We start from the raw sequence: 57,671 nt of genomic DNA, 5'->3' as shown, positions 1-57,671 counted from the left end.
TTTCGAAGATGCCAAAATTGCCGCAGAAACGCTTGATATTGCGCTGACTTCGCGGGGGAGTCATGGGGGGGATCCGATACCGATGTGCGGGGTTCCGGTGCATAGTTCGGAGGCCTATCTGGCCAAATTGATTAAGGCCGGGCACCGCGTCGCGATTGCCGAGCAGACCGAAACGCCAGAGGAAGCCAAGGCGCGCGGCGGGTATAAAGCATTGGTTTCGCGTGATATTATCCGCTTTGTCACAGCAGGCACATTGACCGAGGATAGCTTGCTCGACAGCTGGGCGCAAAATATGCTCGCCTGCATCTGCGAGATTGGCGGCGAGGTTGGTATCGCCGCCGCCGACATTTCCACCGGCCATTTCGAAGTGGCCACTTTGGCCCCGAAGTTGATCGCCGCCGAACTTGCCCGCATCGGCCCCAGCGAGCTGATCGTGGCAGAGGGTTTTGCGCATCCGCCCGTAGGCGCCATTATCCGGCCCAAAGCGGATTTTGACAGCGCCAGCGGAGAGCAAGCACTCCGCGTCCACTTCGCGCTCGAGAGCCCGTCCGCAACCGCGCATCTCACGCGGGCCGAATGCGGCGCAGCGGGCGGCTTGCTCGCGTATCTTGCCCATGCCGGACAAGGCAAAATGCCTTTCCTAAAAATGCCGGTGCAGCGCAGCCACGCCGAACATATGCTGATCGACCGGGCGACCCGCGAAAGCCTGGAGATTACAGCGGGGCAGCGCGGCGGACGGGCTGGATCGTTGTTGCATGAGGCCGACCGGACGGTCACTGGTGCAGGCGCACGGATGCTGGCCGCCGATCTCGCCGCGCCGCTGATGGACCGGCAAGCGATTGAGGCGCGGCTTGAGTTGGTCCGCTGGTTTCATGATGCGCCCCTGCTGCGCGATGCGGTGCGCGCTGCATTGCGCCAAATGCCCGACATCGCCCGCGCACTGGGACGGATTGTGGCTGGACGGGGCAGCCCGCGCGATCTGGGCCAACTGCGCGACGGGCTGGATGCGGGCCGCGCTCTGCGCGAACGGCTCGGCGCGATGGAGGCCCGCCCCGCTTTGCTGGACCGGATATTGCCGGCGCTCGACGGCCATGGCGCGATGGTCGACAAGCTGATGCGCGCGCTGATTCCGCAGCCGCCAACCGAAGCATCGCAAGGCGGCTATATTGCCGAGGGATATGACGCCGCGCTCGACAGTTTGCGATTGGCGGGGCGCGACGCGCGCCAAGCGATAGCGGCAATGGAAGCCCGCTACCGCGAACAAACCGGCGTCGCCGCGCTCAAGATAAAACATAATGCGGTGCTGGGCTATTTTGTCGAGGTGCCGGCACGGCACGGCGATGCACTGCTGCGCGCCGATTCCGGTTTTACGCACCGGCAGACTATGGCAGGCGCGGTGCGGTTCAATTCGCCGGAATTGCATGAAGAAGCCATGCGGATCACGCAGGCGGGCGGCCATGCTATCGCCGCTGAAGCCGCGCATTTGGAAGAGATGTTGGAGGCGGCGATTGCACGCCGCGCAGCGATTGCGGCCAGCGCCGATACACTGGCGCGGATTGATGTGGCATCGGCGCTGGCCGAGCGGGCGGTACAAAGCGGCTGGTGCGCGCCCATATTTGACAGCGAACCCGTGATCGAAATTGAGGGCGGACGGCATCCCGTCGTGGAAAGCGCATTGTCAAAGGGTAGTGAGCGTTTCGTCGCCAATGATTGCGCTCTTGCCCCTGCCGACCGGTTGTGGCTGGTCAGCGGCCCCAATATGGGCGGCAAATCCACCTTTCTGCGGCAAAATGCACTCATCATCCTGTTGGCGCAAGCGGGCAGTTTTGTTCCGGCATCTTCGGCGCGGCTCGGCCTTGTCGACCGGCTATTCAGCCGGGTCGGCGCGTCGGATAATCTGGCGCAGGGGCAATCGACTTTCATGGTTGAAATGGTCGAAACCGCCGCAATTTTGGCGCAGGCCACCGAACGCAGCTTTGTGATATTGGACGAGGTGGGGCGCGGCACATCCACCTATGATGGACTGGCGCTCGCATGGGCGATTGTTGAGGCGATCCACGAAAATAACCGCTGCCGCTGTTTATTCGCGACCCATTATCATGAATTGACCCGGCTCACCGATAGCTTGGATGCGCTGTCGCTGCATCATGTCCGGGCCAAAGAATATAAGGGCGATTTGGTGCTGCTGCATGAGGTTGGTCCCGGACCCGCCGATCGCAGTTACGGTATCGCGGTGGCGAAACTGGCGGGCATATCGCCGCACGTGCTGGCCCGGGCGAAGGATGTGTTGGACCGGCTGGAAAAAGGCCGCGCGCAAACCGGCGGGATCGCCGCGGGGCTGGGCGATTTGCCGTTATTCAGCGCCGCACTCGACGCCGCCGAGGCAAAGGTTGATAGCCTGCGTGAAAAATTGACCGACCTCGACATCGACGCGCTCAGCCCGCGCGATGCGCTCGACCTGCTCTACGACCTGAAAAAACTCGCAGGTGAGGGGTGAGGTATTTTTTGGATGATAATAACGTCATCCTGAATTTATTTCAGGATGCATAGGGGCTGCCGAGATTCGATAAGCAGCGACTGTCCAAAACACAAACGCGTCACCCTCGCGCAGGCGGGGGTCCATCTCCCGAGGCCGAATTTTGAGCCAGGATCGCATCTTAAACCAATGGCTTAGGTGGTGGCCCCCCGCCTGCGCGGGGGTGACAGAAGGTTTGTATTTGCGTTATTTATATAGCGTGCTTCAACAACGCATAGAGCACAGAACATTATGTATCCTGAAACAAGTTCAGGATGACGGTTTGCGTGAATGGTTTGCGCAGCGAGGCAACTTTGCGTTGGTGGTTTTTAGTGTGTGCTGACAGCCTCTGCGGTCTCTGCGAAACTCTGCGAGCTCTGCGCGAACCCATTTAATCACACGAAGCCACAAAGAGGAACCATGGAGCTCGCACAACCCACTCGTCACCCCCGCGAAGGCGGGGGTCCAGCTCCCGAGGGCGAATTTTGAGCCAGGATCGCATCTTAAACCAATGGCTTAGGTGGTGGCCCCCCGCCTGCGCGGGGGTGACGGAGGGTTTGTAGTTGCGTTATTTATAAGGTGCGCTTCAACAAGGCATAGAGCACAGAACAATATGTATCCTGAAACAAGTTCAGGATGACGGCGGTTGGTTGAGGCAGCTGTTTTATTGCACTGCTTTTGCCAATTGCGCCGCCTGTGCCATTATGTCTTTATTCACCAGCGGCGTATTTTTCACAAATACGCGCACGCCATGCGCAGGAACCTCAGCCGAAAAGCTGGTTTGATCGGCGGCAACAGTCAATTTTTCGCCCGTAAAAGCATCGCGCCATTGGCCCGGTTCAACCATATCATCGAGCGTCACATATTTCGCCGCATCACCTTTATTGAGCATAACCAGGGCAATTTCATTCACCCCATCCTTTTGGTAAATGCGATAAAAATTGGCAAATTGACCGCTAAAGTCGACATTCAGCTGCACGCCCTTTTGCAACGAGACGAGCGCTTTGCGCAGATTGGCAATTTTCATCATATTTTGCCGGATCGGATGATTGCGCCCGGCGTCAATGCGTTCCTGCCCATAATAGTTGCGATTGCCAAAATGCTCGGCGGTACCGCGCATAAAGCCGGTTTCCGATCCGTAATAAATCGCCGGAATCCCGCGCGAGGTAAATAGCCAGTTATTGACGTCGATAAAGCCCTCATCGCTGGCATTCAGCCGCGACATATCGTGATTGTCGTAGAATGTGACCAATTCATAAGGATTGCGATACACTTTGTCGGTCAGATGCAGGTAGGATTGCAACTCGGAATAATTGCTATTCGGATTTTCAAACACCTCTTTCATCGCCGCGCGGCCGGGGAAATCGAGCACGCTAAAGCCGCCATTTTCGGGCTGCGTATGTTCGCCCAGAAAATTGGCATCGAAGGAAAAGCTTTCCCCAAACATGAAAATATCGGGCCGTTTGGCACGGATACGGTCGCCTAGTTTTTTCCAGAAATAATGCGGCTGTTCCTTGAATGTGTCGATGCGCAGCGCATAGACCCCCTGATCGAGCCATTGTTCATAGCTGCCCATCAAATAATCCATGACATCGGGATTATCGGGATCCAGATCGGACAGCGTAGCAAGGCCGGGCGTCCGGTTGAAAAAGCGGTGCAGCGGGTTATTGGGATCAAGCTTTTCAGGATGCAGATTTTGGTGGTCGGCAACCAGCCGTCCCTCGCCATCATATAATTTGCCAAATTCCGGCTGGCTGACCGGCATGGTGTAGGAGGGCGAGCCGTGATTGGCGACAATGTCGAGTATATATTTCAAGCCATGTTTGTCGCGCAATTCTTTCGTGAAATCCTGAAACTGCAATCCCGGTGAGGGCAGATGTTCGTCCACCTTGTAGAAATTCACCGCCCAATATCCATGATAGCCGGTTTTGCCGCCATCCTGGTACCCGGAACCGAATTTCACCTCTTCACTGCCTGAATAGGCGGCATCGGGATTGTCCACAATCGGCGTGGTCCACAGCGCGGTGAAGCCCATTTCGGCGATATAATCAGCATTGTCGACGATGCCCTTAAAATCGCCGCCTAAATAACCGATATTGTCATATTGGCCGTCCGGCCCGGGCAAATTGCGGTCGAAGGTTTTGAAATTCGGTTTGCCTTGATCCACCTGATTATTGCTGGGGTCGCCATCGACAAAACGGTCGGTAAGCAGGAAATATATGGCTTCGGAGGCAAAGGCATTGTCGGTGCCATAGATCGCCGGGGCCGCGGTTGCAGCGGCGGGTGCCGACGCGCTGGCCGGAGCGGCGTTATTGGGCGCGGCGCAGCCCGCAAGGCCCGCCGCTGCAAGGCCAAGAGCGATAATGCATGATACAGATAGCCGGTTTTTGGTCATAATGCGTTTTTACGAGCCCAAAAAGGCTCTCCTCCAATTGAGCCATAGCCTATCGCGGCGCGGCGGCCGCCCGCAAGGCAAAAGACGGGCACATAAAATGAATTCGTATGCGAAGCATTGCGTAACGCCGGTCATTGCGAAATAGCACAAGGCATAAGAGAGCGAGCGACACAATACAGCGACCGGGAAAGAGGGACAGCGCATGAATTTCAGCATATTTTGGCGGGCGGCATTTGCCCTGCTTTTCTGTCTCTATATTCCGGCACTATCGGCGCAGGACAGCGCGCCTGCCGTTCCGGCGCAAGCCGCAGCCGAGGCGCATTGGCTGTCGCGCGATATGATCGCTTGGAATGCGCCCAAAGGCTCTGACCTCATACTGCTGAGCGATGGTGAGGCGGCAGCGCCGCTGGTCGCCGCAGGGCAAGTGGATGGCGATCTGGCCGCTGCGTACCCGCATCTGCGCGGGATTTCCCTGTGGCGGATCCATGATGGCAGCAGGGACAGGGTGCGCCGCTGGTTGAAGGGGCGGGTGGATATTCGCGCGCAGGATGACGCCGCGCAGGAGTTACAGCGGACATCCTTGCAAATAGGCGGGGTGCTCGACGACCTCTATGCCAATGACGCCGCTTTGGGCGCGCGTTTTGATGGCGCGAAGCTGCATATCGCGCTTTGGGCGCCCACGGCGCAGGCGGTGAAGCTGCATCTGTTTGATGGTCCTGGCGACGCGGCCCGTGCGGTGTTGCCGATGACTGAGGACGCAGCGACCGGCGTATGGCATCTGGACGGCGCGGCGGATTGGAAGGGCAAATATTATCTCTATGAAGTGCGGGTTTTCGTCCCTGAAACCGGCCGCGTTGAGACCAATATGGTCACCGATCCCTATGCGCTGAGCCTGTCGGCGGATAGTAAACGGACGCATATTGCCGACCTGAATGATCCCGCGTTGATGCCTGCCGGATGGGATAAGATGCGCCGCGCATTGCCCGAAGCGCCCGAAGACCGCGTGCTTTATGAACTCCACGTCCGCGATTTTTCCATCAGCGATGCGAGCGTGGCGGAGGAACATCGGGGCGGTTATTTGGCCTTCACCGATGCCGCCGGTAACGGGATGCGCCATTTGCGCAGCTTGGCCGAGGCGGGGCTGAGCGATGTGCATCTGCTGCCCACGTATGACTGCGCAACCATCCCTGAAACCCCGGCGGAAAGGCTGTCCCCGCCCGACCTGTCCGGCTTTGCCCCCAATAGCGAGCAGCAGCAGGCGGAGATTGCCAAGGTCAAGGAACGCGACGGCTTTAACTGGTGCTACGATCCGCTGCATTATATGACGCCCGAAGGTTCCTATAGCAGCGATGCGGACGCCGCCGCCCGGATATTGGAGTTTCGGCGCATGGTGATGGCCTTGTCCGATGCAGGGCTTGGCACGATCGTCGACGTGGTCTTCAATCATATGATGGCATCGGGCCAAGCGCCGCTGTCGGTGGTCGACCGGATTGTGCCGGGCTATTATCACCGGCTTGATGATAAAGGCGCGGTCGCCCGCAGCACCTGCTGCGCCAACACCGCGACTGAACGGCGGATGATGGAAAAGCTGATGATTGATGCGCTCACCGTTTGGGCGCGGGATTATAAAGTCTCGGGCTTTCGCTTTGACCTGATGGGTCATCACAGCCGGGAGAATATCTTGAAGGCCCGCGATACGCTGCGCCGTTTGACCTTGCAACAGGACGGCGTCGATGGCCGCAACCTGTATCTATATGGCGAAGGATGGAATTTTGGGGAGGTCGCCAATAATGCCCGTTTTGTGCAAGCCAGCCAGATGAATATGGGGCAGGGCACAGGCATCGGCACATTTAACGACCGCATCCGCGACGCGATACGCGGCGGCGGTGTCGGTGATAAGGGTAGCGACAGCGTGCGCAAACAAGGTTTTGCCAACGGCCTGTTCACTGCGCCCAACGCTATGAATAAAGCCGATGACGCCGCGCGCAAAGAAGCCTTGCGGATCGCGGATCACATCCGGGTGGGATTGGCGGGCAGCATTGGTGATTTCACCTTCACCACCGCCGACGGTATGGTGCGAAAGGCCAAAGATGTCAGTTATAATGGCAGCGCCGCAGGCTATGCCAGCGACCCGCAGGAGATTATCAACTATGCCGAGGCGCATGATAATCAAACCTTCTTTGATATCAGCGCGCTGAAACTGCCGCGCGATACGAGCCCGGCGGACCGGGTGCGTTGGCAAAATATCGCTTCGTCCATCGTCCTCTTGTCGCAAGGCGTGCCGTTCCTCCATGCGGGGCAGGAATTGCTGCGTTCCAAATCGCTCGACCATAATAGTTATAATAGCGGCGACTGGTTCAACCTGCTGGATTATAGCAAAGCGCAAAATGGATGGGGCCGGGGATTGCCGCACCGCGCCGATAATGAAGCCGAATGGCCGGTTGCCCGCGACCTGCTATCTGACCAGCGCCTGCATATGGGACCGGCGGATATTGCCCGTGCCAGCGACCATGTCCGCGAAATGCTGCATATCCGAAAGTCATCACCGCTGTTTCGGCTGCGCAGCGGCGCAGAGGTGATCGAAAATATCCGCTTTGACAATGTCGGGCCGGACCAGATTCCCGGGCTGATCGTCATGCGGCTGGGCACCGCCAGAGCCGAGGAGATGATTGTCGTCATCAACACGGCCCCGCAAACGCAAAGCGTTCCGGTGACGGGCCGCTATAAATTGCATGATATTTTGCGCCGGTCGAGCGATCCGGTGGTGCGCAAGGCGCGGATGAAACGGGGCCAGCTAGTCACGCCCCCGCTGACCACGGCGGTTTTTGTAAAGGCGAGATGACGGCTTAACCACGTTCCTGACCGTTATTCTGAATAGGTTTGGCATAGCTGCGGGCTGGCGAGATTCAAAAACTAGCCAATGTCCAAAACACAAACGCGTCACCCCCGCGAAGGCGGGGGTCCATCACCTACGCTATCGGTTTGAGCTGCGACTCCGGCTCAAAATTCGGCATCAGGAGATGGGCCCCCGCCTACGCGGGGGTGACGGAGACAATGTATTTGCAGCATTTATAAGGTGAGTTTCAATAAACTAGTGCGCAGAGCATTATGTATCCTGAAACAAGTTCAGGATGACGACCCGTTTGAATAGTTTCAGTGGTGAACCAAGTTCAGGATGACGGATTGCGTAAACATCTCGCGCAGCAACGCGACATTGGGCTGACGTTTTTTGGCGTGCGGTGACAGCCTCTGCGGTCTCTGCGCGAACCTATTTAATCACACGAAGCCACGAAGAGCACAAAGAGGAAGCGTGTAGCTCGCACAACCCACTCGTCACCCCCGCGAAGGCGGGGGTCTATCACCTAAGCTATCGGTTTGAACTGCCACCCCGGCTCAAAATTCGGCCTCGGGAGATGGGCCCCCGCCTACGCGGGGGTGACGAAGCATTTGTATTTTGGTTTTGCTGACACAGCAGCAGTGCAAGCCCCTTGGCGGCGGGCAAATGGCTCGCGGTCCATGCGCTGGATCACATACCTGCCTCAATCATTCAAATTGGGCCGCAAATATTGGCGTGCCCGGTCCAGATCCAGCCCGCGCCGCGCGGCATAGTCGGTGACTTGATCCTCATCAATGCGGGCAACGCCGAAATATTCGGCTTGCGGATGGCCGAAATAGAAACCGGATACCGCTGCCGTTGGTGTCATCGCAAAGCTGCTGGTCAATTCGATGCCGGTATGGGCGGTGGCGCTTAGCATATCGAATAATATTGGTTTCAAACTATGGTCGGGACAAGCGGGATAGCCGGGCGCCGGACGGATGCCGCGATATTCTTCTTTAATCAGCGCTTCGTTGGTCAGCTGCTCGCCTTCGGCATAGCCCCACAGCTTTGTGCGGACATGATGGTGCATCCGTTCGGCAAATGCTTCGGCGAGCCGGTCGGCCAGCGCTTTCAGCAATATGTCATTATAATCATCATGCGCGGCCTTAAATTCGGCCAGCTTGACATCAATCCCATGCCCGGTGGTAACGGCAAATCCGCCAATCCAATCGTCGGTTTCGGTGACAAAATCGGCAAGGCACATATTGGCCTTCCCTTCGCGTTTGACCACTTGCTGCCGTAAAAAGGGGAGCGCAACCGTATTCCTCTCCCCTTCAGGGGAGAGGTTAGGAGAGGGGGCGGCATGATGAATAGCCGCTTCTGTCCTCGGAACGGAAGAGATATCAACCACGATATTGTCGCCGTCGCGCCGTGCCGGCCATAATGCGGCGACGCCTTTTGCGGTCAGCCATTTTTCGGCGATAATCGTATCGAGCATCGCCTGTGCATCGGCAAATAAGCTGCTTGCGCTTTCGCCGACTATATCGTCGGTCAGGATGGCGGGATAGCTGCCATGCAATTCCCAGGCGCGGAAAAACGGCGTCCAGTCGATATAGGGGCGCAGGTCCGCCAAATCCCAATCTTCATAAATATGCAGCCCGGGCTGCTGCGGTGCGGGCGGTTTCAACGCAGGATCGATGGTAAAACCATTGGCCCGCGCGTCGGCCAGCGGGGTGAGCCGCTTTGCCGTTTTGCCTGCACGGGCGCTGCGGATGGCTTCATATTCGCTGCGGGTTTCGGCGACAAATTTGTCGGCCATCGTCTCGCTGACCAATGTTCCTGCAACGCCCACCGCGCGGCTGGCGTCTAGGACATGGACGGTAGGGCCGCTATAGGCGGTTTCGATGCGCAGCGCAGTATGCGTTTTCGATGTCGTCGCCCCGCCGATTAGCAGCGGCATCGTCATCTTCGCCTTTTCCATCTCCTCTGCCACCGTCACCATTTCGTCGAGCGACGGGGTGATCAGGCCCGACAGGCCAATCATATCGGCATCATGGTCATTCGCGGCTTTGATAATGTCCGCCCAAGGGACCATGACACCCAAATCGACAATTTCAAAGCCATTGCATTGCAGGACGACGCCGACGATATTTTTGCCAATATCATGCACATCGCCCTTTACTGTGGCCATGATGATCTTGCCCTTGCCCTTTGCGCCTGCTTCTTTTTCCGCCTCAATATAGGGGAAAAGATGCGCAACGGCTTTCTTCATCACGCGCGCCGATTTCACCACTTGCGGCAGGAACATTTTGCCGCTGCCAAACAGGTCGCCCACGACATTCATGCCGTCCATCAATGGCCCTTCGATCACTTCAATCGGCCGCCCGCCCGCCGCCTTTATGGCCAGCCGCGCTTCTTCGGTATCGTCGATAATATGCGCGTCAATGCCCTTGACCAGCGCATGTTCGAGCCGCCGCTTCACCTCCCAGCCGCGCCATTCGGCCGCCGCCTTTTCCTGCACCGCATCTGTGCCGCGATATTTTTCGGCCAGCGCGATCAGATTCTCGGTCGGGCTTTCCCCTGATTTCGGCGTGCGGTTGAGGATCACATCCTCACAAGCTTCGCGCAATTCAGGGTCGATATCATCATAGATATCCAGCTGCCCCGCATTGACGATGGCCATGTCGAGGCCGGCGGGAATGGCGTGATAGAGGAAGATCGAATGCATCGCGCGGCGCACCGGTTCATTGCCGCGGAAAGAAAAGGACAAGTTGGACAGACCGCCGGAATAATGCGCATGGGGGCATAGCTGTCTTAGCTCCGCCACTGCCTCGATAAAATCGACGCCATAATTATTATGTTCTTCAATCCCCGTCGCAACCGCGAAAATATTCGGGTCAAAAATGATATCCTCGGGCGGAAATCCGATGGTCATGAGCAGATCATAAGCGCGTTTGCAAATCTCCACCTTGCGCGCTTTGGTGTCGGCTTGCCCGGTTTCGTCAAAGGCCATGACCACCACCGCCGCGCCGTAAGCCATGCAGAGCCGCGCGTGATGCAAAAAGGCCTCTTCGCCCTCTTTCATTGAAATGGAATTGACGATCGGTTTGCCCGATACGCATTTCAGCCCCGCCTCAATCACGCTCCATTTGCTGCTGTCGACCATCACCGGGACGCGGGCAATATCGGGCTCAGCGGCGATGCGCTTGATGAATTTGGTCATTGCCTCTTCGGCGTCGAGCAAGCCTTCATCCATGTTGATGTCGATAATTTGCGCGCCATTTTCCACCTGATCGCGGGCGACTTCAACTGCGGCTTCATAATCGCCGCTCAGGATCAGTTTTTTGAACCGGGCGCTGCCGGTGACATTGGTGCGCTCGCCAATATTGACGAAGGAAGAGCCGGTTGATTGGGAGGTGGTCATTTTTTTATGTCAATCTCTTTAACTTCGTCATTCCCGCGCAGGCTGGAATCCATCATCTGATTTTTCGGCATTGAAAAGCCTGCTCAATAAATTGATCTGGGGTGATGGATCCCCGCCTGCGCGGGAATGACGGATTACTATATACTCTAGCTTATATTCACGCCGCCATAATGAACGGCTCTAGCCCGGCAAGCCGTGTGGCAACGCCCGCTTTGGGAATAGTGCGCGGCGGGCGGCCTTTTACCGCGCCTGCAATCGCGGCAATATGGGCAGGCGTCGTGCCGCAGCATCCGCCCACGACATTGACCAGCCCGTCATCCAGCCACGCCTCAATCAATTGCGCCGTCTGCTGCGGCAGCTCATCATATTCGCCCAGATCATTGGGCAGGCCGGCATTGGGATAGGCCATGATCAGCGTATCGGCCTGTTTGGCCAATGCGGCGAGATGCGGGCGGAGCAGGTCCGCGCCAAAGCTGCAATTCAGCCCCATGGTTAGCGGCTTTGTATGCCGGATCGCGGCCCAAAATGCCTCAACCGTGTGGCCTGATAGATTGCGTCCCGCCATGTCGGTGATCGTCATGCTGATCATCAAGGGCACATCGCGGCCCGATGCAGCGGCGGATTCCGCGGCGGCCATCGCGGCGCATTTGGCGTTCAGCGTGTCGAAAATCGTTTCGATCAACAGGAAATCAACGCCGCCGTCGATCAACGCATCGCATTGTTCGCGGTAGACATCTTTCAAATAGTCAAAATCAATTTCGCGGTAACCCGGATCGTTGACGTCGGGGGACAAAGACAGCGTTTTATTGGTCGGGCCGATGGAGCCCGCGACGAAACGCCGCTTGCCATCCTTCGCTTCGGCGGCATCGGCGCATTTGCGGGCGAGCTTTGCGCTTTCAACATTCAATTCGCGCACCAAATGTTCGCAGCCATAATCGGCCATGCTGATTTTCGTGCCGCTGAAGGTGTTGGTTTCGATCAAATCGGCCCCGGCCTCCAAATAGGCGCTATGGATCGCGCCGATCACATCGGGGCGGGTCAGCGAAAGCAGGTCATTATTGCCCTTTTGATCCATCGGCAGGTCAAGCGTGCCGCGATAATCGGCTTCGGACAGTTTATAGGCCTGAATGGCGGTGCCATAGCCGCCGTCAAATACCATGATCTGCTTTAGCGCGCGCTCGGTAAACTCTTGACGTGCGTTCATACCAATGAACCTTTCCATTCTAAAACTTCGTCATTCCCGCGGCGGCGGGAATCCAACTCCTGCCCGGTAAATTTAAGTAACCGGAGTTGGCCCCCCGCTTTCGCGGGGGTGACGACGGTTGTGAGGAAGCTTAAGCATGTCATGCTGCGATATCCTTGGCATTGTTGGCGACGGGCCGCTTGCCAAGCAGATGGCAGATGGCATAGCTAAGCTCCGCTCGGTTCAAGGTATAGAAATGGAAATGGCGCACGCCGCCTGCATAGAGCTTGCGGCACATTTCGCTGGTTAATGTCGCCGCGACCAAGGCCCGCGCGTCGGGATGATCGTCGAGCCCTTCATACAGCTCATCCATCCAGGCCGGGATCGTAACGCCGCACATGCCGGAAAATTTGCGCGCCTGCGCCACGTTGGACACGGGCAATATGCCGGGAACCAGCTCTTGGTCGATCCCTGCTGCTGCGGCTTTGTCACGGAACCGGAAGAAGACTTCGGGATCAAAGAACATTTGCGTGATTGCGCGGCTGGCGCCTGCGTCCAATTTGCGTTTCAGATTGTCGATGTCGCTTTGCGGGCAATCGGCTTGCGGATGGGTTTCGGGATAGGCTGCGACGCTAATTTCGAAATCGGCAATCTCTTTCAATCCTTTGACCAGCGCAGCGGCGCTGTCATAACCTTGCGGATGGGGTTTGAAAAACTCTCCTTCAGAAGGCGGATCACCGCGCAGCGCGACGATATGCCGCACGCCTGCCTCCCAATAAGCTTCGGCGACTTCGCGGATATCCTGCTTGCTCGCTTCGACGCAGGTCAGATGCGCGGCGGCGGGAATGCCGGTTTCCTTTACGATCCGCGCCACTGTCGCATGGGTGCGTTCGCGCGTGGACCCGCCCGCACCATAGGTAACCGACACAAAACGGGGGGCGAGCGGCGCAAGGGTCACGATGCTATCCCATAGCTGCGCATCCATTTTCTCCGACTTGGGCGGGAAAAATTCAAAGCTAATCTCCGCATCACCGGGCAAGCCGGCAAATAAGGGCGCATCAACCGCGCGGCGGGTTTCCTGCATTTGATCGAGCGTTAAGTTCATTTCACTATCCTAACTTGTGGCCTAACTTGTGGCCTAATCTGCGGCCTAATTTGGGGGTTTGCCCTGATGTGAGGGCTGGACTCTTGGGATAAATCTGAATCCGGATCGCGGCGCTGTGACCCATCCGCCTGTTTTTGACCCAGCCAGATTTTCACCGTTAATTCGCCGCCGTCCAATGTCGCATGATCGGCCAGATGCAGCCCGCCATTGGCAAAGGAACGCAGGATCAGGTCGTTACTGAAACCCAGCCGCGCGTGGGCGTGAATGCTGCGCAGCTCCTCTTTGTCATGCGGTGCGAAATCGACGATCATCATTCGGCCCGATGGTGCCAAAACGCGCGCCGCCTCGGCAATCACCCGTTCGGGGGCCTGCGCATAATGGAGTACCTGGTGGAAGAGTATCGTATCCTGACTGGCGTCGGGTAACGGGAGGGCGTTGAAGTCGCCCAGCATGATATCAATTTTGGCGGCATCCCCGCCGCCAGCGGGCAGCGCCGCCAATTTCGCGCGGGCCAGCCGGAGCATTTCGGCGCTATTGTCGATGGCCGTAAAATGGTCTGCATTATGGGCGAATAGCTCGATCATGCGGCCCGTGCCGGTCCCAATATCCAGCACGCGGCCCAGCGGCGCGATGTTCAAATATAGCTGCATCGCTGCCTCAACCTCTGATTCGGCGACATGAAGGCTACGCAGGCTGTCCCATTCGCTGGCATGATGTTCAAAATAGCTGGCCGCCATTTCCGCTCGTCCGGCGCGCACCAGCTCCAGCTTTTTCAAATCCTGATCAATAATGTCGGCATCATCATGTCCAGATTTCGCAAAAAGGCTGTTCATTGATTCTTCCAGCAATTGCGGACCAGGGCGCAGAAAAACCCAACTGCCTTCTTTACGCCTTTCCGCAAGGCCTGCTTCATCCAATATGCGAATATGACGGGACACCCGGGGCTGACTTTGCCCCAAAATTTGGACCAATTCACCTACCGACAATTCCAATTGCCGGATCAAAATAGCGATTCGAAGCCGTGTTGGATCGGCCAAAGCCCGCATTAAGGTTAACAATCTGTCCATTGGCAAAATCATATAAAGAATTCTTTATATGCTGTCAATCGGCTCAAATGCTTAGGTTATGGTTTTTCTATCACGCAAGTGACCTGATTTTTCTCGGCGCTTAGCCTGCTTATCTTAAAACCACATTGCCAAGGCAAAATGAAGTGAGTAAAGACGCATTCCGCAGACCAACCCGTGCATCAGGTACGGGCGTTTGTCAGGTTTTATTTTTAGTATTTTGCTAGGGGGTTTCCCAAATGAAGAAAATTGCTGTCTCTTTCGTTCTCGCCGCTTCACTCGGCCTCGCTGCTTGTTCAGGTGCAGAAGAAGCTGCTACCGATGCAGCCGACACCGCAACCGAAGCTGCTGACACTGCAACCGACGCTGCTGCTACAGCAACCGACGCTGCAGCCGAAGCTACTGAAGCTGGCGCTGCTGCTGCTGGTGAAGCAGGTGCCGACGCAACTGCTGCTGCAACCGACGCTGCTGCAACTGCAAAAGAAAAAGTTGGCGAAATGGCTGACAAAGCTGCTGAAGGTGCCGACAAAGTAGGCGCCATGGCCGACAAAGCCAAAGAAGCTGCTCAGTAATTATTACTGGCTTTTAGCTGATAGAAAGGCTGCTTGGTATATACCGAGCAGCCTTTTTTCTTTGGGGAGAGCAAATTGTGAAAAATAACGCTATCGCAGCTGCGTTATCACTATCGGCCCTATCGCTCATGCTGGCGGCCTGCGGTCAGGGCGGCGATGATGCCGCCAATGGGTTGACAGCGCAAGATGCCGCCGCCCTCGATAAGGCCGCGGAAAAGCTTGATCAGGAAAATACGCCCACCCCCGCGATTATCCCTGCGTCAAAACCGGACGCACAGGAACAGCAGCAACCGGCGGCAAAATAACCGCAATATCATTATCCGGGCTTGCCCAAAGCGCCTGCCTTTATCATAGCCGTCTGCATGACGGATCATTTGCAGTTTGGCGGCGAAATATTTCATATCGTTGGCGATGCCGCGCTTTTTTGGCCGCAGGAAAATACGCTGCTGGTTGCTGACCTGCATCTTGAGAAGGCGAGCTTTTACGCGAAAACGGGCCAAATGCTTCCGCCATATGATAGTCATGCCACATTGACGCAGCTGTCCGATATCGCGGCCAAACAGGACGTCCGGTCGGTCATTTGCCTGGGCGACAATTTCCACGATACCGGCGGTGAAGCCCGCTTGTCGGGAGAGGCCGCCATTTTGCTGCGCCAATTGACCCAGCGATATGAATGGACATGGATTACCGGCAACCATGACCCGCAACTGGACGCAATTTGGGGCGGGCATAGCCGCTTGGAACAGATTGTGCGCGGCATCGCCCTGCGCCATGAAGCCGATCCTGCCAATCGGGAACCGGAAATCAGCGGCCATTACCATCCCAAGCTGCGCGTTGAAACCGCTCGCCGCGCAGTCACCCGCCGCTGTTTCACCGTCAGTGACCGAAAAATTATCATGCCGGCATTTGGCGCGCTGACCGGCGGTATGGATGCGGCGCAGGCGGCATTTCTGGCACAGCCAGACGCCGCGCGGCATGGCGGCGCAATGGCGGTTTTGAACGTAACCGGCAAAATTATCCGTTTTCCGCTTGATCTTACCAAGGCCCGGGCGGCGGCTGCGGCTGGATGACCCGTCCTGCGATCCACGCTGAAAGCGCCTAAGCGGGCCATATCGTTGTTTTAACTGGCCAAGCGGGCGAAACTCTCCCATAAACCGGCATAATGTTTTACATAGACTCCCTACTCATTAAGATCGCGCTGATCGGGATATTGGGCGTGGGCGCACAATGGGTGGCGTGGCGGATTAACCGTCCGGCGATTGCGCTGATGCTGCTGGCGGGGATTTTGGCAGGCCCGGTTCTGGGGTTGCTTGATCCCGAAAATGATTTTGGCAATTTGTTGGATCCGATCGTCAAATTGGCGGTTGCCATTATCCTGTTTGAAGGGGGGCTTAGCCTCAATTTCCGGGATTTGCGCCACGCGGGCAGCGGCGTGTTGCGGCTTGTCATCATCGGTGTGCCATTGGGATGGGGCCTTGCAACCGCGGCGGGTTATTATGGCGCGGGCCTGCCCTTGCTGGTCGCTGCTTTATTTGGCGGCATTATGGTGGTGACAGGTCCGACCGTGATCGGGCCGTTGCTGCGGTCGATGCGGGTCGGCAACCGGGTGCGCGATATTTTGAAATGGGAAGGGATCGTGAATGATCCGATTGGCGCATTGCTCGCCATCGGTATTTTTGCCTATATCCAATATCGCAACGAATTTGGCGCCGACGCCCAAATGGCTACGGTCATCATCTCGGTCTTGGGCCCCAGCTTGATCGCTGCAATCATCGGCGGTTTGCTCGGTTGGATTTTAACCTGGGCTTTCATGCGCGGCCATGTGCCCGAATATCTCAAAGCGCCGGTGATGCTGATTACAGTGATAGCGGGATTTGTCGGCGCGGACCTTATCATGCATGAATCGGGCCTGATCACGGTGACCATCATGGGCGTGGTGATGGCGAACCGGCCCGTTTTTTCCAGCCGCGCGCTGCGCCGGTTTAAGGAAGATTTGACCGTCCTGCTGATTTCCGGTGTCTTCATCTTATTATCGGCAACGCTGGATTGGGAAACAATGCAGAAATTCCAGCTGCAATTTGTGGTCTTCTTGGCGCTGCTGTTGTTTGTTGTTCGTCCGCTCACCGTATTGCCCAGCCTGATGTTTAGCGATGTGCCCTGGCGTGAAAGGTTGTTTATTGCCTGGATCGCGCCGCGCGGTATCGTCGCTATTGCGGTCACTGGCCTATTCGCGCTGCGGCTGGTGGATGAAGGCTATGAAGGCGCCGATGCGCTGGTGCCGCTGGTATTCGCGGTGGTCATCACCACGATCATCGCGCATGGTTTTTCCGCTGGCTGGGTCGCGCGCAAGCTGGGTCTGGATCAGGGCAAGGGCGAGGATATTTTAATCGTCGGCGCGAACCGCTGGACCGTTGCTTTTGCGCGATTCCTGAAAAATATGGATATTCGCGCGGTCATCCACGACCATAACCGCGCCGCATTGCGCCATGCCCGCCGGGCCGAAATTGAAACCGTCCTCGGCGATCTGGCCGAAGAAGCGCATAGCCATGACATTGACCTGCAATCCTTTCAACAAATGTTGATTGCCACCGATAATGACAGCCATAACCGGCTCGTCGCGGGCGATTTGGGGCCGGAATTTGGCTATCAAAAAATCACCCGCATGGATGCCGACATTGGCGATATGCGTGATGAGGGGCGCGGCCGGATATTGTTCAAAAGCGGCACTTGCTATGACATATTGGACGAAAGATTGCGCGACGGATGGCAATTTAGCAAAACGCGGCTGAGCGACAAATTTGGCTGGAAAGACTATGTCGCCAATTTGGATGAGGGTGAAGAGCCATTGGCGCTGGTTAAGCCCGACGATCGGTTGATATTCTTTACCACCGCCGATCAACCCGTCGCCGAAGCGGGCGATATGCTGATCAGCTTCGTCGCCCCCGAAACGCGGGAGGAACGCGCCGCGCAGCGTAAGGAAAAACGCAGCGGCGATAATAAGGATAATAAGGATAATAAGGATAAAGCGCCCGATTAAGCCGCTCTTGTCATCCGCTGCGGTCAGGCGCTGCGCGGTCCAAACAATGCGGTGCCAATTCGGATATGCGTCGCGCCCAGCATGATCGCGGTTTGATAATCGGCGGTCATCCCCATCGACAAAGCAGGCAGGGCGTGCCGCTGCGCCAATTCATATAGCAGCGCGAAATAGGGCGCGGCTTCGACGTCGGCGGGCGGTAAGCACATTAGGCCAATGATCGGCACGCCCTGCTGCTGTGCCAGCGTCAATAAATCCGCAATACCACCGACCGCGCATCCGCCCTTTTGCGCTTCGCCGCCAATATTGACTTGCAGGAAACAGTCGGGCGATTTTCCGGCGGCGTTCATCGCTTTGCCCAATGCGGTGATCAGTGAGGCGCGGTCTACCGAATGAATGACATCGAACAGCGCCACCGCCTCTGCCGCCTTGTTGGATTGCAGCTGTCCGATCAGGTGGAGCGTGACATCGGGATAATCGGCCAGCAATTCGGGCCATTTTGCCGCTGCCTCTTGCACCCGGTTTTCCCCGAATACGCGCTGGCCATCGGACAATAGCGGACGAATTTCATCGGGCGTACGGGTTTTCGATACCGCAATCAGGCTAACATCCTGCGGTTTGCGCCCGGCAATTTTCGCGGCTTTGGCCATTTCGGCCCTGATCTCTTCTATCGCATTTGTCATCGCCCCGCGCTATAGAAGATGCAATGCCGCGCCGCCACAAAAACCCGCCTCCTGCGCTTCGACATATATATTATCGGCCGGCGGGCAAGCTGCGGGCGGTGCCGCGCCGGTGGTTGATGACCGATCCGCGTTTGGGCGGCGGGTTGTTGGCGGCGGTGCAGCGGCTTCGCACCGGCTCTGGCGTTATAGTGCGGCATTATCATTTGCCGGAACAGCAGCGGGCGGCGTTGCTGCGCGATGTGCGCCGTATCTGCCGCAGGCGCGGGCATTTCGTCTTCTGGGCGGGCAATGAGCGGCAGGCGATCCGCTGCCATGCCGATGGCTTTCACAGCCGCAGCGGCCCTGCGGGACGCAGCAAGCTGCCCCGCAGCGCGCCAGTGCATGATGTAACCGAATTGGCGCAGGCGAAGCGAAAAGGGGCGCAGATGATATTGGTCTCTCCGCTTTATGCCACGGCCTCGCATCCCGGTGCGCGGCCCATGGGCATGACTCGTTTCCGCCGCATTGCCATGCACAGCGGGCGGGCCGCGATAATTGTGCTAGGGGGCATGACCGCCGCGCGCGGGCGAATGCAGGATAAACGCATCGTCCATGGCTGGGCGGGAATATCGGCATATCGGTGATAAGCCGGTATAGACCTCAAAATCGCTGATTAACGCGACGCTTTCAAAAATTTGGAATATGCGTCGGCGGCAGAGAAATGCGGACCGCAAAGCGGCTTAACCAAAGCGATCAGAAACGAATTTTTGTGCCGACATATACGGCTTCGCTGTCGTTGCGGTCGCTGACCGCCGGCGCCACGCGGTCGCGATCGCTCTGATAACGGACACCTGCGGTAACCGCCACGCGTTTGGTAACGGAGAAGCTACCTTCCAGATCAACCTTGTAATCGCCAGCTGCGGCATTGCCATTGGCGCTTGGAACGACGCTGCGGTCTTTGGCGACGCGCATGTCAGCGCCAAAGCGGCTTTTCTTCGGTGCGCTATCGTCTTCGAGTCGGAAGCTACCGGCTGCGACATCCAGATTGGCAATCGGAGCGCGGACCGCTTGCCGTGGTTCAACCGGAGCAGAAAAACCTTTCCAACCCTTGGATGCGGTCAAACGGAAATCGGATTTGGCCAAACGGATCGGTGTGGCCGTGCCAGCTTCGCTTGATGCAATCGCGGACCGAATGGAAACCGCCTTCGATGATAGCGGCGAATCGGTGCGCGCAGCAATGGTCATCGTCCGGCCAGGCACATTTTTCACGCCCGCAGGGGTGAAAGCAAAACGGCTATTGTTAATTTTGACCGCTTCATTTTTTTCGTCGGCGCGGAATTTGGCCGCCAGCCTTTTATCGACGCCAGCAGGCGTGAAATTTTCAAGCAATTGATTCGCGGTTATTTTTCCGCCACCCAAATTGGCGGCCAAAGCGGGAAAGAGGATCGGTGAAAAAGCAAAAACAGAAGCCGCCAGCAGCGATGCTGTTACCATGGCATATTTGCGTTTTGATTTCACTTTGCTGGTCATGATTGACACATTCGACTCCCTGTGGACCTTACATAGACCGTAATGGCTTCACAAAAAAGGCTTATCGCCCAGAAATAGCCGATATTTCAAATAATGTTGCATATCGCACACATAAAACAGGCTCCCTATCTGCAAGCTGAACGAAAAATCACGCGCGGTTCAGCATCGGGAAAGCTTGCTCCCGCCAGCAAAGCCGATATAGAGGCTGACATTCATCCAAAGAAATTCAAGGACCGATCATGAACCGCAATCAATTCGCCCTCATTTTGGCCGCCGGCACATTGCTGATTTCAGGTTGCGGTAAAAAAGACCGCCCCAATACGGAATTGGCGGCGAGCAAGATCAACACTATCGGCGTCAATAGCTATTTGTGGCGGGCATCGCTTGATGCCTTGTCGCAATTGCCGCTGGCACAGGCGGACAGCGCGGGCGGCGTGATTGTAACCGACTGGTATGTGAACCCCAATTCGCCCGGAGAGCGGGTGAAGTTGACCGTGTCTATCCTTGATCAGGACTTGCGCGCCGATGCGCTGCGGGTGGCGGGTTCGCGGCAAATTGCGCAAAATGGCCAATGGATTGACGCGCCAATGCGCGCGGCCACGGTGCAGAAAATGGAAGCAATCATCCTGACCAAGGCGCGCGACCTGCGCCGTAGCGCGATCAGCGGATAAGCATTTATGAGCGAAAATGAACGTTTTAACCCGCACGTCGCCGACGCGCGGTGGCAAAAAATATGGGAAGAGCGCGGCATATTTCGCGCCGATGACGCCAGCGAAAAACCGCGCAGTTATGTGCTGGAAATGTTTCCTTATCCGTCGGGCAGGATCCATATTGGTCATGTCCGCAACTATACGATGGGCGATGTTCTGGCCCGCTATAAACGGATGCGCGGGTTTGAGGTGCTGCACCCGATGGGCTGGGACGCATTTGGGATGCCAGCGGAAAATGCCGCAATGGAAAAAGGCGTGCATCCCGGCGGCTGGACCCGCGACAATATCGCCCATATGAAAAAACAGTTGAAGCGTATTGGTTTTGCGCTCGACTGGTCGCGTGAACTCGCCACATGTGAGCCCGAATATTACGGCCATGAACAGGCGCTGTTCCTGAAATTATTCGAGGCGGGACTTGTCTTTCGCAAGGAAAGCGAGGTCAATTGGGACCCGGTGGATATGACCGTGCTGGCCAATGAACAAGTCATTGACGGCAAAGGCTGGCGCAGCGGCGCAGAGGTGGAGCGGCGCAAATTATCGCAATGGTTCCTGAAAATCACCGATTTTGCCGAAGAATTGCTGGATGGTTTGGGCGATCTTGAACATTGGCCGGACAAGGTGCGGTTGATGCAGGAAAATTGGATCGGCAAATCTCAGGGCCTGCGCTGCACCTTCAAATTCGTCGGCAGCGATGACGGCATTGATGTCTTCACGACGCGGCCCGACACCATGTATGGGGCAAGCTTTGTCGCCATCGCCGCCGATCATCCGGTGGCGCAGCGGTTGGCCGCAAATGCCCCCGCATTGCAGGAATTTATCGCCGAATGCAAAAAAGGCGGCACAACGGCGGCGGAAATTGATACGGCGGAAAAACAAGGGTTCCATACGGGGCTCAGCGTGGCTCATCCGCTCGACCCCAGTTGGCATTTGCCGGTCTATGTCGCCAATTTCGTGCTGATGGATTATGGCACCGGTGCGGTTTTCGGATGCCCCGCGCATGATCAGCGCGATCTCGATTTCGCGCGCAAATATGACCTGAATGTCACCCGCGTCGTTGCCGAAGGTGATGAAACCGATAGCGATTTTGACGGCGACACGGCCTATACCGGGCCGGGCCAGATTGTGAATTCCCATTTCCTCAACGGCATGAATATCGATGAAGCGAAAGCCGCCGTGATTGCCAAGGCGGAAAGCGAAGGATGGGGACAGGGTCAGACGCAATATCGCCTGCGCGATTGGGGTGTCAGCCGTCAGCGTTATTGGGGCACGCCGATCCCGATCATCCATTGTGACGCCTGCGGCGCGGTGCCTGTGCCGGAAGATCAATTGCCAGTGAAGCTGCCCGAAGATGTCAGTTTCGACATACCCGGTAACCCGCTCGACCGGCATCCGACATGGAGCAAGGCGGAATGCCCGAAATGCGGCGGCGCGGCGCGGCGCGAAACCGATACGCTCGATACTTTTGTCGATAGCAGCTGGTATTTCATCCGCTTTGCTAGCCAGCCGGGTGACACCCCGTTCGACAAATTGACCGCCGAAAAATGGCTTCCGGTCGATCAATATATTGGCGGGGTGGAGCATGCGATCTTGCACTTGCTCTATGCGCGTTTCTGGACCCGGGCGCTCAGCCATATTGGCATGATCGATGTGAAGGAGCCCTTTGCTTCGCTGTTCACGCAAGGCATGGTGACGCATGCTACCTACCGGCATGTTGCAGTGGATTCATTAAATGGCGTCAAGATGAACCCTCCTATTTATATGTGGGATTCGCCTGAAGATGTTGAACGCAGAGAAAACGGCTTGTTTTTGAAAGGGACTGACATTCCTGTGGAAATCGGCCGCATCGAGAAAATGTCCAAGTCGAAGAAAAATGTCGTCGATCCCGATGACATTGTCGACCAATATGGCGCCGATGCCGTGCGGTGGTTCATGCTGTCCGATAGTCCGCCCGAGCGCGATCTGGAATGGTCGGAGGCGGGCATTGAAGGCTGCTGGCGCTTTACGCAAAGGCTGTGGCGGCTTGCAGGTTCGGTGACCCGCACCGCAGGGCATGACAAGGCCATCGAGCGCAAAATGCATCAGGCGACAGCCGGCATTGCCGCAGATATTGAGGCGCTGGCCTTTAACAAGGCGGTCGCGAAAATTTACGATCTGGCCAATGCCATTGAAAAGGCGCCGCCCTCGCAAAGCTGTAACGAAGCTATCCACCGTATCATTCTGCTCGCCAGCCCAATGGTTCCCCATCTGGCCGAGGAAGCGTGGGAACGATTTGGCAACGAAGGCCTCATCGCCGATGCGCCATGGCCCGAAGTGGATGAAAATCTGCTCGTCGATGACGAGGTGACAATCGCCATTCAGGTGAAGGGCAAACTGCGCGATACGGTGCAAGCGGCCAAGGGCCTTCCGCAAGATCAGCTGCAAGCGCTTGCAATGGCCAGCGAGAAAGTTCAATCTGCAATTGCGGGTCACGAGGTCCGCAAAGTGATTGTGGTTCCCGACCGCTTGGTGAATATTGTGATATGATCCGTTTCCTTGCCCTTATCCTATGCTGCGCGGCGCTCACGGCCTGCGGGTTGAAACCGCTTTATAGCGGCGGCAGCACCGGCGCGGTTGCCAGCACGCTCGACACGGTTTCGGTCGATCCGATTGAGGGCAAATCCGGCTGGCTGATGCGCAATGCGCTGCAAGACCGGCTGAATAGCGGTGCAGGGGAATCGGTTCGATATAGGCTGGTGGTGAAGCTGGATGACAGCATTGAGGGGCTCGGCGTGCGCAGCGATGACACGGTGACCCGCGAACGCCGCACCTTGCGCGCGCGCTATCAATTGATTGACACGCAAAGCGGCAAAACGGTGGTCGATGCAACCGCCGGATCGGACGCCGGTATTGACGTGGTGAGCAGCGAATATGCCACCATCGCCGGGGAAAATGCCGCGCTCGAAAATCTGTCGCAAAAGCTTGCTGACATGATTGTCGCTCGGCTGTCGCTCTACGCCCGCCAGCAGCAATGAGCTTTCGCAGCGGACCCAAAAAACTCAGCGAAAGCGAATTTATCGGCGCCGTCACCGCGCGGCCAGATATCCGCCTGTTCCTGATATTTGGCCAAGATGCGTCGGCCATATCGGATATTGCCGCCCGCGCGGCTGCGGCCTTGGGGGAGGAGGCCGAGCGGGTTGATCTGGACGGCGAACATATTCGTAAAGACCCGGCATTATTGGCCGATGAAGCTTCGTCGCTGTCGCTATTTGGCGGCAGCCGTTATATCCGGCTGACGATGCGGCGCGAAGAGGCGTTGAATGCCTTTGAAAATTTGCTGGGCGCCGATCAGGGCGGCAATCCCGTGATCGCGACCGCGGGTGATTTGAAGAAAACCAGCAAGCTGCGCAAACTTGCCGAAGGATCAAAACAAGCGCTCACCTATATCTGCTATCCGCCCGGCGAAGGTCAGGCGGCGGCCACCATATCGGCCCTCGCACAGCAACAGGGGCTGCGTATGGACCGGGCGCTTGCCCTGCGGATTGCGCGCTATACCGGCCAAGACCGCAAATTGGCGGCCATGGAGGTGGAAAAATTGGCGCTTTATCACGACGCCTCGCCGGATAATCCGGTGACGGTGGATATGGCCGCATTTGAACAATTGTCGGCGGAAACCGGCGAGGAAAATGTGCAGGCGCTGATCAATCATGTGCTGGGCGGAAAATTGCGCGCGCTCGGCGGGGAATTGCTCAACAACCGGCAAATGGGGGTGGATGCCGTGCGCATTATCCGCGCGATGCAGCGTCAGGTGGCGTTGCTGATCGGGCTGCGCGCTAAAGTGGAGCAGGGGACATCGCCGGGCGCTGTGGTGCGCGCGACCCCGTCGATATTCTTTAAGGAAAAAGAATCGGTGGAGGCACAGCTGATCCGCTGGCCTGCGGTGCGGCTCGCCGGGCTAAATGGCCATTTGATTGATATTGAACAAAGGGTGATGAGCGTCAAAGCAGAGCTGGGCACCGTGATATTGGAAGAAGAGCTGACCAAAATCGCCCGCGCCGCCGCCCGCGCGGGCTAACCGGGTTTACTCATATTGCGCAGTGATCGGGATCCGCCCGCGAAATTTGCCCGATACGCTGCCGCTTACTTGGAGCGCACCGCCAAAGGAAAAACGCAGCTCACCCGATGCGTCGAGCCGGGGCGCAGGGCCCAAATCGGTCTGCAATTCGGCCAGCGTCATGGTGCCGCCGGTGGATGATGTCATCTGAATCGAGGCGGGCATATCGACGCGCACTTGCCGCCCTGGTTCGCCCCGGATCACTGCTGTTCCCGCCAGCGAATAGCCGCCTAGATCAACGAGACCGCCCTGCACCTGCGCCGTGCCGCTTTGCGGATTGATCTTCACCTGTCCGCTTTGTCCGGTGCCAGCCATCGCAAAGCGGCTGAAATTGAGCCGCGTGGTAATGTCGATGCTGATCGGCGTATCTGGCCCCTTGGGCGCGTTACTGGCGCTCGGCGCGGCCTCACACAAGCGGCACACGTCGCCGCGCGCTGCGCCGATGGGCAACAGGATTACCGCGGTAAAGGCGGCGGCCAGTAAAGAGAGGCGGATTCCAATCATCCCCTCAAATTACAACATATGTGGTAAATAAGCGGTAAAGCCGTCAAGCCTTGACGAAGCGGGCGGGGCATCACACATTGCGGATATGAAAAAGATTGAAAAAACCGATGCCGAATGGCGAGCTCAGCTCGACCCGATGCAATATCATGTGCTGCGCGAGGCGGGGACGGAACGCGCCTTTACCGGCAAGCTGACCGATGAAAAACGCGAAGGTCGCTTTTTTTGCGCAGGTTGCGGGACGGAATTATTTGCATCGGACAGCAAATTTGACAGCGGCTGCGGCTGGCCCAGCTTTACCGCGCCTGCCGACGCCGAAGTGGTTAAAGAAAATGTCGATACCAGCCATGGCATGGTCCGCACCGAAGTGCGCTGCGCCGCTTGTGATGGGCATTTGGGCCATGTTTTCCCCGACGGCCCGGTTCAGGCAGGCGGCCTGCGCTATTGCATCAACAGCGCCGCGTTGGAATTTGACGCCGAGGAATAAATCGCGGCGTGGCGGGAAGTCCTAATCCTCTTGTTTCGTTCCGAAACCTTTCGGAATGGCATAGCTACGCGCAGGTATTTTTATAGAGGCAATGTCTTCGCGTAAATTTTCGAAACGGTTCGGATCATCATTTGGACCATATTCATTATGATCAAGTTCGCTTGGCTTAAGAATTGCGATAAATATCGCAAAGCCAGTGACCAAAAGCACGGCGTTCAAAGTCTGCATCAAAACCATGTATATTTTCGTCCGCTCGGTAATGGCGGCTTCTGCCATCTGCGGTCCGGCAAACCAAAGCATTAGTATTTCAGATATGAAAACCAGAGCGAATATTTTCACAATCAATGTCTTACCACCGCTGTCATGAACGCGGCGGAACACAGCCGCGCCAAGTGAAATCCCTATTCCAGCCGCAATGACAGCTGTTGCTTGATACATGAATATCGTGAGTTCTATCGTAGATTGCTCTAAAGCGGCTTGATAATGCTCGTTTTTTTGCAGCTCGGAGCCATTAGCTATCATTTGCATTAACATTTGAACAATCACGATTTGTGACGCCCCGAAATACAGGAATATATTGGCGATGAAGAAAGGGAAAAACTCTCGGCGTGGAGTTCGCCCCCTAAAATTAAAAATATTCAGATAACCTTTGAATATCGATTTCATCATCCACCCCCTGAAGTCAGCAGAGGATAGCCAATCAGAGGTTAATATTATGAAAAAATCGATTTTTATGGCGCCAGAATTAATAGGGCCTGACCCGAGGTCCAAACCCTGAAGCTGCACGGTTCCTGCACATCAAATTCACTTGTGGCGGCAGGTCATTGTCAGTAACACCTGCTGTCTATGGCACGTAAAAATAATGGCGCCCAAAAAGCGGGCAAGCAGCAGGGGCGGGTGAAGCTCTGGTTTTGGCGTCTCGTGAAAACCGGGATATTCGCCAGCCTGATGGGCGTGATGGTGCTCGGCATATTTGTTGCGGTTGCTCGCGGCGAAATTGATAGTTTCGAAGATTTGAAAGCGTCGCCCAATGGGCAGATGATCCGTCTGCGCGCCGCCGATGGCACAGTGATACAGTCCATCGGCCCAAGCTTTGGCCGCTGGCTGACCATCGATGAGCTTCCCCCTGAGATGAAGGATGCAATGGTCGCGGTGGAGGACCGCCGTTTTTACAGCCATCCGGGCGTCGACCCCATCGGGATCAGCCGGTCTTTTTGGGTGCGGTTTCAGCGCGGCTATTTCGCGCAAGGCGGATCGACCATAACGCAGCAATTGGCGCGCAATATCTATCTGAATAACAATAAGGAATTTGGCCGAAAAATGCGGGAGATTATTCTCGCCATGGCGATGGAAACCAAATTCAGCAAGGATCAGATACTCGAATTATATCTGAACAAAGTCTATTTCGGCGGCGGCGCTTATGGTGTCGATTCCGCCTCAAGGCTGTTTTTTGGTCATAGTGCGGAAAAATTATCGCTATCCGAAGCGGCGATTATTGCGGGTCTGGTTAAAGCGCCCTCGCGCTATGCCCCTACCGCCGATCCCAAGGCCGCATTGGGCCGCGCAAAGGTCGTGGTTGAGGTGATGCAAGATGCGGGCATGATTACCGCAGCGCAGGCCGCATCGGTGAAGCCGGCCGAAGTCAAATTGACCGCAGATAAACCGCAAAATAGCGTGCGTTACTTTACCGATTGGGTGCTACCGCAGCTGGATGGGTTGATCAAGGAGCGTGAAAAGCCGCTCGATGTATGGACAACGATCGACCTGAATATGCAGCGCGTGGGCACGGCGGCAATACAGGCCAATGCGCCGCGCGGGGCGCAAGGGGCGCTGGTTGCCATCGACCGCGATGGGGCGGTTCGGGCAATGGTGGGCGGCACCGACTATGTCACCAGCAATTATAACCGCGCCGTCACCGCGCAGCGTCAGCCGGGATCGGCGTGGAAGCTGTTCGTATATCTGGCCGCGTTGGAGGCTGGGTTCCAACCAGAGGATAAAGTGGTTGATGAACCCATTGATATAGACGGCTGGCAACCCAAAAATAGCGGCGGCAACTATTCCGGCGAAATCACTATTCGCACCGCATTTGCTTATTCGAAAAATACCATCGCGGCGCTGATCGGGAATGAAGTGGGGACCAGCACGGTCGCCAATATGGCGCGGCGGTTTGGTATCACGACAAAGATCAATACCAGCCCGTCGATGGTGCTGGGCACGTCCGAAACGCGGTTGATCGATATGACCCGCGCTTTTGCTCAAGTCGCCGCCAATGGCCGCAGCCTCGAGCCCTATGGTATCGCCAAGGTTACCACGATTGACGGCGATGTGATTTACCAGGCAAAGCCGCCCAAATCGATCCAATTGGTTGAGCCTTATGTTGCAGGCGCAATGATCGATCTGATGCAAAGCGCGGTTGAAACGGGCAGCGGCCGCCGCGCGCAAATTGGCCGGCCTACCGCAGGCAAAACCGGCACAACCAGCAGCAATAAGGATGGTTATTTTGTCGGATTTTCGAGCGGGTTGACCACCGGCGTTTGGATGGGCCGCGATGATGCGAAGCCCGTGGGTGATTTGCAGGGCGGCCGCGCTCCGGCCAGCGCTTTTGCTGCGTTCATGCGCGTGGCAGTGGCCAAGCGTCCGGTGGAAAAATTCAACACCGATGTCACTTTCCCTGAACGGCTCGACGAAGAGGGAACCGCGCCCGCAGAGGGCGATGACGGCACGATATTCGTAGACGAAAATGGGCTGCCGATTGAAGGGGTGCCAGAGGTTGATCCCAATCAGGTCGATGAGGCTATTCGTTCCAACCAAGCGGATGATGCCTGGGTCGATGAGATATTGGGGCGCCAGTCCGGCGGCGGCAATAAAGGCGGTAACAAAGGCAACGGGGAGGGCGCAAAGCCCAAACAAGGCGATGAGGGTCCACCGGAAAATCTGCTCCCCGAAGGATTTTAGGGGCCAATTAGAGCGGGATTATCGAAGCTTATGCCCGGTGCGTTCGCGCTTCGTATCCAGATAATGCCGATTATGCGGATTGGCGGCGATTTGCAGCGGCAGACGCTCTGCCACTGATAGGCCCTGCGCCTCTAGCCCCGCGACTTTTTCGGGATTGTTGGTCAGCAATTTGACCGTACTGACATTCAGCAAGCGAAGCATTTGCGCCGCGATGGAAAAATCGCGGGCATCGACGGCGAAGCCCAAGCGGATATTGGCGTCAACCGTGTCGAACCCTTGATCCTGCAACGCATAGGCGCGCAGTTTATTGATCAAACCAATGCCGCGCCCTTCCTGCCTTAGATACAGGAGTATCCCCCAATTTGTCGCCGCCATTTGCTCCAAAGCTTCATGCAGCTGCGGCCCGCAATCGCATTTCAAGCTGCCCAGCACATCGCCGGTCAGGCATTCGCTATGCAACCGGACGATGGGCACGCTGCCATCGTGCGTCCCAATGATCAGCGCAATATGATCGGTGGCATCGGCGATACTGCGAAAGGCGATGATTTCTGCCTCCTGCGATGCCGACACCGGCAACCGCGCCCGCGCCGCGATTTGAATATTATGGGAATCGGCATAAGCGGCAATTTGCGCCGGGGTGACATTATCAATATCATCGCCATCGCGGGTATCACTGTCGCCGTCACTGACAAGAAATGCGGGCAGCAGTCCGGCATGGCGGGCCAATTCCATCGCAGCCAATGCCGCCGCATCATCGGGTAGCGGCAATGCCCCAAATGGCCCCTTCATCGGGTAACGCAGATCGAGCGCAGGGTCGGCAATCGCCATGGCCAACCCGGCATCATATTGCGGCGGCATGGCGATCATCACGGGCAGGCTGGTATCGCCTGCCGCGCGCTGATTGGTGAGTTTGAGGGTCGCAGCACGGGCGGCGGAGAGCAGCATCGCGCCCGCCTTGTCTGCGCCGCCGGTTTCTGCGGCAACCACGGTTATGGCGGCTTGCTCCCCGTGCACCCGGACCGGCCATCCCCGGCGCAGCGCATCAATGGCGCGGGCCGCCTGTTTCGCCGAATGAGGTGCGCCGCCTGTCAAAAATCAAATTCCGTAACGATCGGCGCATGGTCGGATGGCTTGCCCCAGCTGCGGCACATTTTATGGACGAGATGGCTTTTCGCTTTGTCCTTCAAATCGGGGGTAACCCACATATGGTCGAGCCGGCGGCCTTTATCGGCGCTCTCCCAATCTTGCGCGCGGTAGCTCCACCAAGTGTAGAGCTTTTGCGAGTGATCGACAAATTCACGCGCCAGATCGACCCAATTGCCCGCTGCCTGCAATTTGGCGAGCAGGTCAATTTCAATCTCGGTATGGCTGACCACATTGCGCAGCTGCTTATGGCTCCACACGTCATGTTCAAGCGGTGCGATATTGAAATCACCGGTGAGCAATGTTTTGCCGCTTATCGTTTGCGACCATTCGGTCATCCGGCCAAGGAAATTCAGTTTCTGAGCGAATTTTGAATTCACATCGGTGTCGGGCACCTCACCGCCTGCGGGAATATAGACATTGTTGATCCGGATGCCTCCGTCAATTTCGACGCCGACATGGCGCGCTTCGCCATTGGCTTGCCAATCCAGCTTTTCGATATTGCGCAGCGGAATTTTGCTGATGATCGCCACGCCGTGATAGGCAGGCATGCCATTGATGGCGAAATTGCGATAGCCCAATTGCCGAAACGGGCCTTCGGGAAACAGCTCATTGGTGACCTTGGTTTCTTGCAGGCATAATATATCGGGTGCCTCTTCGCGCAAATAGCGTTCGACAATATCGAGGCGGGCGCGGACAGAATTGATATTCCAAGATGCGATACGAAGGCTGTTTGACATGGGGACTTGCTCTAGAGCCGCTTGTGCACAGGGGCAAGGATGTTTCTAGGTGGCGCGTATGTCGCAGGCGCCGATATTGTGCAGCCACCGGACAAAGCAAAGCCCTCACTCCGGGGGCATTTGGAGTGAGGGCTAAGCTTGCGTTCGTCACGCGGATATCGAGGGAAAGTTTATTGCTGCGGGCAACAGGGGGAAAACCTCACAACAACCCTCCTTCGATGTCTTTTTTATACAATTGCTTTCCTGTCATTTACATGAACAAAGCCGTTCATGTTACCGGTTGGTCGTGCCCAAAGGCTCGTTTCGCCGCTTGTTAACCGCAGTTAACCGTTATTTCCGTCCCCGGCGGCGTGGATCGGTCCAGTTAAAGCTCTTATCCGATATGGCGACATTATATTTTACATTTGCGAGTCGCACCGTGGTCCGATTATTTTTGGAATCGAGCGCCACCCATCCATAAAGCGTGTAGCCGCTGGGCGCGTTGGCATCTTTGGTGAAGGTGAATGTCATCGTCCCATATTCTGGCCGGCTAGGGTCGCGGACCTCGACGCTGATTACCTTGTCACTGCTGGTCGATTGTAATTTTCCATATTTGCGCAGGTCCTGACCGGGATCGAGCAAAGCGGTCAGCGGGCTGTTTTTGATCGGCCATCTTTGCACTTGCCGGACGGCATAGTCGATCATGGTGAGCGCTTTGCCATCGGCGACGATCAGCAGCGACGTATCGCCTGTATATTCAAAACGAACATGGCCCGGCCGTTTCAGCAGCAGCTTGCCGCCCACGCTGCGCCCCGCTCCGTCGGTTTGGGTGAAATTGGCGGTCATCGTGCCGACCGATTTCATATGCTGCACCACGATATCCATTTTGCCGGATGACTGCTGCGCCGGTGCAGGCGCGGTGGCGACCAACGCAATAGGTGCAGCGATGATGGCGGTAAGATATTTATTCATAACGTCTTTTATCCTGTTGAATTGCAACAATCTATAATCGGAGGTAGCGGCCCGGGCTTGAATAGAGCGTGAACCGCATAAGCCCGCAAATTTCGCGTGATGATCTGGGGTTAAATCGGCTCCCCATTTTGATCACGCAACACTTCGCGGCGGCCAATATGGTTGGGGGCGCTGACATAACCATCTTCTTCCATCCGGTCGATCAGCCGCGCCGCGCTATTATACCCAATGCGCAATTGCCGCTGGATCCAGCTGGTCGACGCTTTCTGGCTTTCGAAAACAATCTGGCAGGCTTTGCGATATTGCGCATCTTCGGGATTGTCGTCGTCGCCAATACCATCAAGGGCAAAGCCGCCATCTTCGGGTTCTTCGGTCACGGCTTGGATATATTCGGGCTGCCCTTGCGCGCGCCAATGATCGGCGACGCGGCGCACCTCATCATCGGACACGAACGGCCCATGAATACGGGTCAGCCCTTTGCCGCCCGCCATATAAAGCATATCGCCCTTGCCGAGCAGCTGTTCTGCGCCTTGTTCGCCCAATATCGTGCGGCTGTCGATCTTGCTGGTGACGTGAAAGGATATGCGCGTGGGCAGGTTGGCCTTAATCACGCCGGTGATAACGTCAACCGATGGCCGCTGCGTCGCCATGATCAGGTGGATGCCCGCAGCTCGCGCTTTTTGCGCGATACGTTGGATCAGGAATTCGACCTCTTTACCTGCCGTCATCATCAAATCGGCAAGTTCGTCCACAATCACCACAATTTGCGGCATGGGTTCATATTCGAGGCTTTCTTCCTCATATTGCGGCTGTCCGGTCATCGGGTCATAGCCAATTTGCACCTTGCGTCCCAACGGCGCGCCCTTGGCCTTTGCCGCGCGGACTTTTTCGTTAAAATTGGCAAGGTTGCGCACCGACAAAGACGACATCATGCGGTAGCGTTCTTCCATTTGCTCCACCGCCCATTTCAGCGCCCGGACGGCTTTTGATGGATCGGTTACGACGGGCGAGAGCAAATGCGGAATATCATCATAAATGCTCAGCTCCAGCATTTTGGGATCGATCATAATCATCCGGCATTGGTCGGGGGTCATCCGGTATAGCAGCGACAATATCATGCTATTCAGCCCCACCGACTTACCCGAACCGGTGGTTCCCGCGACCAGCAGATGCGGCATCGGGGCCAAATCGGCGATAACGGGATCGCCGGAGATATTCTTGCCCAAGATAATCGGCAATGTGCCCTTTTGTTCGGCAAAGGCGTCGGAGCCGACCATTTCATTGAGCGAAATCATCTCCCTATGGCTGTTGGGCAGTTCGATACCCATTACCGTACGGCCCGGAATGGCGGAGACGCGGGCCGACAAGGCGGACATATTGCGGGCAATATCCTCAGCCAGCTGGATCACGCGGCTTGCCTTTATCCCTGGCGCAGGTTCCAGCTCATACATGGTGACGACGGGGCCAGGGCGCACCGCGACAATTTGGCCCTTCACGCTATATTCTTCGAGCACAGTTTCCAGCAGGCGGGCATTGGATTCCAGCGCCGCCTTGTCCAATTTCGGCGCGGCATTGGGCGGCGGCGGGTCGAGCAGGTCAACCGAGGGCAAGGCGTAGCTGCCGAAAAAATCGCCCTGCCTTGCGCCGGTTGAAAAATTGGCTTTTTGCGGGGCCAGTTTTCGTTCGCTGATCTCCGGCGCGCGCCGTTCTTCGCGTTCCACGATTTTGCGCGGAGCGGCTTTGACTGGTTTTTCCTCGGTTTCGGGTGCAGTATCATCTGCCGTCTGCTTCTTTTTCATGGCGGGCATGGACGGTATCTGGGGCAACGGCAATGCCGGCATACGCAACAAGGGCCGTTCCAGTTCTAATGATTTGATCACCACCGCGATTCCGCCTAACAGGCTCGCGATAATAAGGGCCCAGCGCAGCAATGCCGTCCATCCGCCTGATGCCATAGCGACGGCGGCGGCGGCCAACCGTTCCAACAGCAGCGCGAACGCGCCGCCCCATCCGCCGGGCAGACCAATGTCGCTGCCGCTTTGCCAATAAGCCATGCCGAAACCCAACAGCAATATTCCAGTAAGACATAGCAGCCATTGCCGCCGCCAGCGCGGTTGCGGCACATCTTTCCATAGCCGCTGCGCGATCACGAGCATCAGCGGCAGGAATAGAATAGCAGGCAGGCCGAATAGGAACAGCGCGCCATCCCCCAAATAAGCGCCCGCGGTCCCCATCCAATTATGGCGCACACCGTCCGCTGCGCTGTTAAAGGCGGCATCGGCGGGGGAATAGCTGAGTACCGATAGCGCGTAAAAAAGCGCGAAAAGCAAAAGGGCAATTGCGCCAATTAACGTGCCGCTGCGGATGATCGATTGGCGCATCATTTCGCGCCAACCCGTCAATGTGGTCCTGCTCGCAGATTTTCGGGCGCTTGTCGCCATGGATGAAGATGCCTTTGGATGAATATTGTTAACCACACGCCTTTTGCGCCGAGGAGTGACTCCCCGTCAAGAGTCCTGCCAAGTTTTGCACTTTGCAGCGCGGATTATCGGCCTTACTATCCCAGCAAATAAAAGCAGAATCAAAAGGATCAACATGGCGCAATCCGAATCAGCATCAGCAGATGTCATCATCATCGGTGGCGGTCTTATTGGTCTGGCACAGGGTTTGGCGCTCGCGGCGCATGGGATTAGCAGCCATATTGTTGATCGCGCCGATCCGGCGGTGATGATGGCCGACGGTTTTGATGGCCGGACCTCGGCTATTTCCAGCTCTTCGATGAAAATGTTCGAGGCCATTGGTTTGGGCGGCGCGCTATCGGGCAAAGGGTGCCCGATTGAACAGATTTGGGTGAGCGACGGGTTGAAACCGGGCGAACTGGATTTTGTTCCCGGCGAAGATGACGGCTATCTGGGGCAAATGTTTGAAAATAAGCTGCTGCGCCGGACATTGCTGGCCGCTGCGCAGGACAGCGAGTTGATCCATTTGCATATGCCCGCGCAGATAACGGAAAAGCTGCGCGATGCAGGTGCGGTGCGCGTCACGCTGGACAATGGTTCTATCCTGACCGGGCAATTGCTGATCGTGGCGGAAGGGCGGCAGAGCCAGACGCGCGAGGAAGCGGGCCTGAAAATTGCGCATTGGCAATATGATCATGCCGCGATTGTGGGAGCGATTTTCCACGAAAAAGCGCATGAGAATATCGCCTATGAAATTTTTTATCCCACCGGACCTTTTGCGGTTCTGCCGATGCTGGATGATGCAGATGGCCGCCACCGCAGCGCGATTGTATGGTCGCAAACCCGGGGCGATGCGCCTGCTTATTTGAAATTATCGCCGCGCGGCTTTGCGGCTGAATTGGAAAAGGCGATGGGGCATATGCTGGGTGCAGTGGAACTGGCCGCGCCGCTGTCCAGCTATCCGCTCGGCTTTCATCATGCGGGACAGATCACGGAGCAGCGGCTCGCGCTGATCGGTGATAGCGCGCATGGCATCCACCCGATTGCCGGGCAGGGGTTGAATTTGGGGCTGCGCGATGTGGCCAGCCTGACCGAGGTGCTGGTGGATGGGGTGCGTTTGGGGCTCGATCTGGGCGATGCGCAACTGCTGGAACGCTATGGCAAGTGGCGCAGTGTCGATACGATGATGGTGGCGGTGGCCACCGATGGATTGAACCGGCTATTTTCTGTGCCAGGCAAAACGGCGAGCGCGGTGCGCCGTTTGGGCATGGCCATGGTGCAACGGACGAAGCCCGCCAAGGCTTTTTTCATGTCCGAAGCACGCGGCGAAAGCGGTAGCTTGCCGAAATTGCTGAAAGGATCCGCCATATGAAATGGATGATGGGAATGGCCGCTTTTTCGGTCCTACTGGTTTCACCTACTTTGGCATGCGCGCCGCAGGATGGTGCTGATGCTGGCCATGTCAGGAAAAGCGCGCTGGCCCTTTATGCCGATAGCAGGTTCGGCGATGCTCGTTATACCGGGGTGAGCTGCGATGATTTTGGTTTTCGCAGCCAATTATCCAGCGCATTACAGGCCGAATTATGCCCCTATCTCGAAACATTGATCGCGCTGGGTAAGGTTACCAGCACGGATGAAAAATTGATCCGCGAAGGCCCGATTTTCATTGGCAGTTATGAAGGGATGACTGGCCACGAAATTGAAAATGTCACCGTCAGCGACGGCCGCGCCGAAGTGATGATGGCTTTGTCCTTTCAATATGAAGGCGAAATCGCCCGGTGGACGGACCAAATGATATGGGTGAAACAGGATGGCCAATGGAAATTGGACGACATCATTTTTGATTATGGAACGGGTGAAGCATACAATATGCGCGAAAGCATCGTCAGCGACGAGATAACCCGGGACAATGCCCGCACATATCTCGCCGCTGAGTGATGATGGTATTTATCCTTCGGTAACAGGGACCAAACGGATTTCAACGCGGCGGTTGGCGGCGCGCCCTTCTTCGGTGGTGTTGCTTGCCTTGGGCTGGCTTTCACCATAGCCTTGCGTTGCAACGCGGGCATTTTGCACGCCATTGCCGGTTAAAATCTGCGCCACCGACTGCGCACGGTTTACCGACAAGGTTTGATTATAGGCATCCGATCCAGTCGAATCGGTATGGCCCAGCACATCGACATAGGTTTTTTCATATTCGCGCAATGTCCCGGCAAGGTTCACCAGCGTTTGACGAAATTCAGGCTGCACGCTGTAGCTGTTTACCGGGAATGTGACATCAGACGGCATATCGAGCACCAGATTGTCACCATCGCGGATCACATTGACCCCGGTTCCGGCGGTCTGTTCGCGCAATTTCTTTTCCTGCTGATCCATATAATAGCCAACACCAGCGCCAGCGATTGCGCCAATGCCTGCGCCGACGATTTTTTCGGTCCGGTCGCGCTTTCCGCCAACCAGGTCGCCGAGTAAATATCCGCCAAGCGCGCCGCCAATGCCGCCAATTGCGGTTTTGGAAATGGATTTCTTGCCGGTTTCCGGATTGGTGACACAGGCCGATAACGGCAATGCAGCCAATGCGGCGATGAGAGCGATTTTGCGGGTCTTATTCATAAAATTTTCCTTTTTATCCAGGCACAATCTTCATCAAACGCACGGCGTTAGATTTCGATCCGCTGGCGTCGCTTATACCATTTTTGAAAATGAACAGAAGCTGATTGAGCGGGATTTCAACTTGTAAATATTGCCAAAAGCCGCAAATTGATTAAAGGCAATGACAAGTCCCATGACACTAACCCCTTTTCCCTGGATCGATACGGCTATCATATTGGCGTTTATTGCGCTGAACGGTGTGTTCGCTATGTCGGAACTCGCCATCGTATCGGCGCGCACGGCCAAGCTGCAGGCTGCGGCTGATCAAGGCAGCAATGGAGCGGTTGCGGCGCTGCGGCTTGCCAGCGATCCGGGCAAGTTTCTGTCCACCGTGCAAATCGGGATTACGCTCATCGGGATTGTCGCAGGCGCCTATTCGGGTTCAACGCTGGGTGGTCCCGTGGCCGAACGGCTGGTATATTTGGGGATGGACGCGGGCTGGGCAGCAACCACCGGATTTGGAATCGTGATAGGCATCACCACATATTTGTCGCTCGTCATCGGCGAATTGGTGCCCAAACAATTTGCGCTGGTCGCGCCGGAACGCATTGCGACGGCGATGGCTATCCCGATGGAGTGGATGGCCCGCATCACCGCGCCTTTCGTATGGTTGCTCGATCAATCGAGCGCATTGATATTCCGGCTGCTTGGTCTGCGCCGCGATTCGCGCCAAGCGCTATCTGCAGAGGAATTGCGGGTGGTATTTGCCGAGGCAACCCATGCGGGCCTGATCGAAGAGCATGAACATAAAGTCATTGCAGGCGTGGTGCGGCTTGCCGACCGCCCAGTGCGCGAGGTGATGACCCCGCGCACCGATGTGGACTGGATTTCGGTTGATGCCAGCGCCGATGATGTGCGCGCCGCGCTGGTCGACTCGCCGCATACAAGGTTGCCGGTCACTGGCGAGGATACCGATGATATTATCGGCGTGGTGCAATCGCGCGATATTGTGATTGCGCAGATTAAGGGCAAAAGGCTCAATATCCGCAAATTGATGCGCAAGGCGGAAATTGTACCCGATCAACTGGATGCGATGGACGCACTCGAAATATTGCGTTCATCCGAAGTGCCGATGCTGCTCGTGCATGACGAATATGGCCATTTTGAAGGCATCGTGACGCCCAATGACCTATTATCGGCCATTGCTGGCGAATTTGCGTCGGATCAGGAACAAGGCAGCGCGCCGAGTATCGTGACGCTCGAGGATGGATCGATGCTGATATCGGGTAGCATGGCGGCGGACGCGATGGCCGATGCGCTGGATATCCGCCTGTCGGAAGATCGCGATTATGCGACGGCGGCGGGTCATGCGCTCTATTTGCTGCGGCATTTACCCGAAGAGGGCGAAGCATTTTCCGATCAGGGTTGGCGGTTTGAAGTGGTGGATATGGACGGCCGCAAAATTGACAAGCTGCGCGTGATGAAAATCGTGCAGGATGATGGTGAATAACCGCCGCTTGCCAGCTATATAGGGCAAAAGCCCAAATGGTGATTGCGACCTCGCCGCCTTATGCAGGGCCGCGAAAGGGTATTTATGCAGATAGCAATTATCGGAGCCGGTATGGCGGGACTGTCCTGCGGCGAAAAATTGGCCGAGGCGGGGCACAGCGTCACTTTATTTGACAAAGGACGCGGACCGGGCGGGCGAATGTCGACGCGGCGCATGGCAGGGCCAGCGGGCGATGTGCATTTCGACCATGGCGCGCAATATTTCACGGTGCGCGATGCCGGCTTTGCCGAAACGGTACTGCGCTGGCAGGAAGAGGGCGTCGCCGCAAAATGGAGCGAGGCGGGCGACGATGCTTTTGTAGGAACGCCGACGATGAATGCCCCGATACGGCATATGGCGGCGCAGCAAAATGTGCATTGGTCCGCGCGGGTGGAAACAATAGAGCGCCGGCCAGATGGGTGGCAGCTGCGCGGCGCAAATATCGGTGATAGCCGCTATGACGCGGTGATCGTCGCGGTCCCCGCCGAACAAGTATCGCCGCTGGTCGCCCCATGGGACGCTGCGATGGCGGCGCAGGCCGAAACCGTATCGTCGCTGCCCTGTTGGACCGTGATGGCGGCTTTTGACGAAAGGCTGGAAATTGATGCCGACACGATCCGCGAAATTGGCGCGATTGGGTGGGCCGCGCGCGGCGGAGCCAAGCCGCAGCGCAGCGCGGAGGAAACCTGGGTGATCCAAGCAACGCCCGCTTGGTCGCAAAGCTATTTGGAGGCCGATGCGGCGCATATTGAATCGGCTTTGCTGTCGGCGCTTTCTGATGTCACCGGCGCGGCTTTGCCTGAACCGGCCGTGTCCGCAGCGCATCGTTGGCGTTTTGCGCGGCCGAGCGGAGAAGGCGCAGGGGCCGGAATGCTATGGAATGGCGAATTGGGCCTGGGATGCTGCGGCGATTGGTTGACCCGTCCCCGGGTGGAATCGGCGTGGCTATCGGGTCAGAAATTGGCCGATGCCGTGGTCAGCGCCCCGGTTGGCGCTGCGGCTGAAATAATGGAGTGAGTTAGGACTTGCACATAGACACCGAAACGCTTTGACTTCGTTCAGCCGCCCATTTTCCGTGCCCGCCGCCGCTGCACCGATGATCCTATTCCCATAGCTTCCCGATATTTGGCCACCGTCCGGCGGGCAAGATCAAAGCCTGATTTTTTGAGCAGCAAGACCAGCTTGTCATCGGACAAAATCTTGTCGCCTTCGCCGTCGATCAAGGCCTTTATCTGGCTTTTTACCGCTTCTGCCGATGCGCCTTCGCCGTCGTCGGAGGCAACGCCGCTGGTGAAGAAATATTTCAATTCGAACAGTCCCCGGTCGCAGCACAGATATTTATTGCTGGTCACGCGGCTGATCGTGGATTCGTGCATATCAATCGCCTCGGCCACTTGGCGCAGCGTTAAGGGCCGCAAATGCGCGACACCATGGCGGAAAAATCCATCCTGCTGCTTTACGATTTCGGATACGGTTTTGATGATCGTTCGTTGCCGCTGATCCATGGCTTTGATCAACCAATGGGCATCGGCCAGCGCCTCATTCAGCCAGGCCTTGGTCGCCTTATCCGCTCCGCCTGCGCTCAATTCAGCGGCATAGCTGCGGTTGACCAGCAAGCGGGGCAGGTTGGCGCTGTTCAATTCGACGGTCCAGCCATCGCCGCGTGGGTTCAAATAAATATCCGGCGTTACGGCGCGCGCTTCTTCCTCGCCAAAATGCGACCCAGGCTTGGGATCATAGCTGCGCAATTCGCACAGCATATCGCGCAAATCTTCATCATCGACGCGGCATAGCCGTTTCAATTGATCAAATCCGCCGCGCGCGACCAAATCAAGATTATCAATCAACCGCGCCATAGCCGGGTCATAGCGGTCGGCCTCTTTGGCTTGCAGCGCGATACATTCGGACAAATTGCGCGCCCCCACGCCGGTTGGGTCAAAAGTTTGCAGCTTTTCGAGCGCCGCCTCCATTTCCGCCATCGGCACGCCGAGCCGGTGGGCAAGGCCCAGCAGGTCGGTACCTAAATAGCCGCTATTTTCGATATTTTCGATCAATTGTTGCACCAGCAGATATTCCCGGCCGGACAGCGCCGAGCCTGCTTGCATCATCAAATGATCGCGCAGGGATATATCGGCCGCGGCGAAACGGTCGAAGTCCGGGCCATCGGTAAAGCTGCTGCTATCTGCGCCAATCGCGCCGCCGCCCGACAGGCTGAGCATATCGTCCGCGCTGCCGCTGCGCCGGTTGCCCCCCCCATCGGTGATGCCGTCGCTGGCGCTGTCGCTATGATAGGTTTCGCTATTATAATCGACGTCGAGCGCATTTTCGCCCGACACCGCATTGCTGTTTAATATTTCATCGCTGCCCATCGCCGCGTCGTTGCTGGCTGGTGTGCTCTCGCTCTCCGCTCTGCTATCGGTATCGCGCGAAATATCCTCGCCGCCTGATTCCAATAGCGGATTTTTTTCAATGGCTTCGCTAATATAGGCTTCGATCTCTACCGATGATAACGCCAGCAGCTTGATCGCCTGCTGCATTTGCGGCGACATGACCAGCGACTGGCTTTGTCGTAAATCAAGGCGGGGGGATAAAGCCATGGCTTAACCAGAGATGATGATGGCGGAAAACTGGTTATGTTTAAGCATAGGCGCAGATCACATTGCAAAGCTTTCGCCCAGATAAAGCCTGCGGACATTGGCATCGGCAACCAGCGCTTCGGGCGTACCGGCGAACAGCACTTGGCCGCCATAAATGATGCAGGCCCGGTCGACAATATCGAGCGTTTCGCGCACATTATGATCGGTAATGAGCACGCCGATATCGCGCGTTTTCAGGTCTTTAATTAAATCGCGAATATCGGAAATCGACAAAGGATCGATCCCGGCAAACGGTTCGTCGAGCAGCATGATCGACGGATTGGCCGCCAAAGCGCGCGCAATTTCGCAGCGCCGCCGCTCACCACCCGATAGCGCCATCGCGGGCGCCGTGCGCAGCCGGGTAAGACCAAATTCATCGAGCAGCGTATCCAGCCGCGATTGCTGTGCATCGCGGTCGGGTTCGGCCATTTCGAGCACCGCCATAATATTCTGCTCAACGGTCATGCCCCGAAAAATTGAGGTTTCTTGCGGCAGATAGCCCAGGCCCAATATCGCGCGGCGATACATGGGCAAGCGGGTAATGTCTTCGCCATTCAGCATGATTCGGCCGCTATCGGGTTTCACCAGCCCCATAATCGAATAGAAACAGGTTGTCTTGCCCGCGCCATTGGGACCGAGCAGGCCGAGCACTTCGCCCTTGGCCACCGACAACGAGACGTCGGTTAAAACCGCTCTTTTGTCATAGCTTTTGGCAATGGATACAACGGCAAGCCCCGATGTCATGCCCGCCGCCGTCGTGGCATCGGCGGCAGGTGCAGCTGCGTCCTTGGTATCCGCGACTATGTCCATATATTTTCAGTCCCGCTTCATATTATTCTGCAATGCGCTTATCTGCGCTGCCAATTGCTAATTTATCCTTGCGCTTTTGACAATTGGCAGGATTTGGCCCGGCCTTCAGCAAAGCATTTAATTTTTGCGTTGCGGTACGGTGAATGTCCCGGTCACCCGGCCATTATTATTGCTTGATCCCGAACCAGCGCCGCCGCCGTTATTTCCGCCCGAAATCGTCGTGCGGTCGGCATTGAGATCAATCACAATCCGCCCGCCATTCAACCGGTTGCTGCCCTGGCTCAAATTCACATTGCCAATCAGGGTGATCAGCGCGGCATCAACATCATAAATTGCGGCATTGCTGGTGGCGACCAGATCATCCTTGGTAATCCGCACGCCGCCAACCGCGTCAAAACGGTTCACGTCAATCTTTGCGCCATTGGTATAAGCGGCGGTTAACCGCGCTGCCCGGATGGTCAGGCCTGCCTGCTGCACCGTTGCATTTCCGGACAGGATTACCCGGTCGGCCTTGTCATTCAACACCAGCTCGCCTGCGCTAAAATCAACCGGAGCGTTGCTATTATGGCCACGGATCACCTGCGCCGGGACCGCCACCGAAATCAGCGCCGCCGTGCCGATGAAGCTGGCTGCCATAATCGCAAGCGGGCTTTTGAAAGGGGATTTATGCAATTTCATCGTCATTGTCTAAACGCATTTCCTTCGATACGCAATTTCGCGTTACCGGTTAATTTCACGACCCGCGTGTCGAGGTCCGCGCTCATGCTATTGGCGCTGAATGTTCCGACTTTGGTACTGCCGCGCACGGGGCCAAAGCTTTGCATATTTTTTTCGAGCAAATTTACCTGCACATTATTGGCGGTGACTTCATATCCGTCCTTGCCCGTGAAAGACGCGCTGCCGCTGCTGCGCATAATCTGGGTCTTCAACGCCAATATGACATTGTTGGCGATCAGCGAATATCCGTCCGCTGACTTGATCGACAATGGCCCGTTCACCTGCACCGTTTCGGCGTCTAGGTCATAGGCGCCCTTCCCCGCGATCAATGCCGCAGGACCATCATCCAGCAATATGCGCGCCGACAAATCGGACATGCGGATTATCGGTTCGGCGGAGCTTTTCTGCACCGCGCTGCCCGCGCGCAGGGAAAAGGGACGCCCTTTGCTATCTTCACCGCGATACAGCGCCTCGCTTATCCGCATCCGTTCGGCGGCCATATTCACGCGGTCTTTATCCAGAACGAAGCTGAGTTCATTATTATTGGTGAAGGGGCTGAATGTCAGCAGCGCGAGCAATATACCGATGATGCTGGGCAAGATAACGCGCAAGGCCCGGATCAGCCGGTCATGGCGGCTGCCCGGTGCGGCCCAATGCTGCCGCTGCGTTTTTTGCCGGTCGGCAAGATCAGACATTTTCTTCTCTTCTATTGCGCCATCGATTAACTATGGCCGAATATATCAATTTCGGGCCATCCTGCCAAATCGAGCCGCGCCCGGTGCGGTAGAAAATCAAAGCAAGCCTGTGCCAGCTCGCTGCGGCCTTCACGTTCCAGCTTTTCGGTAAATTGCGCATGCAAACGGTGCAGGAAACGCACGTCGCTTGCCGCATAGTCTTTTTGTGCGTCGGACAATATCGGCCCGCCCCAATCGCTCGATTGTTGCTGCTTGCTGATATCCTGCCCCAACATTTCGCGGACCAATTCTTTGAGCCCATGCCGGTCGGTATAGGTGCGGGTCAGGCGAGATGCGATTTTCGTGCAGAAAACGGGCGCGGCAGTGACTTTGAGATAATGTTCGATTGCGGCCAGGTCGAAACGCGCAAAATGAAATAGTTTCAAACGGTTTGGATCGGCAAGAACGGCGCGCAAATTGGGCGCGGCAAAATCGCTGTTGACGCCAAAACGGACCAAATGTTCATCGCCGTGTCCATCGGAAATTTGGAGCAAGCATAACCGATCGCGCGGGGTGATTAAGCCCATGGTTTCGGTGTCCACCGCAACCGGCCCGTCTGCCAGTATATTTTCGGGTAAATCTTCTTCGTGGAAAAAAATGCTCATCAACAGGCCTTAATAAGTAATGCGACTCGGGCGGGCTATGGGCGGCACCCCAGATCGCCGCATAATAGCCTATTTCCGGCGCTTTGCACCAAGCAGGCCGCTATGGCAAGGATAAGCTATGGTGAGAAAGCCGCGATATATGGGGATATTGGCCGTCAGGACGCCTTATAATATTGCTATACCCTGCGCCGTTAATAGGTTATGCACAGGGCAATAGGGTTGAGGTTCCCTGTTTACAGATGCAGTCAGTTTCGCCCTTGACCGCATTTGCCGAAGTGGCCGGGCGTTGGGGAAGTAATAGAGTAATTATGAGTTTTGATCGCAAACGGCGCGGCAGGGGCCGGGACAAAAGAGATAGTTTTGGTGACGAAAGTTATGACGGCTATCAGGCTCCATCCACATTCGGAAATGATTTTGGCGGTGGCCGGGACTTTGGCGGTGGCCGGTCTGGCGGCTATAATGCAGGTGGCGGCGCTGGCGGCCCTCCTCGCGGCGCGCCCCGCGCTCCTTCGATGCCCGCACAGGTTGTGGGCTCGGGCAAAGGGATAGTTAAATTTTTCAACACACAAAAAGGCTTCGGCTTCATCCAATGCGATGACCGGGCCGATGACGTGTTCGTTCATATCAGCGCCGTTGAACAAGCCGGATTAACCGGTCTTGCCGAAGGGCAGCCGCTGGAATTCACATTGGTTGACCGGGGCGGAAAAGTGTCTGCATCGGACCTGGTGATTGACGGTGAACCCATGGCGGTTGAGGCCTCCGCGCCGCCGCCGCGCGAAGATCGCGGTCCAGCAGCGCGCAGCAGCGGCGGTAGCCCCGGCGTGGCGGGGGAACATGCCAATGGCACGGTCAAATTCTTTAACGATGTCAAAGGCTTTGGATTCATTCAACGCGATGATGGCGCGGAAGACGTATTTGTTCATATCTCCGCCTTGGAACGCGCTGGCGTCGGTCAAGTAACTCAAGGCGACCGGTTGGAATTTGACATTGAAATCGACCGCCGCGGCAAATTTTCGGCGACCAATTTGGCCCGCCTACAGGGATAAACCATCCCATGGATTGGGCCGGCAGATTACTGTCTGCTGGCCTTTTCATGGATGGGATAGGTTGGGTGAGGACCATACCCTAAATCAGGTCAAATACACCCAGCGCAAGATAGGCGCCCCATAATAGCAGCAACAGGCCGCCCATCTTCCGGATCAGTCCGATTGGCAGCATTTGCGCCATTTTTTCGCGGAGCAATATCGCAGGAACGCAGGCCGCGAGCACGCCGAGCGCGCCGCCCGCAAAAGCAAATCCCCAAAATGGCGTCCCGGCCGATTGCGCCGCGATCAAAAACTGGCTCTTATCCCCAAATTGCAGGATGAACAGGCCCAAAAAGCTGGTGGTAAAGGCCCCGGTTTTCCACCCACTCAATATATCTACTCGCCGCCGCCACATCAGCATGCCTGCGCCAGCGAATATATAGGCGAGGGCGATGAATAAGCGCACGGGCTCTTCGCTGATCCATTGATCGATCACCGATCCGGCGGCGGCGCTGATCGCGCAATTAAGCAATGTGGCGAGCGTCAGGCCCGCCAATATCCGGCGGTCATCATGGAATCTGATAGCAAGCGCGGCGGCCAAAACCTGACTCCGGTCGCCCATTTCGGCGACCAATACCGCAAAGAAAGTGGCGAGCATGGCATCCATAGGCTGTGCCTAGCATCATTTGGTTAAAATAATGGCGGCGTTGCTGCGCCGCGTGTTTCAGGCCCGCAGGCGAATGGCGACCGAGGCGAGCAGCGATTCGGCAATGACCGCATCCAGATTCGAACAGCCAATCGCCTCCCGCAATATCAGCAGGTAATTTTCGATCACCGATTCGGCCCCGCCGCGCGTGATGACACGCTGCATCGCATCCTCAAATGAAGCGGCAATTTCGGCCACCGCGTCAAAACGCTGTATCTTTGCGGTTTCGCGGATCGCCTCTAACCGAGTGAGGAACAGGACGGGGCTGGTGTTAAAATGGGTGAGCCGCAATGCTTCGACAAGGTCGGAAAGCGTGGCTCTGGCCAGTAACAAACGGTCATTGTCGAAATCCATATTGCTGCCCCTGCTATCGAAAGGCCATGCCTTTCTGTACCACTGCAGTTTCGGGCAACATGGTTAATATCGGGTAAATGGCGGCCGGATTGATTCAAAAGGCTTGACTTTACTTGCCATAGCCGACATTAGCCCGCGTCTGAAACGGGGCGCACAGCCGCTCCCTAAATTTTTACGCATTTCGAAATAAAGGAACGGGCCATGGCGAAGCCAGCCACTATCAAAATCAAATTGCTCAGCACCGCTGACACTGGCTTTTTCTACACCACGAAGAAAAACCCGCGCAACACGACCGAAAAAATGTCTTTCCGCAAATATGACCCCGTCGTGCGCAAGCATGTCGAGTTTAAGGAAGCCAAAATCAAATAAGCGCTTTCCCGCGATAGAAAGACAATGAACAGGGCGCTTCCGGGCGCCCTTTTTTGTGAAGAGCCCCCTGTATTCGGTTCGCCATATCAAATAGCGAAAACCCGCAATTTACCTCGGACGTCACAAAATAGTCTCACCAAAACGGGATCGCGGAGGAACGAGATAGCGCGTTTCGAAAGCTACGCGGATGGTTGGCTCTGCAGCGATACCGGTTGTCAGGGATAACAGGCTCGATAAAGACCAACATTGTAAGGGCAACTGCTGCAGCAGCGCGGGTAGAGTGTCCACTTCCGGCAAGTTTGCGTTCGTTGGTTCAGCGTATCGTCAACATCTGAAGCTGACATTCAAGTCCACGTCGTCCCGCACTTGATGCGGGGCTTGGCTATTTTGCCGCGCTATCCTCTGCAAACCAACCATCCCAAAGGTCGCGCCAATCGGGATTATCGGCCTCAATCAGCGCAAATTTCCATTCGCGCCGCCATTTCTTAACCAACTTTTCGCGCGCAATAGCGGGGGCAATGTCTTCATGGCGCTCCGCATAGACCAGCCGTTTCTTGCCAAAATCGGTCATATGCGAAGAGCCAGCCCCTTCGCGGTGCTGCTGCACGCGCCGGATAAGGTCCGCCGTAACCCCGACATACATCCCGCCGCGATACCGGTTCGTCATGATGTAAACCCAGCCGCGCTTTGCCATGCAGGCGGTATTGCGCAATGCCGCGCAAAAGAAAAGCCAAGCCCCGCATCAAGTGCGGGGCGACGGTAAGTGGGGAGGCAGAATGTGAGGAGATTTTGGGCGTTCAACATGCTTTACAAACTCGACCAAACTTGACGTTCGTTCACGGCAAGGTCGGCGCGAACGGTAGCAGCTCCCATCAAATTCACTGGCGGGGGTCAACAACTACCTTTCCGTCATAGCCGCTCGCATTGGCTAGGGCGATCGGATCAGTCCGTGCAAGCAGCGCGTTGATTGCCGCGCGTTTGTCAGGCGCGGCTTGAAAGGACGCTGCCGCGATTTGCATGCCCACCCAGTAGCCCATCTCGGAAGGAACGCCCTCCGGTGCTGCGCCTGCGTTTCCGAACCAGCGGTGCATGGCGGCCTTCAGAACGGGATCAGTGTCTATTTCCGCCCAGCTCTTGCCAAGCAGCACGGAGCGATCACGCTGAAACTGTGCCCAGAGCTTTGTCTCGTTGGCGCGCCCATACTCCTCGCGCACTGCACTTGGAGGATTGGCTGTCACAAGCGAGGCGAGAAAGTCCGGTGTGCCTTCACTAAGCGCCATGAACATCAGCTTGTCGTGGGTCGCAGATTCGAGAACGTCCGGCTGAAACGTGTGCGCGACTTCATGAGCGAAAATGTTGCGCATCCCTGTGCGGAACTGCTCTGGCGTTGTGCCCGGACCACACATTGATTCAAGGCCGATGACCTGTGCATCCGGTTTGGCCGTGCCCCCGGAATTCGCGGCGCCGAACACGACATATACCTCAGGAAGCTGACGATCGGGCAGCAATCCGCGATAGGCCAGATAGGTCGCGCGAAGCTCACCGTCGAGCGAAGCGACCAGCGGCAGACAGGTCTTGATCGCATAGGCATAGCGCTCGCGATCAGCAGCAATCGCCGTCGCCAGATTTGCGGCATTCTCGATGCGGCCCGGCATGAAGACCTCGACGCCTCGTCCGGCACCGTTAAGATAGTCGCGCTGAAGTGATGCGGCGTCGGGCTTTCCGCCGCTGCGCGCGAAGACCGCAGCGAAGCGCTCAGCATCCCGCGTGTCGATAACGGTGGTCAACGGGTCCGTTGCAGCAAGACTAGCTGTAGCCAACAGAGCGGTCAGGCACGAGGCGATCAAGAAAACTAACTTTGCACGGTTCGTAGTCACACGCGTTTCCCCTGATGCGTTCCCGACACTAAAGTATTATCACTGTTGGAGCAATCCTGCAACCGACGTCGAAGGGCAACTTTCCGCCGATTGTTCTCAAAACCGGACAGTCTGCACCCCCCAACAACCGCACCCCTCACCCCAATATGCCCCTCACCGCCTCCAAGAATTTCATCACCGATACGGGTTTGGACAGATATCCCCGCGCGCCTGCGGCCATGATGCGGTCTTCGTCGCCTTTGCCGGCATAGGCGGTGACGGCGAGTATCGGGATAGCGGATAGCGATGCGTCCTTTTGCATCGCTTCGATCAGGTCAAGGCCGGATATATGCGGCAATTGAATATCCATGATGACCAGATCGGGGGTAAACATTTTCGCCTGTTCCATGGCGAGGCGGCCATCCTTCACGCCTTCGACAATATATTTATGCGCAGCGAGCAAATCGGTGAATAATTTCAAATTCAGCTCATTATCTTCAACGATCATCACTTTTTTTGGCATATGGCGTCTTTCCCATCTTGCCCTTGGGCTGACAAGTCTTAAACCAGCGCGGTGCATAAATTAAATCAAAATAATCACGACCCCGCTTTGCTCGCGATACAGGCGCTGGCATGGGCGCTGGGCGATGATAGCCGGGCGCAGCGGCTCTTGTCGCTGACCGGCTTGACGCCGGAGGGCCTGCGCGCCGGGATTGGCGAGGCAGGATTACAGGCGGCTGTGCTTGGATTTTTGGAAAGCCATGAACCCGATTTGCTGGCCTGCGCCATAGCGATCGATGTGAGCCCAGCGGCTTTGGTGGCGGCGCGGCGGCAATTGGACGGAGCAGAGCTATATGACTAAACCGCTGATCATTTCCGATTGTGACGAAGTGTTGCTGCATATGGTTGTGCCCTTTCGCGATTGGGTGGATGAAGCGCATGATATTGACTTCAGCCTCGACAATCATGATTTTTCGCAGGCATTGACCTATCGCCATGATGGCAGTTTTGTGGAGCCTGTTAAAATATGGGAGCTGCTGGGCGGATTTTTTGACAGCGAAATGCACCGGCAGCCGCCAATTGCGGGCGCGGTTCCAGCGATGACCGCCTTGGCGCAGCGGGCGGATATTGCGATATTGACCAATTTGCAGGACCACCGTGCCGAAGCCCGGGCGGAGCAGTTGAAGGCAATCGGCATCGAAGCTCCGATATTCACCAACCAAGGGCCAAAGGGACAAGCGCTGGCCCGGATCGTCGCCGAATATCAACCCAGCGTTGCGGTGTTCATCGACGATATGGGCGGCCATCATGAATCGGTCGGAGAGGTGCAGCCCGATGTATGGCGGCTGCATATGGTCGGCGAACCGTTAATGGCGCGGCATATTAAACCTGCCCCCCATGCCCATGCGCGGATTGACGAATGGGATGCCGCACATATCTGGATAGAAGAAAGGCTGCTCGCCGCCGCGCCTGCGCCGCGAACCGAAGGGAAGGCATTATGACGATTGAAGCAAAATTGGCCGAATTGGGACTGGCATTGCCGGAAGCCGCGCCGCCGGTGGCATCCTATGTCCCCGCGGTGGAGCAGGGCGGAATGCTCTACATTTCCGGGCAATTGCCTTTCATCAATGGTCAGGTGATGACCGGCAAGGTTGGCGATTTCACCAACCCGCTGGGCCGGACGATGGAGGATGGGCAGATAGCGGCCCGTGCCTGCGCCCTGATGCTGATCGCGCAGATGAAAGCCGCTTTGGGCGATTTGGAGCGGGTGGAACGGATCGTGAAGCTGGGTGTATTTGTCGCCTCCACCCCGGATTTCATTCAACAGCCTATGGTCGCCAATGGGGCATCGGATTTGATGGAAGCGGTATTTGGACCCGCTGGTAAACATGCGCGGTCGGCTGTTTCCGTGCCGGTATTGCCGCTCGATGCCACGGTTGAAATTGACGCCATCGTCGCGGTGAAACCGAAATAAAGGAGCGCCATGTGCCCGGCGAGATAATCGCAGAGATTGGCAAGGGGGTGGCCGCGGTGGACCGCGATATTTGGGATGGCCTGAATAATGGCAATCCCTTCACCAGCCATGATTTCCTGTCCGCGCTCGAACAATCGGGCAGCGTCGGGGAAGGCACAGGATGGCAAGCGGTGCCAATTTCGGTGCGCGATGACACGGGCGCGTTGTCAGGGGCCATGCCCGCTTATTTGAAAATGCACAGCCAAGGCGAATATATTTTCGATCACCATTGGGCCGACGCCTATGAACGGGCCGGCGGGTGTTATTATCCCAAACTGCAAATTGCATCGCCATTTTCGCCGGTGCCAGGGCCGCGATTGCTGCTTCGCGATCCGTCGCAGGCCGCACCCTTGCTGGCGGCGGCGGAGGAGGTGGTGGCGCAAAATGGCCTGTCATCGGCCCATGCGACTTTTGTCGAGGAAGGTCAGCTTGATTTGTTTCGCGCGGCTGGCTGGCTGATCCGCACGGGCAGTCAATTTCACTGGCAAAATCGGGGCTATGGCTGTTTTGATGATTTCCTCTCGGCGCTGGCCTCACGCAAGCGCAAGGCGGTGCGTAAGGAACGGCGCGGGGCGCAGGATGCTGTGCGGATTGAACGGCTGAGCGGGGACCAGATCCGCCGCGAACATTGGGATGCCTTTTGGCTGTTTTATCAAGATACCGGGATGCGCAAATGGGGTCAGCCCTATTTGACCCGCGCATTTTTCGACCTGATTGGGCAGATGATGGCGGATAAGCTGCTGCTGATATTGGCCTACCGCGATGACCGGCCGGTGGCAGGCGCGCTGAATATGATCGGGCCGGATTGCCTCTATGGCCGCTATTGGGGATGCAGCGAGGATATTGAATTCCTGCATTTTGAGCTTTGTTATTATCAGGCGATCGAATTTGCGATCGAACAGGGCCTGTCGCGCGTAGAGGCAGGCGCGCAGGGAGAACATAAACTGGCGCGGGGATATGAACCGGTGCCGACCTATAGCGCGCATTATATACCCAATGAGGGATTTCGCAGCGCGATTGCCGATTTCCTGCGGCGCGAGGAACAGGCAATGGTGCGGGAAATGGCGTTTCTCGGTGAGATGATGCCGTTCAAACGGGGGTGATCCGGGCCGCAGGTCAGCTGTGAAAGCGGACATAATCCTTTGCCAGCGCGGAATCGATCAGGCTGCGGTAGCTATCATAATGCGGCATGCCCGGTTTCACCGATCCGATAGCCGCGCCAGCCATCCGGTTATATTTCACCAAGGCCACGGGGCTGGATACCGGCACAAGCTGCGACCCATGGCCGACCTGCAAAGTGGTCAGCAGCCCGAACAAAGTCCCGTCAATGGTCGGACGGCCGAGCACCATCAGCCGATATTGGCCATTATCATTGGTGACGAGATAAATATGCCCCGACAAATTGGGCATGGATACTCGGCCTGTCTGTTCAAAATTGGCATCTTCACGGCTGGTTTCGGCAAATTCGAGATAGCTGGCATCATCATTCCAACGGATGGTGATAATATAGCTGTAGACATCATCCGGATTGCTGAAGCTCGGCCGGATGGTCAGATATTGGCCCTCAATCCATTTTATCCCTTCATGGCTGTAGCTGCCGAGATAGAAGGGCGCGAGCTCGCCGCTGCCTTCCATACCGGCGGGCACTCCGGTATTTTTGCCGCGCAGCGATGTGGACAGCGCCTCTTCGATGCGGATCACCGTTGATAAGGTAAAGGCTCGTTTGCCGGTCAGGGCTTTTTCCAATGTCGACAGGCTGATCTTCGCCATATCGGCAAGCTGTTGCCGCGACAAACGCCGCCGCGCAATTTCTTCACGGATTTTTTGGCTTACCAAATCGGCATCAATATCGGTCATTCACGCGCTTTCGGCTGCTATTAGTCCGCACATTCCTGCACAAATCCGCACATTTCGTCAAACAAATACGGAAAAGCCGCCAAATCCTGCAATTTCTGGCGGAGATTTGCCGATAATGAACGTGGATCATCGCGATGAAATGAGAGATACAAGCGATGAACTGTTGAGTTGAGGACCCGAAAATGACCCTATCCGCTATCACATCGCCATCCATCTTGTCCGGCCCTACTGCGCTGGACATCGCACGAGGCACCCCGAAGGCCCGCATTTCGCGCAGCCTTCTACCCCTGGCTGCAATGTTGCTAGCCATTCCTGCGGGCGCAGTTTTGGCTGCGCCCGCCTTTGCCATGCAAGCCGCAGATGCCGCCGAAGATGGCGGTCCGCAAAGCGGCACATTGATGCTCGCCCATAAGGATGGCAGCGCGCAGATCCCCGCTGTGCAGCTGGGCACCGACATGGAAGTCACCGTAACCGGCAATATCGCGCGGGTGCGGGTGACGCAGGCATTTCGCAATGTGTCCGCCGACTGGATGGAGGCGACTTACCTCTATCCTTTGCCCGAAGATGCGGCGGTCGACAGTTTGAAAATGACCGTCGGTAACCGGGTTATTATTGGGAAGATCAAGAAACGCGAGGAAGCCCGCGAAATTTACGAAGAGGCGATGGCCGAAGGCAAAAAGGCTGGCCTGGTTGAACAGCTGCGTCCCAATATGTTTACCAACAGCGTCGCCAATATCGGGCCGGGTGAAACCGTGCTGATCGTGATTGAATATCAAATGCCGCTGCGTCAGCTCGACGGTGTGTTTTCGCTGCGCCTGCCACTGGTGGTGGCGCCGCGCTATATCCCGCCGCACAGCATTGATAGCGGGGCGGCGGCGCAAGATGCCGCTGCTATTGTCTCCGCGCCGCTGGTTGATCCAAAGCGAGGGGAAAAGACCAATCCAGTGTCGATCACCGTCCATCTGGACCCCGGATTTGTCCCGGCTAATGTGGACAGCGCCTATCATAAAGTGGCCATTGACGGCAAAGGCGCAAAGCGCACCGTGAAGCTGGCGCAGGGGCAGGTTCCAGCGGATAAGGATTTTGAATTAAGCTGGCGTTCGGCCAGCGCCGATCCAACGCTCAGCCTTTATAAACAGCAATTTGACGGCAGTTATTATATCATGGCGTCACTGACCCCGCCTGCCAACGATAAAAGCAGCTTCATCCCGCCGCGCGAAATGGTTTTCGTTATCGACAATAGCGGATCAATGACGGGCGACTCGATGGCGGAGGCGAAGAAAAGCCTGATCCATGCGCTCGGCACCTTGCGCCCGCAGGATCATTTCAACATCATCCGTTTCGACGATACATTGACGCAGCTATTTGACGTCAGCGTGCCTGCCAGTGCGGAAAAAATTGCTGAGGCCAAAGCCTATACGGAAACATTGGAGGCGAACGGCGGCACCGAAATGCTGCCCGCGCTGATCGCTGCGCTGAAGGATGACGCCATAACGCCCCGCGCCACGACGCTGCGCCAAGTGATTTTCCTGACCGATGGATCAATTTCCAATGAAACTGAAATGCTGGCCGCGATTGGCGCGGATAATGGCAATAGCCGCGTGTTCATGGTCGGTATCGGCAGCGCGCCCAATGGCTATTTGATGAGCCGCATGGCGACGATGGGCCGGGGGATTTACACCAATATTGGCGAGGCGGGCGAAGTGACCGCGAAAATGGCGAAGCTGCTCGATATGCTGTCCCGTCCCGCCATGCAGGATTTGAAGGTCAGCGTTGCCGGAAACAGCTTTGATCTGACTCCCTCCACGCTGCCTGATCTCTATGCGGGTGAACCGTTGCTGCTGCTTGGCAGGTCGGACCGGCTGGAGGGCCAAGTAACGGTCAGCGGCCATATCGGCAAGGTCAATTGGACCCGCACGATCGACCTGTCCTCTGCATCCGAAAGCCCCGCCGTGGCCAAGCTGTGGGCGCGCCGCCGGATCGACGATATTGAAGCGGACAGCCTGCTCGGCAAAATCGAATATGAGGCAGGGGAAGCCCAGATTGCCGAGCTTGGCCTGCGCTATTCACTGGTCACCAGCCAGACGAGCTTGGTTGCGGTGGAAGAAGAGCGCACCCGTCCCAAGGGTGAGCCGCTGCGCAAGGAAGATTTGCCGATCAACCTGCCCGAGGGCTGGGATTTTGACGGCCTGTTCGGCGGTGACACCGCCGCTGCAGCCATCGCCAATGAAGCCCATATGGCGCAGCTGCGCACCGATAAGCAATTTCAATTGCCGCAAACCGCAACCAATTATGCGCTGCGCTTGCTGCTTGGACTATTCGCCTTTGGGCTGGGGCTCATCGGCCTAACATTTTCACGCCGGAAAAAGGAAATTTGAGATGAAAAACTCGACCCGTAAAATCACCCTCGCCGTCTCTATCGCCCTGTGCACCAGCGGCCTTGCGGTTGCCGCCAGCGGCGCTGCGGTGCCGATCAAGGCAAAAGTGGCGCAGGTGCTGCTCGAAAATGCCTATGCCGAAACCGTCAAAAGCGGCGAGCTGCAAAGCCCGTGGATGGGCGCCGATATTGCGCCGATTGGCAAAATCACCATGCCCCGGCTGGGCGTATCGGAAATCATCCTCAATGCGGGCAGTGTAGAGGCGATGCGGGCAGGGCCAACCTTGGTCCCCGGCAGCGCCGATATCGGAGCCCCCGGCACCAGCGTGATTGCCGCGCACCGCGACACGCATTTTGCTTTCCTAAAAGACGTGCAGGTCGGCGATATATTCCAAGTCGCGGGCCGGGACGGGGTGATGATGCCGTACCGCGTTACATCGATGAAGGTGGTCCATGCCGACCGCTTCACCGTGGAAACGGGGATGACGCAGAATGAACTGGCGCTGTCCACCTGCTATCCTTTTGGCAGCGTGCGCGGCGGAAAGCAGCGTTATGTCGTGCGCGCGGTGCTTGATGCGTCGCAGATGGCGGATATAGGGCCAGCGGTCATCGGGTAAATCCTCCCGTAAATCCCCCTTGCATTTGGCGATTTAATCGCGCAATTAAATGGGTGAGAGAGGAGTCGCCCGATGAGTGCAACCGCGTCAAAACCAACCGCCCAAGAGCTGGCCGATTTTGAAGCGCAATGTGATGCCTGGTTCGCCGACAATGTTGTCGCTGATCCCGGGTTCATGTTGCCGCTGACGTTTATGGAGGTATCGACCGACCAGCAATTTGATTTCCTGCGCGAATGGCAGCGTAAAGTTTATGAAGCGGGCTATTTCGGGATGAGCTGGCCCACCGAATATGGCGGCCATGGGATGCATCCCGCCTATCAACGGATCGCCACGCGGATCATGAAAAGCCATGATGCGCCGATTATGATCAACGCCATCGCCAATGGCTGGACCGGTCCGCTGCTGCTGGACATTGGCCGGGAAGAGGATAAGCGGCGCTTTATCAAGCCGATGCTATCGGCTGAGGAAATCTGGTGCCAAGGATTTAGCGAACCTGAACATGGCAGCGACCTTGGCAGCGCGCAGACCAAAGCGGTCCGCGATGGCGATGAATATGTGATCAACGGGTCGAAAATCTGGACGTCTTTGGGCGACCGGGCGGATTATATGATCCTGCTCGCCCGCACCAGCAATGACGCGGGGCAGAGCAAATATGCGGGTCTGTCCTTTTTCCTAGCGCCGATGAAAATCCCCGGCGTGGAAACACGGCGGCTGAAAAAACTGACCGGTGAATATGGCTTCACGCAATGTTTTTTCACCGATGCGCGGATACCGGCCAGCGGCCTGATGGGCGAAGAGGGTCAGGGGTGGAACATCGCGATGAAGACGCTGGAATATGAACGCGGGGCAAAGGTCAATCCGGTCGGTGGTTATTTCGTCAAGGAAATGGACGTGATGCGCGTCGTCGATCTGGCGCGGGAGGCACGGCGCGGCGGAAAGCCGGTGCTGGACGATCCGGTAATGCGCGACAAATTGGTCGATTATATGATCGATATACAGGCGCTGAACCTTAATAATCAGCGCCGCCGCATGGCCCCGCTGAATCAGGATAAGCCGATGGGCCTTGCGCTGATGAATAAGCTCGCCCGCACCGAGCTGGTGCGCGAGCTGACCGAATTTTCGTTGCAGTTTCAAGGGACGCGGGCGGGCTATTATGTCGGCGACGAAGCGGCGCAGGATGATGGTTATTGGCACCGCGCTTATCTGAATAGTTTCAGCGCCACGATTGGCGGCGGCACCAGCGAGATACAGCGCAATATTATCGGCGAACATGTTCTGGGCCTGCCCAAAACACGCTGATCCCATCACCTTAAAAGGAGCAGAAATTTGAGCGAAGTCTTAACCCAACGGCAGGACGGCGTCCTTATTATCACCATCAACCGGCCCGAGGCGAAAAATGCCGTTAATAAGGCGGTGGCAGAGGGTATCGCCGCCGCGATGGAAGAGCTGGATAGCGATAAGGCGCTCAACGCTGGCATCATTACGGGCGCGGGCGGGACATTTTGTTCAGGCATGGATTTGAAAGCCTTTTTGAAAGGGGAATTGCCATCGGTGAAGGGGAAAGGCTTTGCCGGTTTCATCGAACGCCCGCCCGCAAAGCCGTTGATCGGCGCGGTAGAGGGATATGCGCTCGCAGGGGGAATGGAAATCGCCATCGCCTGCGATTTGCTCGTCGCCAATGATCAGGCGCAATTTGGTATCCCAGAGGTCAAACGCAGCTTGGTTGCGGCGGCAGGGGGCCTGCTGACGCTGCCGTCCATTATCGGCAAGCGCATGGCGATGGAACTGGCGCTGACAGGTGATTTCATCGATGCGCAGCGGGCCTATGACATCGGTTTTGTGAACCGTTTGACCAGCGGCGCTGCGATTGATGGCGCGCTGGAACTGGCGGCAAAGGTCGCGGCCAACGGCCCGTTGGCGCTGATCGCGACGAAGCGGATTATCAACGAGCGCCCCGATTGGAATAGCGAGAATATGTGGAAAAAGCAGTCCGAAATTATGGGGCCTGTCTTCACTTCCAAAGACGCTCAGGAAGGCCCGCGTGCCTTTGCCGAGAAGCGCAAACCCAATTGGACCGGCGAATAAGGAGAGGCCGTCATGCACCCATTTGTCCATGCACAAAATAAACCCGATCATCCCGCCATCATCATGGGCGGTTCGGGGCAGGTCATCACTTATGACCAATTGAACAAAGCATCCAACCGCTTCGCCCAATTTATTCGCGGTCAGGGATTGCAAATCGGCGATACGATCGCGCTGTGCCTCGACAATTGCCCGGAATATTTTGAACTGGTCTGGGGCGCACACCGCGCAGGTTTATTCTATGTCGCGATTAGCAGCCGCCTGACCGCAGCGGAGGTCGATTATATCATCGCCGATAGCGGCGCAAAAATGCTGGTGGCGTCGGCGTCGCTCGGTGCGATGCTTGATCAGCTGCAAACGGGTGTGGCCCGCTATGCGCTGGGCGATCATGCCGGTTGGCCATCTTTGGCCGGTGCTTTGGCCGATATGCCCG

At 56.7% G+C, this 57,671-nt stretch carries 53 protein-coding genes (2 of these 53 cut by a window edge); 28 read left to right on the top strand and 25 right to left on the bottom strand.

What is annotated here, in order from left to right; all coding sequences use genetic code 11:
* Positions 1-2,497 carry the 3' portion of a DNA mismatch repair protein MutS gene (mutS, locus tag ACFOWX_RS13270; protein ID WP_381424900.1) on the top strand. The gene continues 140 nt to the left of window position 1, outside the view, so only the last 2,497 of its 2,637 coding nucleotides appear in the window; the start codon falls outside the window, past its left edge; it ends in the stop codon at positions 2,495-2,497.
* A 682-nt stretch (positions 2,498-3,179) separates the two neighbouring features.
* Here mutS and ACFOWX_RS13265 read toward each other — a convergent pair.
* Entirely contained in the window at positions 3,180-4,910 is a 1,731-nt protein-coding gene (locus ACFOWX_RS13265; RefSeq protein WP_381424898.1) for an alpha-amylase family glycosyl hydrolase, read from the bottom strand.
* Between the two features lie 202 nt (positions 4,911-5,112).
* Here ACFOWX_RS13265 and pulA point away from each other — a divergent pair, with 202 nt between their 5' ends.
* Entirely contained in the window at positions 5,113-7,752 is a 2,640-nt protein-coding gene (pulA, locus tag ACFOWX_RS13260; RefSeq protein ID WP_381424895.1) for a pullulanase-type alpha-1,6-glucosidase, read from the top strand.
* Between the two features lie 697 nt (positions 7,753-8,449).
* On the opposite strand, the gene metH is transcribed toward pulA, so the two are convergent.
* From metH to ACFOWX_RS13240, 4 genes are all read right to left on the bottom strand, one after another.
* Positions 8,450-11,152: a methionine synthase gene (gene metH, locus ACFOWX_RS13255; RefSeq protein WP_381424893.1), complete on the bottom strand. Its 2,703-nt coding sequence runs from the start codon at positions 11,150-11,152 to the stop codon at positions 8,450-8,452.
* 157 nt (positions 11,153-11,309) lie between these two features.
* Positions 11,310-12,356: a homocysteine S-methyltransferase family protein gene (locus ACFOWX_RS13250; RefSeq protein WP_381424891.1), complete on the bottom strand. Its 1,047-nt coding sequence runs from the start codon at positions 12,354-12,356 to the stop codon at positions 11,310-11,312.
* 139 nt (positions 12,357-12,495) lie between these two features.
* Complete coding sequence (metF, locus tag ACFOWX_RS13245; protein ID WP_381424889.1) at positions 12,496-13,440, bottom strand: methylenetetrahydrofolate reductase [NAD(P)H]; 945 nt, start codon at positions 13,438-13,440, stop codon at positions 12,496-12,498.
* Positions 13,437-14,507, bottom strand: a complete 1,071-nt coding sequence (locus ACFOWX_RS13240) for an ArsR/SmtB family transcription factor (RefSeq protein ID WP_381424887.1) — start codon at positions 14,505-14,507, stop codon at positions 13,437-13,439. The genes metF and ACFOWX_RS13240 overlap by 4 nt, the downstream gene beginning before the upstream one ends.
* 236 nt (positions 14,508-14,743) lie before the next feature.
* Between ACFOWX_RS13240 and ACFOWX_RS13235 the strand changes: the two genes are divergently transcribed.
* The 4 genes from ACFOWX_RS13235 (at position 14,744) to ACFOWX_RS13220 (ending at position 18,113) form a co-directional block, all read left to right on the top strand.
* On the top strand, positions 14,744-15,076 hold the full coding sequence (locus ACFOWX_RS13235) for a hypothetical protein (RefSeq protein ID WP_381424885.1): 333 nt from the start codon (positions 14,744-14,746) through the stop codon (positions 15,074-15,076).
* Between the two features lie 77 nt (positions 15,077-15,153).
* Positions 15,154-15,381 carry a hypothetical protein gene (locus ACFOWX_RS13230; protein ID WP_381424883.1) on the top strand — a complete coding sequence of 76 codons (228 nt, stop codon included), beginning with the start codon at positions 15,154-15,156 and terminating at the stop codon, positions 15,379-15,381.
* Positions 15,382-15,438: 57 nt separating this feature from the next.
* The gene (gene pdeM, locus ACFOWX_RS13225; protein ID WP_381424881.1) at positions 15,439-16,146 is read left to right on the top strand and encodes a ligase-associated DNA damage response endonuclease PdeM; all 708 of its coding nucleotides are present in this window, start codon (positions 15,439-15,441) and stop codon (positions 16,144-16,146) included.
* 92 nt (positions 16,147-16,238) lie between these two features.
* The gene (locus ACFOWX_RS13220) at positions 16,239-18,113 is read left to right on the top strand and encodes a cation:proton antiporter (protein WP_381424879.1); all 1,875 of its coding nucleotides are present in this window, start codon (positions 16,239-16,241) and stop codon (positions 18,111-18,113) included.
* A gap of 23 nt (positions 18,114-18,136) precedes the next feature.
* Here ACFOWX_RS13220 and ACFOWX_RS13215 read toward each other — a convergent pair whose 3' ends face one another.
* Positions 18,137-18,793 carry a YggS family pyridoxal phosphate-dependent enzyme gene (locus tag ACFOWX_RS13215; RefSeq protein WP_381424877.1) on the bottom strand — a complete coding sequence of 219 codons (657 nt, stop codon included), beginning with the start codon at positions 18,791-18,793 and terminating at the stop codon, positions 18,137-18,139.
* Between the two features lie 116 nt (positions 18,794-18,909).
* On the opposite strand from ACFOWX_RS13215, the gene ACFOWX_RS13210 reads away from it, so the two are divergent.
* Positions 18,910-19,416: a thiamine phosphate synthase gene (locus ACFOWX_RS13210; RefSeq protein WP_381424875.1), complete on the top strand. Its 507-nt coding sequence runs from the start codon at positions 18,910-18,912 to the stop codon at positions 19,414-19,416.
* A gap of 109 nt (positions 19,417-19,525) precedes the next feature.
* On the opposite strand, the gene ACFOWX_RS13205 is transcribed toward ACFOWX_RS13210, so the two are convergent.
* A complete protein-coding gene (locus ACFOWX_RS13205; RefSeq protein WP_381424873.1) occupies positions 19,526-20,311 on the bottom strand; it encodes a hypothetical protein in 786 nt (261 codons plus the stop codon).
* A gap of 230 nt (positions 20,312-20,541) precedes the next feature.
* On the opposite strand from ACFOWX_RS13205, the gene ACFOWX_RS13200 reads away from it, so the two are divergent.
* The 4 genes from ACFOWX_RS13200 to holA are packed head-to-tail and all read left to right on the top strand — an operon-like array spanning position 20,542 to position 25,063.
* Complete coding sequence (locus tag ACFOWX_RS13200) at positions 20,542-20,973, top strand: DUF3576 domain-containing protein (protein ID WP_381424870.1); 432 nt, start codon at positions 20,542-20,544, stop codon at positions 20,971-20,973.
* Between the two features lie 6 nt (positions 20,974-20,979).
* Positions 20,980-23,535, top strand: coding sequence for a leucine--tRNA ligase (leuS, locus tag ACFOWX_RS13195; protein WP_381424868.1), 2,556 nt, complete (start codon positions 20,980-20,982; stop codon positions 23,533-23,535).
* The gene (lptE, locus tag ACFOWX_RS13190) at positions 23,532-24,023 is read left to right on the top strand and encodes an LPS assembly lipoprotein LptE (RefSeq protein WP_381424865.1); all 492 of its coding nucleotides are present in this window, start codon (positions 23,532-23,534) and stop codon (positions 24,021-24,023) included. Before leuS ends, lptE begins: the two co-directional genes overlap by 4 nt.
* The gene (gene holA / locus ACFOWX_RS13185; protein ID WP_381424863.1) at positions 24,020-25,063 is read left to right on the top strand and encodes a DNA polymerase III subunit delta; all 1,044 of its coding nucleotides are present in this window, start codon (positions 24,020-24,022) and stop codon (positions 25,061-25,063) included. Before lptE ends, holA begins: the two co-directional genes overlap by 4 nt.
* A 6-nt stretch (positions 25,064-25,069) precedes the next feature.
* On the opposite strand, the gene ACFOWX_RS13180 is transcribed toward holA, so the two are convergent.
* On the bottom strand, positions 25,070-25,606 hold the full coding sequence (locus ACFOWX_RS13180; protein WP_381424861.1) for a DUF4402 domain-containing protein: 537 nt from the start codon (positions 25,604-25,606) through the stop codon (positions 25,070-25,072).
* An 85-nt stretch (positions 25,607-25,691) separates the two neighbouring features.
* On the opposite strand from ACFOWX_RS13180, the gene msrB reads away from it, so the two are divergent.
* On the top strand, positions 25,692-26,090 hold the full coding sequence (msrB, locus tag ACFOWX_RS13175; protein WP_381424859.1) for a peptide-methionine (R)-S-oxide reductase MsrB: 399 nt from the start codon (positions 25,692-25,694) through the stop codon (positions 26,088-26,090).
* Between the two features lie 21 nt (positions 26,091-26,111).
* Here msrB and ACFOWX_RS13170 read toward each other — a convergent pair whose 3' ends face one another.
* Complete coding sequence (locus ACFOWX_RS13170) at positions 26,112-26,759, bottom strand: DUF805 domain-containing protein (protein ID WP_381424857.1); 648 nt, start codon at positions 26,757-26,759, stop codon at positions 26,112-26,114.
* Between the two features lie 177 nt (positions 26,760-26,936).
* On the opposite strand from ACFOWX_RS13170, the gene ACFOWX_RS13165 reads away from it, so the two are divergent.
* Complete coding sequence (locus ACFOWX_RS13165) at positions 26,937-29,045, top strand: transglycosylase domain-containing protein (RefSeq protein WP_381424855.1); 2,109 nt, start codon at positions 26,937-26,939, stop codon at positions 29,043-29,045.
* Positions 29,046-29,063: 18 nt separating this feature from the next.
* Here the strand turns inward: ACFOWX_RS13165 and ribA are convergent, their stop codons facing one another.
* The 4 genes from ribA to ACFOWX_RS13145 form a co-directional block, all read right to left on the bottom strand.
* Positions 29,064-30,137, bottom strand: coding sequence for a GTP cyclohydrolase II (gene ribA, locus ACFOWX_RS13160; RefSeq protein WP_381424853.1), 1,074 nt, complete (start codon positions 30,135-30,137; stop codon positions 29,064-29,066).
* On the bottom strand, positions 30,134-30,928 hold the full coding sequence (gene xth, locus ACFOWX_RS13155) for an exodeoxyribonuclease III (RefSeq protein WP_381424851.1): 795 nt from the start codon (positions 30,926-30,928) through the stop codon (positions 30,134-30,136). Before xth ends, ribA begins: the two co-directional genes overlap by 4 nt.
* Before the next feature lie 330 nt (positions 30,929-31,258).
* Positions 31,259-31,879 carry a LolA family protein gene (locus ACFOWX_RS13150; protein WP_381424849.1) on the bottom strand — a complete coding sequence of 207 codons (621 nt, stop codon included), beginning with the start codon at positions 31,877-31,879 and terminating at the stop codon, positions 31,259-31,261.
* A gap of 110 nt (positions 31,880-31,989) precedes the next feature.
* A complete protein-coding gene (locus ACFOWX_RS13145) occupies positions 31,990-34,320 on the bottom strand; it encodes an FtsK/SpoIIIE family DNA translocase (protein ID WP_381424847.1) in 2,331 nt (776 codons plus the stop codon).
* A gap of 154 nt (positions 34,321-34,474) precedes the next feature.
* Here ACFOWX_RS13145 and ACFOWX_RS13140 point away from each other — a divergent pair, with 154 nt between their 5' ends.
* Positions 34,475-35,710: an FAD-dependent monooxygenase gene (locus ACFOWX_RS13140; protein WP_381424845.1), complete on the top strand. Its 1,236-nt coding sequence runs from the start codon at positions 34,475-34,477 to the stop codon at positions 35,708-35,710.
* A complete protein-coding gene (locus tag ACFOWX_RS13135) occupies positions 35,707-36,276 on the top strand; it encodes a hypothetical protein (protein WP_381424843.1) in 570 nt (189 codons plus the stop codon). Before ACFOWX_RS13140 ends, ACFOWX_RS13135 begins: the two co-directional genes overlap by 4 nt.
* 9 nt (positions 36,277-36,285) lie before the next feature.
* Here ACFOWX_RS13135 and ACFOWX_RS13130 read toward each other — a convergent pair whose 3' ends face one another.
* Complete coding sequence (locus ACFOWX_RS13130) at positions 36,286-36,951, bottom strand: OmpA family protein (RefSeq protein WP_381424841.1); 666 nt, start codon at positions 36,949-36,951, stop codon at positions 36,286-36,288.
* A 172-nt stretch (positions 36,952-37,123) separates the two neighbouring features.
* On the opposite strand from ACFOWX_RS13130, the gene ACFOWX_RS13125 reads away from it, so the two are divergent.
* The gene (locus ACFOWX_RS13125) at positions 37,124-38,440 is read left to right on the top strand and encodes a hemolysin family protein (protein WP_381424839.1); all 1,317 of its coding nucleotides are present in this window, start codon (positions 37,124-37,126) and stop codon (positions 38,438-38,440) included.
* An 84-nt stretch (positions 38,441-38,524) separates the two neighbouring features.
* Positions 38,525-39,496, top strand: a complete 972-nt coding sequence (locus ACFOWX_RS13120) for an NAD(P)/FAD-dependent oxidoreductase (RefSeq protein WP_381424836.1) — start codon at positions 38,525-38,527, stop codon at positions 39,494-39,496.
* A gap of 41 nt (positions 39,497-39,537) precedes the next feature.
* Here ACFOWX_RS13120 and rpoN read toward each other — a convergent pair whose 3' ends face one another.
* The 5 genes from rpoN to ACFOWX_RS13095 form a co-directional block, all read right to left on the bottom strand.
* Positions 39,538-41,076 carry an RNA polymerase factor sigma-54 gene (gene rpoN / locus ACFOWX_RS13115; protein ID WP_381424834.1) on the bottom strand — a complete coding sequence of 513 codons (1,539 nt, stop codon included), beginning with the start codon at positions 41,074-41,076 and terminating at the stop codon, positions 39,538-39,540.
* A 57-nt stretch (positions 41,077-41,133) separates the two neighbouring features.
* Complete coding sequence (lptB, locus tag ACFOWX_RS13110; protein WP_381425075.1) at positions 41,134-41,859, bottom strand: LPS export ABC transporter ATP-binding protein; 726 nt, start codon at positions 41,857-41,859, stop codon at positions 41,134-41,136.
* 183 nt (positions 41,860-42,042) lie between these two features.
* Entirely contained in the window at positions 42,043-42,609 is a 567-nt protein-coding gene (locus tag ACFOWX_RS13105) for an LptA/OstA family protein (RefSeq protein ID WP_381424832.1), read from the bottom strand.
* The gene (gene lptC, locus ACFOWX_RS13100; protein ID WP_381424830.1) at positions 42,606-43,337 is read right to left on the bottom strand and encodes an LPS export ABC transporter periplasmic protein LptC; all 732 of its coding nucleotides are present in this window, start codon (positions 43,335-43,337) and stop codon (positions 42,606-42,608) included. The genes ACFOWX_RS13105 and lptC overlap by 4 nt, the downstream gene beginning before the upstream one ends.
* A 26-nt stretch (positions 43,338-43,363) precedes the next feature.
* Positions 43,364-43,981 carry a ribonuclease D gene (locus tag ACFOWX_RS13095; RefSeq protein WP_381424828.1) on the bottom strand — a complete coding sequence of 206 codons (618 nt, stop codon included), beginning with the start codon at positions 43,979-43,981 and terminating at the stop codon, positions 43,364-43,366.
* A gap of 308 nt (positions 43,982-44,289) precedes the next feature.
* Here ACFOWX_RS13095 and ACFOWX_RS13090 point away from each other — a divergent pair, with 308 nt between their 5' ends.
* Positions 44,290-45,027, top strand: coding sequence for a cold-shock protein (locus tag ACFOWX_RS13090; RefSeq protein WP_381424826.1), 738 nt, complete (start codon positions 44,290-44,292; stop codon positions 45,025-45,027).
* A gap of 79 nt (positions 45,028-45,106) precedes the next feature.
* On the opposite strand, the gene ACFOWX_RS13085 is transcribed toward ACFOWX_RS13090, so the two are convergent.
* Positions 45,107-45,673 carry a TMEM165/GDT1 family protein gene (locus ACFOWX_RS13085; protein ID WP_381424824.1) on the bottom strand — a complete coding sequence of 189 codons (567 nt, stop codon included), beginning with the start codon at positions 45,671-45,673 and terminating at the stop codon, positions 45,107-45,109.
* Between the two features lie 57 nt (positions 45,674-45,730).
* Positions 45,731-46,066, bottom strand: a complete 336-nt coding sequence (locus ACFOWX_RS13080) for a hypothetical protein (protein WP_381424822.1) — start codon at positions 46,064-46,066, stop codon at positions 45,731-45,733.
* 201 nt (positions 46,067-46,267) lie between these two features.
* On the opposite strand from ACFOWX_RS13080, the gene rpmG reads away from it, so the two are divergent.
* The gene (gene rpmG / locus ACFOWX_RS13075) at positions 46,268-46,435 is read left to right on the top strand and encodes a 50S ribosomal protein L33 (protein ID WP_381424820.1); all 168 of its coding nucleotides are present in this window, start codon (positions 46,268-46,270) and stop codon (positions 46,433-46,435) included.
* 382 nt (positions 46,436-46,817) lie between these two features.
* Here rpmG and ACFOWX_RS13070 read toward each other — a convergent pair whose 3' ends face one another.
* From ACFOWX_RS13070 to ACFOWX_RS13060, 3 genes are all read right to left on the bottom strand, one after another.
* Positions 46,818-47,129, bottom strand: coding sequence for a GIY-YIG nuclease family protein (locus tag ACFOWX_RS13070; protein WP_381425073.1), 312 nt, complete (start codon positions 47,127-47,129; stop codon positions 46,818-46,820).
* A 184-nt stretch (positions 47,130-47,313) separates the two neighbouring features.
* Positions 47,314-48,222 (bottom strand): hypothetical protein, encoded by a 909-nt coding sequence (locus ACFOWX_RS13065; protein ID WP_381424818.1) that lies wholly within the window; start codon positions 48,220-48,222, stop codon positions 47,314-47,316.
* A 226-nt stretch (positions 48,223-48,448) separates the two neighbouring features.
* Positions 48,449-48,814 (bottom strand): response regulator, encoded by a 366-nt coding sequence (locus tag ACFOWX_RS13060; RefSeq protein ID WP_381424816.1) that lies wholly within the window; start codon positions 48,812-48,814, stop codon positions 48,449-48,451.
* A gap of 51 nt (positions 48,815-48,865) precedes the next feature.
* Here ACFOWX_RS13060 and ACFOWX_RS13055 point away from each other — a divergent pair, with 51 nt between their 5' ends.
* From ACFOWX_RS13055 to ACFOWX_RS13040, 4 genes are read left to right on the top strand one after another with little or no spacing between them, the layout of a single operon-like run.
* Entirely contained in the window at positions 48,866-49,153 is a 288-nt protein-coding gene (locus ACFOWX_RS13055; protein ID WP_381424814.1) for a DUF3572 domain-containing protein, read from the top strand.
* Positions 49,146-49,793, top strand: a complete 648-nt coding sequence (locus ACFOWX_RS13050) for an HAD family hydrolase (RefSeq protein WP_381424812.1) — start codon at positions 49,146-49,148, stop codon at positions 49,791-49,793. Before ACFOWX_RS13055 ends, ACFOWX_RS13050 begins: the two co-directional genes overlap by 8 nt.
* Positions 49,790-50,266, top strand: coding sequence for a RidA family protein (locus tag ACFOWX_RS13045; protein ID WP_381424810.1), 477 nt, complete (start codon positions 49,790-49,792; stop codon positions 50,264-50,266). The genes ACFOWX_RS13050 and ACFOWX_RS13045 overlap by 4 nt, the downstream gene beginning before the upstream one ends.
* 11 nt (positions 50,267-50,277) lie before the next feature.
* Positions 50,278-51,408 carry a GNAT family N-acetyltransferase gene (locus ACFOWX_RS13040; protein WP_381424808.1) on the top strand — a complete coding sequence of 377 codons (1,131 nt, stop codon included), beginning with the start codon at positions 50,278-50,280 and terminating at the stop codon, positions 51,406-51,408.
* Between the two features lie 13 nt (positions 51,409-51,421).
* Here ACFOWX_RS13040 and ACFOWX_RS13035 read toward each other — a convergent pair whose 3' ends face one another.
* Complete coding sequence (locus tag ACFOWX_RS13035; protein WP_381424806.1) at positions 51,422-52,162, bottom strand: helix-turn-helix domain-containing protein; 741 nt, start codon at positions 52,160-52,162, stop codon at positions 51,422-51,424.
* Positions 52,163-52,344: 182 nt separating this feature from the next.
* Between ACFOWX_RS13035 and ACFOWX_RS13030 the strand changes: the two genes are divergently transcribed.
* The 5 genes from ACFOWX_RS13030 to ACFOWX_RS13010 form a co-directional block, all read left to right on the top strand.
* Positions 52,345-54,540: a marine proteobacterial sortase target protein gene (locus tag ACFOWX_RS13030; RefSeq protein WP_381424804.1), complete on the top strand. Its 2,196-nt coding sequence runs from the start codon at positions 52,345-52,347 to the stop codon at positions 54,538-54,540.
* A 1-nt stretch (position 54,541) separates the two neighbouring features.
* Positions 54,542-55,156 carry a sortase gene (locus tag ACFOWX_RS13025; RefSeq protein ID WP_381424802.1) on the top strand — a complete coding sequence of 205 codons (615 nt, stop codon included), beginning with the start codon at positions 54,542-54,544 and terminating at the stop codon, positions 55,154-55,156.
* A gap of 72 nt (positions 55,157-55,228) precedes the next feature.
* Positions 55,229-56,455 (top strand): acyl-CoA dehydrogenase family protein, encoded by a 1,227-nt coding sequence (locus tag ACFOWX_RS13020; RefSeq protein WP_381424800.1) that lies wholly within the window; start codon positions 55,229-55,231, stop codon positions 56,453-56,455.
* 27 nt (positions 56,456-56,482) lie between these two features.
* Positions 56,483-57,241, top strand: a complete 759-nt coding sequence (locus ACFOWX_RS13015) for a crotonase/enoyl-CoA hydratase family protein (protein WP_381424798.1) — start codon at positions 56,483-56,485, stop codon at positions 57,239-57,241.
* Between the two features lie 12 nt (positions 57,242-57,253).
* Positions 57,254-57,671 carry the 5' end (the start) of an acyl-CoA synthetase gene (locus tag ACFOWX_RS13010; protein ID WP_381424796.1) on the top strand. Its footprint extends 1,109 nt past the window's final position, so only the first 418 of its 1,527 coding nucleotides appear in the window; the start codon lies at positions 57,254-57,256; its stop codon lies off the right edge, out of view.

Source organism: Sphingorhabdus arenilitoris, from assembly GCF_042651485.1.
GTDB classification, from domain to species: Bacteria; Pseudomonadota; Alphaproteobacteria; order Sphingomonadales; family Sphingomonadaceae; genus Sphingorhabdus_B; species Sphingorhabdus_B arenilitoris.
The sequence above is the reverse complement of the archived record's forward strand: the minus strand, read 5'-3'. Positions and strand labels throughout refer to the sequence as shown.

Bases quoted from the DNA above. Each gene is read 5' to 3' on its own strand.
- ACFOWX_RS13265 (WP_381424898.1), bottom strand. From the start codon at position 4,910: ATGACCAAAAACCGGCTATCTGTATCATGCATTATCGCTCTTGGCCTT.
- pulA (WP_381424895.1), top strand. From the start codon at position 5,113: ATGAATTTCAGCATATTTTGGCGGGCGGCATTTGCCCTGCTTTTCTGT.
- metH (WP_381424893.1), bottom strand. From the start codon at position 11,152: ATGACCACCTCCCAATCAACCGGCTCTTCCTTCGTCAATATTGGCGAG.
- ACFOWX_RS13250 (WP_381424891.1), bottom strand. From the start codon at position 12,356: ATGAACGCACGTCAAGAGTTTACCGAGCGCGCGCTAAAGCAGATCATG.
- metF (WP_381424889.1), bottom strand. From the start codon at position 13,440: ATGAACTTAACGCTCGATCAAATGCAGGAAACCCGCCGCGCGGTTGAT.
- ACFOWX_RS13240 (WP_381424887.1), bottom strand. From the start codon at position 14,507: ATGGACAGATTGTTAACCTTAATGCGGGCTTTGGCCGATCCAACACGG.
- ACFOWX_RS13235 (WP_381424885.1), top strand. From the start codon at position 14,744: ATGAAGAAAATTGCTGTCTCTTTCGTTCTCGCCGCTTCACTCGGCCTC.
- pdeM (WP_381424881.1), top strand. From the start codon at position 15,439: ATGACGGATCATTTGCAGTTTGGCGGCGAAATATTTCATATCGTTGGC.
- ACFOWX_RS13220 (WP_381424879.1), top strand. From the start codon at position 16,239: ATGTTTTACATAGACTCCCTACTCATTAAGATCGCGCTGATCGGGATA.
- ACFOWX_RS13215 (WP_381424877.1), bottom strand. From the start codon at position 18,793: ATGACAAATGCGATAGAAGAGATCAGGGCCGAAATGGCCAAAGCCGCG.
- ACFOWX_RS13210 (WP_381424875.1), top strand. From the start codon at position 18,910: ATGACCGATCCGCGTTTGGGCGGCGGGTTGTTGGCGGCGGTGCAGCGG.
- ACFOWX_RS13200 (WP_381424870.1), top strand. From the start codon at position 20,542: ATGAACCGCAATCAATTCGCCCTCATTTTGGCCGCCGGCACATTGCTG.
- leuS (WP_381424868.1), top strand. From the start codon at position 20,980: ATGAGCGAAAATGAACGTTTTAACCCGCACGTCGCCGACGCGCGGTGG.
- lptE (WP_381424865.1), top strand. From the start codon at position 23,532: ATGATCCGTTTCCTTGCCCTTATCCTATGCTGCGCGGCGCTCACGGCC.
- holA (WP_381424863.1), top strand. From the start codon at position 24,020: ATGAGCTTTCGCAGCGGACCCAAAAAACTCAGCGAAAGCGAATTTATC.
- ACFOWX_RS13180 (WP_381424861.1), bottom strand. From the start codon at position 25,606: ATGATTGGAATCCGCCTCTCTTTACTGGCCGCCGCCTTTACCGCGGTA.
- msrB (WP_381424859.1), top strand. From the start codon at position 25,692: ATGAAAAAGATTGAAAAAACCGATGCCGAATGGCGAGCTCAGCTCGAC.
- ACFOWX_RS13170 (WP_381424857.1), bottom strand. From the start codon at position 26,759: ATGATGAAATCGATATTCAAAGGTTATCTGAATATTTTTAATTTTAGG.
- ACFOWX_RS13165 (WP_381424855.1), top strand. From the start codon at position 26,937: ATGGCACGTAAAAATAATGGCGCCCAAAAAGCGGGCAAGCAGCAGGGG.
- xth (WP_381424851.1), bottom strand. From the start codon at position 30,928: ATGTCAAACAGCCTTCGTATCGCATCTTGGAATATCAATTCTGTCCGC.
- ACFOWX_RS13150 (WP_381424849.1), bottom strand. From the start codon at position 31,879: ATGAATAAATATCTTACCGCCATCATCGCTGCACCTATTGCGTTGGTC.
- ACFOWX_RS13145 (WP_381424847.1), bottom strand. From the start codon at position 34,320: ATGGCGACAAGCGCCCGAAAATCTGCGAGCAGGACCACATTGACGGGT.
- ACFOWX_RS13140 (WP_381424845.1), top strand. From the start codon at position 34,475: ATGGCGCAATCCGAATCAGCATCAGCAGATGTCATCATCATCGGTGGC.
- ACFOWX_RS13135 (WP_381424843.1), top strand. From the start codon at position 35,707: ATGAAATGGATGATGGGAATGGCCGCTTTTTCGGTCCTACTGGTTTCA.
- ACFOWX_RS13130 (WP_381424841.1), bottom strand. From the start codon at position 36,951: ATGAATAAGACCCGCAAAATCGCTCTCATCGCCGCATTGGCTGCATTG.
- ACFOWX_RS13125 (WP_381424839.1), top strand. From the start codon at position 37,124: ATGACACTAACCCCTTTTCCCTGGATCGATACGGCTATCATATTGGCG.
- ACFOWX_RS13120 (WP_381424836.1), top strand. From the start codon at position 38,525: ATGCAGATAGCAATTATCGGAGCCGGTATGGCGGGACTGTCCTGCGGC.
- rpoN (WP_381424834.1), bottom strand. From the start codon at position 41,076: ATGGCTTTATCCCCCCGCCTTGATTTACGACAAAGCCAGTCGCTGGTC.
- lptB (WP_381425075.1), bottom strand. From the start codon at position 41,859: ATGACATCGGGGCTTGCCGTTGTATCCATTGCCAAAAGCTATGACAAA.
- ACFOWX_RS13105 (WP_381424832.1), bottom strand. From the start codon at position 42,609: ATGACGATGAAATTGCATAAATCCCCTTTCAAAAGCCCGCTTGCGATT.
- lptC (WP_381424830.1), bottom strand. From the start codon at position 43,337: ATGTCTGATCTTGCCGACCGGCAAAAAACGCAGCGGCAGCATTGGGCC.
- ACFOWX_RS13095 (WP_381424828.1), bottom strand. From the start codon at position 43,981: ATGAGCATTTTTTTCCACGAAGAAGATTTACCCGAAAATATACTGGCA.
- ACFOWX_RS13090 (WP_381424826.1), top strand. From the start codon at position 44,290: ATGAGTTTTGATCGCAAACGGCGCGGCAGGGGCCGGGACAAAAGAGAT.
- ACFOWX_RS13085 (WP_381424824.1), bottom strand. From the start codon at position 45,673: ATGGATGCCATGCTCGCCACTTTCTTTGCGGTATTGGTCGCCGAAATG.
- ACFOWX_RS13080 (WP_381424822.1), bottom strand. From the start codon at position 46,066: ATGGATTTCGACAATGACCGTTTGTTACTGGCCAGAGCCACGCTTTCC.
- rpmG (WP_381424820.1), top strand. From the start codon at position 46,268: ATGGCGAAGCCAGCCACTATCAAAATCAAATTGCTCAGCACCGCTGAC.
- ACFOWX_RS13070 (WP_381425073.1), bottom strand. From the start codon at position 47,129: ATGGCAAAGCGCGGCTGGGTTTACATCATGACGAACCGGTATCGCGGC.
- ACFOWX_RS13060 (WP_381424816.1), bottom strand. From the start codon at position 48,814: ATGCCAAAAAAAGTGATGATCGTTGAAGATAATGAGCTGAATTTGAAA.
- ACFOWX_RS13050 (WP_381424812.1), top strand. From the start codon at position 49,146: ATGACTAAACCGCTGATCATTTCCGATTGTGACGAAGTGTTGCTGCAT.
- ACFOWX_RS13045 (WP_381424810.1), top strand. From the start codon at position 49,790: ATGACGATTGAAGCAAAATTGGCCGAATTGGGACTGGCATTGCCGGAA.
- ACFOWX_RS13035 (WP_381424806.1), bottom strand. From the start codon at position 52,162: ATGACCGATATTGATGCCGATTTGGTAAGCCAAAAAATCCGTGAAGAA.
- ACFOWX_RS13030 (WP_381424804.1), top strand. From the start codon at position 52,345: ATGACCCTATCCGCTATCACATCGCCATCCATCTTGTCCGGCCCTACT.
- ACFOWX_RS13025 (WP_381424802.1), top strand. From the start codon at position 54,542: ATGAAAAACTCGACCCGTAAAATCACCCTCGCCGTCTCTATCGCCCTG.
- ACFOWX_RS13020 (WP_381424800.1), top strand. From the start codon at position 55,229: ATGAGTGCAACCGCGTCAAAACCAACCGCCCAAGAGCTGGCCGATTTT.